At 49.5% G+C, this 57,671-nt stretch carries 53 protein-coding genes and 1 other annotated feature (2 of these 54 only partly in view); of the genes, 46 read left to right on the top strand and 7 right to left on the bottom strand.

The features are described from left to right. From ACFSX3_RS33170 to glmS, 24 genes are all read left to right on the top strand, one after another. Positions 1-129, top strand: the 3' portion of a protein-coding gene (locus tag ACFSX3_RS33170) for a LysM peptidoglycan-binding domain-containing protein (protein WP_209991742.1). The gene continues 618 nt to the left of window position 1, outside the view; 129 of the gene's 747 nt are visible here — the last part of the coding sequence; its start codon lies beyond the left edge, outside the window; it ends in the stop codon at positions 127-129. A 12-nt stretch (positions 130-141) separates the two neighbouring features. Continuing rightward, positions 142-1,104 (top strand): XkdQ/YqbQ family protein, encoded by a 963-nt coding sequence (locus ACFSX3_RS33165; protein ID WP_209991743.1) that lies wholly within the window; start codon positions 142-144, stop codon positions 1,102-1,104. A 5-nt stretch (positions 1,105-1,109) separates the two neighbouring features. After that, positions 1,110-1,403, top strand: a complete 294-nt coding sequence (locus tag ACFSX3_RS33160; RefSeq protein ID WP_036696221.1) for a DUF2577 domain-containing protein — start codon at positions 1,110-1,112, stop codon at positions 1,401-1,403. After that, positions 1,400-1,828, top strand: a complete 429-nt coding sequence (locus tag ACFSX3_RS33155; RefSeq protein ID WP_209991744.1) for a DUF2634 domain-containing protein — start codon at positions 1,400-1,402, stop codon at positions 1,826-1,828. The genes ACFSX3_RS33160 and ACFSX3_RS33155 overlap by 4 nt, the downstream gene beginning before the upstream one ends. Beyond that, entirely contained in the window at positions 1,821-2,879 is a 1,059-nt protein-coding gene (locus ACFSX3_RS33150) for a baseplate J/gp47 family protein (protein WP_209991745.1), read from the top strand. Before ACFSX3_RS33155 ends, ACFSX3_RS33150 begins: the two co-directional genes overlap by 8 nt. A gap of 2 nt (positions 2,880-2,881) precedes the next feature. Further along, positions 2,882-3,295 (top strand): hypothetical protein, encoded by a 414-nt coding sequence (locus tag ACFSX3_RS33145; protein WP_036724526.1) that lies wholly within the window; start codon positions 2,882-2,884, stop codon positions 3,293-3,295. Between the two features lies 1 nt (position 3,296). Beyond that, positions 3,297-4,319: a DUF2793 domain-containing protein gene (locus tag ACFSX3_RS33140; RefSeq protein ID WP_209991746.1), complete on the top strand. Its 1,023-nt coding sequence runs from the start codon at positions 3,297-3,299 to the stop codon at positions 4,317-4,319. 12 nt (positions 4,320-4,331) lie between these two features. After that, complete coding sequence (locus tag ACFSX3_RS33135; RefSeq protein WP_209991747.1) at positions 4,332-4,667, top strand: hyaluronate lyase N-terminal domain-containing protein; 336 nt, start codon at positions 4,332-4,334, stop codon at positions 4,665-4,667. A gap of 2 nt (positions 4,668-4,669) precedes the next feature. Continuing rightward, positions 4,670-5,281, top strand: coding sequence for a putative phage tail protein (locus ACFSX3_RS33130; protein WP_209991748.1), 612 nt, complete (start codon positions 4,670-4,672; stop codon positions 5,279-5,281). A gap of 11 nt (positions 5,282-5,292) precedes the next feature. Then, the gene (locus ACFSX3_RS33125; RefSeq protein ID WP_209991749.1) at positions 5,293-6,762 is read left to right on the top strand and encodes a hypothetical protein; all 1,470 of its coding nucleotides are present in this window, start codon (positions 5,293-5,295) and stop codon (positions 6,760-6,762) included. Between the two features lie 14 nt (positions 6,763-6,776). Further along, positions 6,777-7,250 (top strand): XkdW family protein, encoded by a 474-nt coding sequence (locus ACFSX3_RS33120; RefSeq protein ID WP_209991750.1) that lies wholly within the window; start codon positions 6,777-6,779, stop codon positions 7,248-7,250. Positions 7,251-7,305: 55 nt separating this feature from the next. Continuing rightward, positions 7,306-7,437, top strand: a complete 132-nt coding sequence (locus ACFSX3_RS33115; protein WP_339220485.1) for a hypothetical protein — start codon at positions 7,306-7,308, stop codon at positions 7,435-7,437. Positions 7,438-7,755: 318 nt separating this feature from the next. Then, on the top strand, positions 7,756-8,073 hold the full coding sequence (locus ACFSX3_RS33110) for a hypothetical protein (protein WP_036724518.1): 318 nt from the start codon (positions 7,756-7,758) through the stop codon (positions 8,071-8,073). Between the two features lies 1 nt (position 8,074). Next, positions 8,075-8,272: a hypothetical protein gene (locus tag ACFSX3_RS33105; RefSeq protein ID WP_209991751.1), complete on the top strand. Its 198-nt coding sequence runs from the start codon at positions 8,075-8,077 to the stop codon at positions 8,270-8,272. Then, positions 8,259-8,651, top strand: coding sequence for a hypothetical protein (locus tag ACFSX3_RS33100; protein ID WP_209991752.1), 393 nt, complete (start codon positions 8,259-8,261; stop codon positions 8,649-8,651). Before ACFSX3_RS33105 ends, ACFSX3_RS33100 begins: the two co-directional genes overlap by 14 nt. Further along, positions 8,623-9,333, top strand: coding sequence for a M15 family metallopeptidase (locus ACFSX3_RS33095; RefSeq protein ID WP_209991753.1), 711 nt, complete (start codon positions 8,623-8,625; stop codon positions 9,331-9,333). The genes ACFSX3_RS33100 and ACFSX3_RS33095 overlap by 29 nt, the downstream gene beginning before the upstream one ends. Then, positions 9,333-9,611: a holin gene (locus tag ACFSX3_RS33090; RefSeq protein ID WP_209991898.1), complete on the top strand. Its 279-nt coding sequence runs from the start codon at positions 9,333-9,335 to the stop codon at positions 9,609-9,611. Before ACFSX3_RS33095 ends, ACFSX3_RS33090 begins: the two co-directional genes overlap by 1 nt. A gap of 299 nt (positions 9,612-9,910) precedes the next feature. Then, positions 9,911-12,703: a phosphoenolpyruvate carboxylase gene (gene ppc / locus ACFSX3_RS33085; protein ID WP_209991899.1), complete on the top strand. Its 2,793-nt coding sequence runs from the start codon at positions 9,911-9,913 to the stop codon at positions 12,701-12,703. A gap of 646 nt (positions 12,704-13,349) precedes the next feature. After that, positions 13,350-13,916 (top strand): RNA polymerase sigma factor SigW, encoded by a 567-nt coding sequence (sigW, locus tag ACFSX3_RS33080; protein WP_036696241.1) that lies wholly within the window; start codon positions 13,350-13,352, stop codon positions 13,914-13,916. Between the two features lie 99 nt (positions 13,917-14,015). Next, positions 14,016-14,630, top strand: coding sequence for an anti-sigma factor family protein (locus tag ACFSX3_RS33075; protein ID WP_036724508.1), 615 nt, complete (start codon positions 14,016-14,018; stop codon positions 14,628-14,630). 211 nt (positions 14,631-14,841) lie between these two features. Beyond that, complete coding sequence (gene cdaA, locus ACFSX3_RS33070; protein ID WP_209991754.1) at positions 14,842-15,675, top strand: diadenylate cyclase CdaA; 834 nt, start codon at positions 14,842-14,844, stop codon at positions 15,673-15,675. Then, positions 15,668-17,122, top strand: coding sequence for a CdaR family protein (locus tag ACFSX3_RS33065; RefSeq protein WP_209991755.1), 1,455 nt, complete (start codon positions 15,668-15,670; stop codon positions 17,120-17,122). The genes cdaA and ACFSX3_RS33065 overlap by 8 nt, the downstream gene beginning before the upstream one ends. Before the next feature lie 112 nt (positions 17,123-17,234). Then, a complete protein-coding gene (gene glmM / locus ACFSX3_RS33060; protein WP_209991756.1) occupies positions 17,235-18,575 on the top strand; it encodes a phosphoglucosamine mutase in 1,341 nt (446 codons plus the stop codon). 656 nt (positions 18,576-19,231) lie between these two features. Continuing rightward, positions 19,232-21,064, top strand: a complete 1,833-nt coding sequence (glmS, locus tag ACFSX3_RS33055; protein WP_209991757.1) for a glutamine--fructose-6-phosphate transaminase (isomerizing) — start codon at positions 19,232-19,234, stop codon at positions 21,062-21,064. Between the two features lie 516 nt (positions 21,065-21,580). On the opposite strand, the gene ACFSX3_RS33050 is transcribed toward glmS, so the two are convergent. Beyond that, entirely contained in the window at positions 21,581-22,675 is a 1,095-nt protein-coding gene (locus ACFSX3_RS33050; protein WP_209991758.1) for a hypothetical protein, read from the bottom strand. A 322-nt stretch (positions 22,676-22,997) separates the two neighbouring features. On the opposite strand from ACFSX3_RS33050, the gene ACFSX3_RS33045 reads away from it, so the two are divergent. Together ACFSX3_RS33045 and ACFSX3_RS33040 are read left to right on the top strand one after the other, a co-directional pair. After that, the gene (locus tag ACFSX3_RS33045; RefSeq protein WP_379313804.1) at positions 22,998-26,720 is read left to right on the top strand and encodes a YecA family protein; all 3,723 of its coding nucleotides are present in this window, start codon (positions 22,998-23,000) and stop codon (positions 26,718-26,720) included. Positions 26,721-27,104: 384 nt separating this feature from the next. Beyond that, positions 27,105-27,368 carry an AAA family ATPase gene (locus tag ACFSX3_RS33040; RefSeq protein ID WP_379254890.1) on the top strand — a complete coding sequence of 88 codons (264 nt, stop codon included), beginning with the start codon at positions 27,105-27,107 and terminating at the stop codon, positions 27,366-27,368. 119 nt (positions 27,369-27,487) lie between these two features. On the opposite strand, the gene ACFSX3_RS33035 is transcribed toward ACFSX3_RS33040, so the two are convergent. Then, positions 27,488-28,396, bottom strand: coding sequence for an AraC family transcriptional regulator (locus ACFSX3_RS33035; RefSeq protein WP_209991759.1), 909 nt, complete (start codon positions 28,394-28,396; stop codon positions 27,488-27,490). 180 nt (positions 28,397-28,576) lie between these two features. Between ACFSX3_RS33035 and ACFSX3_RS33030 the strand changes: the two genes are divergently transcribed. The 6 genes from ACFSX3_RS33030 (at position 28,577) to ACFSX3_RS33005 (ending at position 33,131) form a co-directional block, all read left to right on the top strand. Beyond that, on the top strand, positions 28,577-29,314 hold the full coding sequence (locus tag ACFSX3_RS33030; RefSeq protein WP_209991760.1) for an SDR family oxidoreductase: 738 nt from the start codon (positions 28,577-28,579) through the stop codon (positions 29,312-29,314). 78 nt (positions 29,315-29,392) lie between these two features. Continuing rightward, on the top strand, positions 29,393-29,986 hold the full coding sequence (locus ACFSX3_RS33025; RefSeq protein WP_209991761.1) for a chloramphenicol phosphotransferase CPT family protein: 594 nt from the start codon (positions 29,393-29,395) through the stop codon (positions 29,984-29,986). Between the two features lie 70 nt (positions 29,987-30,056). Continuing rightward, positions 30,057-30,425, top strand: a complete 369-nt coding sequence (locus ACFSX3_RS33020) for a VOC family protein (RefSeq protein WP_209991762.1) — start codon at positions 30,057-30,059, stop codon at positions 30,423-30,425. 178 nt (positions 30,426-30,603) lie between these two features. Next, the gene (locus tag ACFSX3_RS33015; RefSeq protein ID WP_209991763.1) at positions 30,604-31,479 is read left to right on the top strand and encodes a copper amine oxidase N-terminal domain-containing protein; all 876 of its coding nucleotides are present in this window, start codon (positions 30,604-30,606) and stop codon (positions 31,477-31,479) included. Between the two features lie 252 nt (positions 31,480-31,731). After that, the gene (locus ACFSX3_RS33010; RefSeq protein ID WP_209991764.1) at positions 31,732-32,841 is read left to right on the top strand and encodes a WG repeat-containing protein; all 1,110 of its coding nucleotides are present in this window, start codon (positions 31,732-31,734) and stop codon (positions 32,839-32,841) included. 41 nt (positions 32,842-32,882) lie between these two features. Continuing rightward, positions 32,883-33,131 carry a hypothetical protein gene (locus tag ACFSX3_RS33005; RefSeq protein ID WP_209991765.1) on the top strand — a complete coding sequence of 83 codons (249 nt, stop codon included), beginning with the start codon at positions 32,883-32,885 and terminating at the stop codon, positions 33,129-33,131. Positions 33,132-33,239: 108 nt separating this feature from the next. On the opposite strand, the gene ACFSX3_RS33000 is transcribed toward ACFSX3_RS33005, so the two are convergent. Beyond that, positions 33,240-34,616, bottom strand: a complete 1,377-nt coding sequence (locus tag ACFSX3_RS33000) for a hypothetical protein (protein ID WP_209991766.1) — start codon at positions 34,614-34,616, stop codon at positions 33,240-33,242. A gap of 182 nt (positions 34,617-34,798) precedes the next feature. On the opposite strand from ACFSX3_RS33000, the gene ACFSX3_RS32995 reads away from it, so the two are divergent. The 6 genes from ACFSX3_RS32995 to ACFSX3_RS32970 all read left to right on the top strand — a co-directional run bounded on the left by ACFSX3_RS32995 (position 34,799) and on the right by ACFSX3_RS32970 (position 41,107). Further along, positions 34,799-35,464 carry a VOC family protein gene (locus ACFSX3_RS32995; protein ID WP_209991767.1) on the top strand — a complete coding sequence of 222 codons (666 nt, stop codon included), beginning with the start codon at positions 34,799-34,801 and terminating at the stop codon, positions 35,462-35,464. 208 nt (positions 35,465-35,672) lie between these two features. Beyond that, positions 35,673-36,419, top strand: a complete 747-nt coding sequence (locus tag ACFSX3_RS32990; RefSeq protein ID WP_209991768.1) for an SAM-dependent methyltransferase — start codon at positions 35,673-35,675, stop codon at positions 36,417-36,419. Positions 36,420-36,627: 208 nt separating this feature from the next. Then, positions 36,628-37,185 (top strand): hypothetical protein, encoded by a 558-nt coding sequence (locus ACFSX3_RS32985; RefSeq protein ID WP_209991769.1) that lies wholly within the window; start codon positions 36,628-36,630, stop codon positions 37,183-37,185. A 174-nt stretch (positions 37,186-37,359) separates the two neighbouring features. Further along, positions 37,360-38,295: a metal-dependent hydrolase gene (locus tag ACFSX3_RS32980; protein ID WP_379258576.1), complete on the top strand. Its 936-nt coding sequence runs from the start codon at positions 37,360-37,362 to the stop codon at positions 38,293-38,295. 25 nt (positions 38,296-38,320) lie between these two features. Next, the gene (locus ACFSX3_RS32975; protein WP_209991771.1) at positions 38,321-39,061 is read left to right on the top strand and encodes a DUF5071 domain-containing protein; all 741 of its coding nucleotides are present in this window, start codon (positions 38,321-38,323) and stop codon (positions 39,059-39,061) included. A gap of 219 nt (positions 39,062-39,280) precedes the next feature. Then, on the top strand, positions 39,281-41,107 hold the full coding sequence (locus tag ACFSX3_RS32970) for an APC family permease (protein ID WP_209991772.1): 1,827 nt from the start codon (positions 39,281-39,283) through the stop codon (positions 41,105-41,107). Between the two features lie 83 nt (positions 41,108-41,190). On the opposite strand, the gene ACFSX3_RS32965 is transcribed toward ACFSX3_RS32970, so the two are convergent. Beyond that, positions 41,191-43,845 carry a cation-translocating P-type ATPase gene (locus ACFSX3_RS32965; RefSeq protein ID WP_209991773.1) on the bottom strand — a complete coding sequence of 885 codons (2,655 nt, stop codon included), beginning with the start codon at positions 43,843-43,845 and terminating at the stop codon, positions 41,191-41,193. 341 nt (positions 43,846-44,186) lie between these two features. Between ACFSX3_RS32965 and ACFSX3_RS32960 the strand changes: the two genes are divergently transcribed. The 4 genes from ACFSX3_RS32960 (at position 44,187) to ACFSX3_RS32945 (ending at position 48,136) form a co-directional block, all read left to right on the top strand. Then, positions 44,187-45,608: a carbohydrate ABC transporter substrate-binding protein gene (locus tag ACFSX3_RS32960; protein WP_209991774.1), complete on the top strand. Its 1,422-nt coding sequence runs from the start codon at positions 44,187-44,189 to the stop codon at positions 45,606-45,608. A 62-nt stretch (positions 45,609-45,670) separates the two neighbouring features. Continuing rightward, on the top strand, positions 45,671-46,654 hold the full coding sequence (locus ACFSX3_RS32955) for a carbohydrate ABC transporter permease (RefSeq protein WP_209991775.1): 984 nt from the start codon (positions 45,671-45,673) through the stop codon (positions 46,652-46,654). Further along, positions 46,644-47,498, top strand: a complete 855-nt coding sequence (locus tag ACFSX3_RS32950; protein WP_209991776.1) for a carbohydrate ABC transporter permease — start codon at positions 46,644-46,646, stop codon at positions 47,496-47,498. The genes ACFSX3_RS32955 and ACFSX3_RS32950 overlap by 11 nt, the downstream gene beginning before the upstream one ends. Before the next feature lie 149 nt (positions 47,499-47,647). Further along, positions 47,648-48,136, top strand: coding sequence for a cysteine hydrolase family protein (locus tag ACFSX3_RS32945; protein WP_209991777.1), 489 nt, complete (start codon positions 47,648-47,650; stop codon positions 48,134-48,136). 89 nt (positions 48,137-48,225) lie between these two features. Here ACFSX3_RS32945 and ACFSX3_RS32940 read toward each other — a convergent pair whose 3' ends face one another. Further along, a complete protein-coding gene (locus ACFSX3_RS32940; protein ID WP_379313799.1) occupies positions 48,226-49,275 on the bottom strand; it encodes an LLM class flavin-dependent oxidoreductase in 1,050 nt (349 codons plus the stop codon). A gap of 871 nt (positions 49,276-50,146) precedes the next feature. On the opposite strand from ACFSX3_RS32940, the gene ACFSX3_RS32935 reads away from it, so the two are divergent. The 4 genes from ACFSX3_RS32935 to ACFSX3_RS32920 all read left to right on the top strand — a co-directional run bounded on the left by ACFSX3_RS32935 (position 50,147) and on the right by ACFSX3_RS32920 (position 56,832). Beyond that, complete coding sequence (locus ACFSX3_RS32935; protein WP_209991779.1) at positions 50,147-51,436, top strand: arsenic transporter; 1,290 nt, start codon at positions 50,147-50,149, stop codon at positions 51,434-51,436. Between the two features lie 86 nt (positions 51,437-51,522). Further along, positions 51,523-53,091 (top strand): tetratricopeptide repeat protein, encoded by a 1,569-nt coding sequence (locus ACFSX3_RS32930; protein WP_209991780.1) that lies wholly within the window; start codon positions 51,523-51,525, stop codon positions 53,089-53,091. 71 nt (positions 53,092-53,162) lie between these two features. Further along, positions 53,163-53,425: a binding site (T-box leader), on the top strand. A gap of 81 nt (positions 53,426-53,506) precedes the next feature. Continuing rightward, positions 53,507-55,213 (top strand): glutamine--tRNA ligase/YqeY domain fusion protein, encoded by a 1,707-nt coding sequence (locus ACFSX3_RS32925; RefSeq protein WP_209991781.1) that lies wholly within the window; start codon positions 53,507-53,509, stop codon positions 55,211-55,213. A gap of 323 nt (positions 55,214-55,536) precedes the next feature. Continuing rightward, a complete protein-coding gene (locus ACFSX3_RS32920; protein ID WP_339225538.1) occupies positions 55,537-56,832 on the top strand; it encodes an Nramp family divalent metal transporter in 1,296 nt (431 codons plus the stop codon). A gap of 76 nt (positions 56,833-56,908) precedes the next feature. Here the strand turns inward: ACFSX3_RS32920 and ACFSX3_RS32915 are convergent, their stop codons facing one another. Together ACFSX3_RS32915 and ACFSX3_RS32910 are read right to left on the bottom strand one after the other, a co-directional pair. Further along, positions 56,909-57,433 (bottom strand): putative immunity protein, encoded by a 525-nt coding sequence (locus tag ACFSX3_RS32915; protein WP_209991783.1) that lies wholly within the window; start codon positions 57,431-57,433, stop codon positions 56,909-56,911. A 174-nt stretch (positions 57,434-57,607) separates the two neighbouring features. After that, positions 57,608-57,671 carry the 3' portion of an ABC transporter substrate-binding protein gene (locus tag ACFSX3_RS32910; RefSeq protein WP_209991784.1) on the bottom strand. It continues 1,253 nt past the right edge of the window, so the window shows 64 of its 1,317 coding nt (coding positions 1,254-1,317); its start codon lies beyond the right edge, outside the window; the stop codon is at positions 57,608-57,610.

Genomic DNA, 57,671 nt, shown 5'->3' with positions numbered 1-57,671 from the left:
ACGCTGTGGTCGGTGGCCCAAAAGCAACTCGGTGACGGCAGTAAATTCAAAACGCTGCAAAAGCTTAATAATATCTCGGACAGCGAACTGAAGAAGCTCAAAATTGGCCGAGTGATCAAGCTGTCTTAGGAGGCCATGGCGATGGAATTAATCGTAATCAATAAGGAAGGCGCCATCTGGAATATTGCTGGAATCGTTACGGATATCACGTGGAAAACCACCCGGACCGGCAAGCCTGCGACGCTTGAGCTTACGCTGGTGGACAGCGGTATGTATCAGCATAAAAAGTTCGCGATCAGCAACGGGGATATTGTGCAGTTCCGCAGAGACGGGGTCGATGTATTCTACGGCTTCGTCTTCAGCATCGACACGGGTGCGAATCAGGAGATCAAGCTGACGGCGTACGATCAGATCCGCTATCTGTTGGGCAATGGCAGTTATGTGCTTCAGGATGTTACTGCGGCTGAGGTGATCAGCACCATTGCCAAAGACCGCGGTTTGCGGCTTGGATTACTGGAACCGGCCGGGTACAAGATTCCCTCGCTGATCGAAGACGGAAAGAAACTGCTCGATATTATTATGGGCGCGGTCGGCAGTGAGCTGCAGTATAAGGGCCAGCTGATGGCCTTCTATGATGATTTCGGCAAGCTGACGCTGCGCAGTCCGCAGTCCATGCTGCTGAAGGTGATCCTGGGGGCAGGCCATTACCTGTATGATTATTCGCTGAAAAGAAGCATCGACGATAATACGTACAATACGATTCTGCTCTACCAGGACAACGAAAAGACCGGCAAACGCGAGTTCTATCCGGTCACAGATAAAGAAAATGTAAAGCGATGGGGTATTCTGCATCTCTACCAGAAGGCAGATGATAAGGCGAATGCTGCGCAGATTCAGGAAAAGGCAGGCAATCTGCTCAAGCAGCATAACCGCGAGAAGGTCAGCCTCTCGGTGCAGGCTATTGGCGATATGCGGGTGAGGGCGGGGAACTTCATCTATGTGCTGCTGGATGAATTCCAGACGCAGCTGTTCCTGGTGGATCAATGCAGCCATAAAATTTCCGGAGGGGAGCATACGATGTCCCTAGACATTAAGGTGGTGTAGACAACATGCTCGATATTATTAAACAGGCAAGCCTCGGGGCCGTATCGAATACGAATCCGGTGGCTTTTTCTTATGGGACGGTGGTTCTGGCACAGCCGCTGCAGATTCAGGTGGAACAGCGGCTGCTGCTGACGGGAGCCGCACTGGTCGTAGTTGAATCCGTGATGGAGAGCAAGGCTGTGATCGAGGGGCGGGAGATCCTGCTGCGGCGTGGACTTGAAGCGGGAGACCGCGTGCTGCTCGTGCGGATGCAAGGCGGACAGAGCTATATTGTCCTCGATCGGCTGGTGGACCTATGATTCCGGCGATAGGCAGATCCGGTCCGGTGACGGGGGCTCTGGAAGGGAATGTGACCGTTCCTGGGAATGCTCCAAGCCTGACGTACCGGATGGACTGGGAGCACGGACGGATCGGCGGACGGGTAGACGGGCTTGAAGCGGTGAAGCAGGCAGCGTTCAAGGTGCTGCAGACCAGCCGTTATGAGCACCTGATCTATAGCACGGACTACGGAACGGAGTGGAAGCTGGTGCTGGGTCAAGACAGGCTTCTGGCCCGGCCGGAGCTGCGCCGCCTGATTAGCGATGCGCTGCTCCAGGATGAGCGGATTCAGGCGCTTGAGGATGTGGAGATTCTTTTTGACGGAGATATGGTTAGCTTCAGCTGTACGGCTGTCACAGTATACGGTGATTTGGAGCTTAGAAAGGAGGGGATGGCCAGTGTATGAGGATCAGACGTACGAGGCTCTGCTGGAACGCATGCTGGATCGGGTTCCAGAGGGGCTGGACAAGCGCGAGGGAAGTATTATCTATGATGCGCTTGCGCCGGCGGCGGCTGAAATGGCCCAGATGTATCTTGAGCTTGAGGTCAGCAATAATCTGTTCTTCCCGGATACGGCGGACGGCGAATATCTGGAACGAACCATTGCCTGGACGGGACTGAAGCGTCAGCCCACAGGCAAAGCGCAGCTTGGTGCGAGGTTCTATACCAGCGGCGAAGAGCCTCTGGATATTCCGCTGGGCAGCCGCTTCTCCCTGGGACTGCTTCATTATTATGCGGCAGAGAAGCTGGCTCCCGGGACGTACCGCCTGGAGAGCGAGACTGCCGGGGCTGAGGGGAATCAGTATTCTGGCGCGCTGCTGCCGATTGATTATATTCCGGGACTGGCCCGGGGAGAGATTACGGGCCTGCTGGTTCCCGGCACAGATGCTGAGACGGATGAAGCGCTGCGGCAGCGGTACTTCGATTCGGCCCGTCGGCCGGCAACGAGCGGCAATAAATATCATTATATGGAGTGGGCACAGCAGATTCAGGGCGTAGGGGGAGCGCGGGTCTTCCCGCTATGGGCCGGACCGAAGACGGTCAAAGTGGTCATTGTGAACGCGGAGCATCAGCCCGCCTCCCCGCTGCTGGTCTCCCAGGTGCAGCAGTTCATTGATCCTGCGCCGGGTCTTGGCGAGGGCCAGGCTCCGGTGGGGGCGGTGGTGACGGTTGAATCGGCCACAGGCAAGGTGGTTGATGTCTCAGCTAAGGTTACGCTCGCTGCTGGCTATGCGCTGCAGCCGGTTATTCAAGCTTTTACGGCGCTCCTGGAGAAGTATCGTAAGGAGAAGGCTTTTGCCGCTACCTATATCAGTCAATCGGTCATTGGTGCATTGCTGCTGAATACGGAGGGCGTGGTGGATTATAGCTTACTTAAGCTGAACGGCGGGACGGCAAATATCCCTCTGCTGGAGACAGAAGTGCCGCTGTTCGGCAATGTCGTACTGGAGGTGTAGGCATGGGATATCCGGAGCAGATCGATGTCTTTCAGGATAAGCTGAACAAAAAGGCAAACGGCGGCAGTCATGTTGTAGAGGAGAAGCTTCGGCTTACAAGTGGTGTATTCAGCGGATTGCTGGCCCACGACAATATTAACAATCAGACGCTGGCGGTGTACACAGGTTCCCGCTTCAGCGGGACAGAGGTACGGAATTACTCCGTTTCTTTCCCGGACGAGGCCCCTTGGCGGCGGCTCATTAACATCTATGCGGATGTGCCCGAAGTCTATGTGACTTACGAGACACCGGGAGACACTGTGGAAGCGGATGATGTGAACCAGTTACAGGGCGGGCTTACGGCTACGCAGCGCGAACTGGAGCGGTATAAACAGGCCGGTCTGATTGACGGCGGATCTTTTAGAAGAGAGGTGTAATATGGCACAGACCATTCAGGTCAAACGTGGTACCCGGGCCGAGCTGTCCACTTACGGGATGCTGAAGGCGGGAGAAATGGGCTTCTGTACAGACACGAAGGAGGTCTATATCGGAGACGGTAGCTCCAACTCCATGGTGGGCCGGGCCTTGTCCGGTCCTGAAGCTTCGCGTCCTGCGGCAGCCTCGGCGGGGCGTCTATACTATGTGAGCAACGGGAGTAACAACGGGTATTTGTATTTCGATGACGGGGCCGCCTGGCGCCGGGTTAACGCGCAGAAATTAACAGATGTGAGCGGAACGGTGGACGATATCGCTGACGGCTCTACGTATGCCAAGGTGCTCAAGGCAGATCTTACAGCCGGACATCCCAATAAAGTGTCGGACGGCACGAATACGAAGACCGCCGCAGAAATTGCAACGCATCTTAACGATGCCGCGAAGCACAGAATCATCAACGATGGTGGTTCGACGATTACAGATCTGTGGTCCGCGCAAAAAATCAAAAATGAAATCGAGCTGGCCAAGCATAATATTGAGCCGCAGGCTTCGGTGAAGGATCAGCACCTGACGGCTCCGCCAGGAAGTCCCGTGGAAGCTGACCGGTATATCATTCCTTCCGGCGCAACCGGCGTCTGGGCGGGTAAAAGCAGTCAGATTGCGGAATATGCCGCAGGTAGCTGGGCTTATTATGTTCCGGCTGTCGGCTGGACGGCTTATGTGGACGATGAGCAGAAAATCTACAGCTGGAACGGGAGTGCCTGGGTGCGTACGGGCGGTGCGCTACAGACGATCACGGCTGGGAATGGTCTTACCGGCGGCGGGCAGGCGGATAGTGTCACGCTGACCGTCGGGGCAGGCAATGGGATCATTGTCGGCTCAACCAGTGTTGCAGCCAAGCCGGGTAAGGGAATTCTCGTAAACTCGACTGGCATCGAGGTCAACATCGACGGCACGAGTATCGTCTACGATTCGGCCAATGGCAACCAGCTCACGGTAAGCACTATCGACGGCGGAACATTCTAGGAGGCGGTGACCATGGCACGGAAGACATTGATTCAAATCCGCCGCGGCCTGGAGAGTGCGCAGGGTACGCTGGCCGCAGGCGAACTGGGCTACTGCACGGATAGCGGCAAGCTGTTCATCGGCAGCGGGAGCAGCAATATGCTGCTGGCGGCAGGCCAAAGCACAGGCGATATGCTGAAAAGCATCTACGACACGAATAACAACGGCAAGGTCGATTATGCCCAGGCTGCGGATACGGTTCCCTGGTCAGGGGTGGACGGCAAGCCTGCTGTCTATCCGGCAGCTGCACATACCCATGATTATATGCCCAAGGGTCCGCTGACCTGGAACCAGCTGAAGGGGGTATAGCTATGGCTTATGGAGATAGTATATATGGCGTTGTGGCATATTCGGCAGATGGTGTGACAGGGGAAGGGCCGGAGATTACCGCTCCCGATCTGATGAAGTACCTGCCCGATTATTATCAGGGCGTGCCTGAGATGGAGGCTGTGCAGGCCAGCGCAGGTAGAGCCTGCGGTGAAGTGGCGTACGCTATGGCCGACAGTGACGATCAGAAGACGCTGGAGTCGGCTACCTGGGGGCTGTCCCGCTGGGAGCGGCTGCTGGGACTGGCCTCAGACACGAATAAGTCCTACGCCACCCGGCGGGAGATGATCAAGGCCAAACTGCGGGGCAGCGGAACAACTACGCCGGAGATGATTAGGCGGACGGCGTCTGCTTTTTCCGGGGGAGATGTGGAGGTAGTCGAGGTGCCCGGAGCGTACAGCTTCGAGGTAAGCTTCGTCGGCACGCTGGGCATCCCGGCCAATATGGCAGGGCTGATTCAGATCATGGAAGAGATTAAGCCGGCCCATCTGGACTATAGCTTCGTGTACAGCTACACCTGGTGGGACTCCTTGAAGTCCCTTACCTGGAACGGTGCGCACGGCAAGACCTGGAACGAACTAAGAGTATATGAATAGGAGTGTGAGCGATGAAAACAACGGGTAATCTGGGGCTGAAAAAGCCCGATGGTACAGACATTGTAGATATCACCGATCTGAACGGCAACATGGATATTCTGGACACCGCCGTCAAGGCTGTGCAGGATCACGCCGCCGATACAGTCAAGCACATCACAGCGATGGAGCGTACGGCATGGAACGCCAAGGCGTCTACGTCGGTTGCGACCACGACTGTTGCGGGGCTAATGGCTGGAGCGGACAAGTCGAAGTTGGATAGTGTGGCGCAGGGGGCTAATAATTATGTGCATCCTTCCACGCATTCGCCATCGGTCATCGTTCAGGACTCGTCCAACCGCTTCGTAACCGATGCGGAGAAGACGGCCTGGAATGGGAAGGCGAATCTGTCGACTACACCGCAGCAGACTACAGCGGATGTTACCTATTACGTCCGGACGGACGGGAATGATGGGAATACGGGGCTGGGGAATACGGCGGGTGGGGCTTTCAGGACGATTCAGAAGGCGATTAGTATGATACCTAAAATGGTCAATCATACCGCAACTATCAGTGTAGCGGCAGGTACGTATACCGAAGCTCTAGTTTTAGAAGGTTTTATAAGCACCGATGTCCTTTATCTTACTGCTACGGGGGTAGTGAATATTAAGTCCATGGAAATTTTAAACTGTCATGGACAATTCATTGTTAATGGATTTACAGCAAACACAACAACAGCAATCGGCGCTTTTAGGGTTTCTGCTTCGAGGCGGGTTGTGTTCATTTCTTGTATTGTTACCACCTCTGCCGCGCAAGCGGGTGTTTATATAAGTGCCTCAGATGTATTTGTTGAAAATTGTATTATATCAAATCGCGCTATTGCAGTAGGGGCTTTAGCGGAAAGTATTGTCTATGCTACGGGGAATACAGGTGTGAATAACGCCGCCTCTTATCTATCTGGTTATGCTTCTTATTTTGGATACACTGGCAGCGGCCCTGCCGGTGCAATGGTGGCACAAGATAGTGGAATGCTCGTTCCGGGTAGCGGCGTACTTAACCCATGGGGAGATAATACTAAAACATCTAGGCCAATTGGGGAAATGCACCACGAAAATGTTTCTACTTCTCAAGTTGTCCCTGCCATGACGTGGACAAAAATTTTATTTACTGCGAACATTAATAATAACAAGTCCATTGCCGATGTGCCAAATTCAAGATTCGTTATTCCAGAACCGGGATTTTATAGTATTGAGGCCCGTGTGGGAGCCGTCGCCGGAGCGAATAGTTTGACCCGTGAGATACTGGCTGTTCACGTTGACGGTGTTCAGAACAGTTGGATTGCAGAGCAATTTCATGGAGGCAAGGGAGATATTCAGATTTCTGGGAGTGGACTATATGATTTGTATGCAGGTCAAATTATAGAGCTATTTATCTATTCGGATGTTTCATGCTCCATTTATACAGCAGATAAAACCACACATTTTGCTATTGTAAGATTAGCCTAAAAGGAGGCCTGAAAATGAACCTATCACTAGCAATCAACTACCTATACCCAAACGCCGACCCCATGCGAGACTTCATCGTCCAGGACAACGGCCCAGAACCCGTCCTGAGGCCTGGAGCAGAAGCCAAAGGCCGGGTACGCTACGAGATCAAGCCGCCAGACAACGACGAACAACCCGTAGAAGGCGTCCACTACCGCCACGGCATCGACTACAATCTACTGGTCGAAGGCGAGGATTATGATCTGGTGGAACGGGGGCCGCATATTGCGGTCTGGAAGCTGGATGTGCCGCAGCCGACAGAGGCTGAGTTGCAGGCAGCCTGGGTAGCGTACCAGGAAGAAGAGGCGAATAAGTCGCCGGTGCTGACGGAGATGGAGCAGCTGCAGCAAGAGAATATGGTGCTGAGAGCGCAGAATAGCGCGTTGTCGGAGCGTGCCGATTTTATCGAGGATATTATCGCCGAAATGGCAACCCAAGTCTATTCTTGAACGTTCGGCTGGCTTGCCTAAGGTTTCACATATTAATAGAAAGGTGGTGAGAGCAATGGCCTTATTTTTCGCACAACGCGTTACGCTGGGGAAGACGAAGTATAGCGAGGTCCCCTCTACGCTGAAGCCTGCGGTCAAGCAGATTCTGGTGGAGAACGGACTTACGTTCCTTGTAACTGAAGAGTAGATTGCCACAGGCGCCGCTCACGGCGTTTTTATTTTGCCCTCGGACCCGTCCGGGGGTTATATGAGAAGCACTGAAGAAATAAACAAAAAGCAAAAGAAGCGGAGGGGAAATTTGGAACTGTAGGAGCGGTAGCGTCCGCCTTTGTCTCCGGATTTCCACCGCAACAAGCGATATAATTCAAGAAATCTGGAGACAACAGCGGCCGGAAGTCCAAATGTTCACCGCAGTGACGATGAAGCTTCAAGTTTAAATCTTAAGTGCGTCTTATAGAACTACTTTAATAACTACTTTAATAACCACACAGAAGGGAGTGAAGCAATGGACAGCAACGATGTTGCGAATCTGGAGAAGCTGCTGCCGCTTGCAGATAAGTATGGACTGGCTTATATCATCGCTCTGATTCTGCTCATGATTATGCTTGTGCTTTTGCGGTCGATTGTGAAGGGGAATCTGGTGCCGCGTGAACTGCTGGAGCGTGCCGAGGAGGACCGGGACCGGTTGCAGAATATACTCGACAAAGAGCGGTCAGACTTCATGGCACCCACGCTTGAAGTCTTGCAGCGATTGAAAATAGACCATTCCGCAGGCAGCCATACGGGTAGCACTAGTACTAATGAAGAAGACAGGGGGGGATAACGTGCTGAGTGCGTGGATCAAGCGTCTATCGCCCCTGCACCGGGACAGAGAGCGTAGGCTGACGCTGGCAGGACATAAAGTATCGCTCTCTATCCGCAGGTACAAGAATGTCTCGAAAGATATTCAGGATGAAATCAGGAACAACGGGTTCGCCGAGTTCCTAATCTATGATCGGGGGGCAGAAGATGAGCAGCATTGATATTGTGTTGTTACTGGCCTATTCTATATCCTTTATCTGTGCGCTGCTGCTGATGGCTGCGCTTTTTTTGTATTTCCGCCGAAGATTCCGGGTGCGCGTGGTCAGTCTGTTTATGCTGGCGGCGTTCTTTTTCCTAGGGGCGTATACGGTTAAAATGGCGGTGGCCTTCTGGATCAGATTCAGCTCCGCTCCCGCCCCGGACGCTATACGAAGCTCGCTGCAATCGGATGCCTGGGCTATTGCCCAGACAGGAACCACCATAGGGCTAGTCATTCTAACCCTCTTGATGTACACCAGACGCCAGGATCTGTTCGTGGTCCTCTCTGAAATCAGGAAAGGGGAGGAATCGCATGCTGACGCTGGCTCAGGTCCTGAATAAATCCGCTGCCCGCCTGTCCGGGCTTCATCCCGCCGTCCTTGCCGCAGCGACTGCACTGATTGAACGCAGTTATGCTGTTGGAGTTCCCATCCTGATCACGCAAGGTCTGCGGACGATTGCCGAACAGGATGCGCTCTATGCCCAGGGGCGAACCCGGCCGGGAGCGATCGTGACGAATGCGCGCGGCGGGTACAGTTATCACAATTATGGATTGGCGGTGGATTTTGCGCTGCTGCTTCCGAATGGTTGGGGCGTCTCTTGGGATATGAACAGGAACGGGAATCAGAATGGGACCCGGGATTGGCTGGAGGTGGTGCAGCACGCTAAGGCCATCGGGTTCGAATGGGGCGGCGGCTGGACTAGCTTCAAGGATTACCCGCATCTGCAGATGAGCTTCGGATTAAGTCTGACGGAGCTGCGGACGGGGAAAAAGCCTGCGGCTGCGGCCGTGGAGGCGGTGATTGAACGGATCAAGCCCAAGGAGGGACAAGCGGTGAAGACTAAGATGAAAGTTGCAATACAGGTTAATGGAAGGAAGATTGCGGACGGGTGGCTGGAGGGTGGGGTTACCTACGTTCCTGCACGTAAAATTGCGGAGGCGCTGGGCGCTCAGATTGCTTACCATCCGGCTGCCAACACCGTCGAAATCACCACCACACCGCAGAAAGGAGCAATCTCATGATGAACCGCGAACTGCTGGATCATGTATTGGCTTTTGCCTCCATCCTGGCCGTATTTATTCTTGCCTTAGTGCAGCTGATCAAAAATAATACCCATTTGCCGCGTAACAGCATCCCTTTTATCGGACTTGCCATCGGGCTGCTGGTTGGAGCGGCGGCGTATCCTTTTACAGAGCTGGAGTTGACCTTGCGTCTATGGGCAGGCGGATTGGCCGGGTTATCGGCTACCGGATTATTTGAATTGGCATTCAACAACCGCTCAGGGCACACAATGAAATAAAAGTTAACCTGCGATGAACGGCCGGCTCTGCGGAGCTGGCTGTTTTTGTCGTTTGCGTCATATAACTTCACATGATCACTGCATACAGCACATATCAAAGAGAGAATATAACAGGAAGAAATACATAATTTTTTGAGACTGCATAAATGGCCGGTTTGGTGTATAATCGAAATCACTGCACTGCTTTACCGCGCAATAAAGTTGAAGATTTCCGGGCGGTTTTATTGTATGATATGAAGAAAGCTTTTCAAATAGACAATGTTAAGAGCATTGATCCGGAAGAGGATGGGGGGAGCAGCATGACCGAACTTACGACTACCGTTAGCAAAAGCAACTCCAACAATCTGCTGCGGCGAGACGTACGGTTCCTGGGGAACATACTGGGTGAAGTCTTGGTACACCAAGGCGGCAACGAACTACTGGAGATTGTGGAGAAGATCCGCGAGACCAGCAAATCGCTGCGCTCATTGTTTTTGCCTGAACTGCACAACGAATTTAAAGAGCTGATCAGCTCACTGGACCCGGAGAATCGCCATCAGGTGATCCGTGCCTTTGCGATTTATTTTCAGCTGGTGAACATCGCCGAGCAGAACCACCGGATTCGCCGTAAACGCGACTACGAACGTTCTGCCGGGGAGACTGTACAGCCGGGGTCGATTGAGAGCGCGGTTCAAGAGCTTCGCGAGCGGGAATTCTCCCACGAAGAGGTTCTTGAGATCATGAGCGGCATGTCGCTCGAGCTGGTTATGACCGCTCACCCTACTGAAGCTATGCGCCGTGCGATCCTCGATATTCACAAACGGATCTCCGACGACGTCATGGGCTTGGATAATCCGACGCTAACCTTCCGCGAACGCGAACAACTCCGGGAGAAGCTGCTGAATGAGGTTATTACCTTGTGGCAGACCGATGAACTGCGTGACCGCAAGCCTACGGTGCTGGATGAAGTGCGTAACGGGATGTATTACTTCCATGAGACGATTTTTGAAGTCCTGCCGGATGTATATCAGGAGCTTGAGCGCTGTCTGAGCAAATATTATCCGGGCCAGAACTGGCATGTGCCGACCTATCTGCGTTTTGGTTCATGGATCGGGGGAGACCGCGACGGTAACCCGTCCGTGAAGGCATCCGTTACCTTGCAGACTCTCCGTCTGCAGCGCAAGCTGGCTATTCGTGAATACCAGCGTATTATGCGCGAGCTGATGCAGTACCTCAGCTTTAGTACAAGCATTGTGAATGTGACGCCGGAGCTGCTGGAATCCATTGAGGCAGACCGGAATATTATCAATCTTAACCGGGTCGATGCCTGGCGTAATGATAACGAGCCTTACCGGATTAAGCTTAGCTATATGATCTCGAAGACCCAGAATGTGCTGGACGATGAGAAAAAAGGAACACCAGAGCGCTACGCATCCCCGGCGCAATTCATCGACGACCTGAACGTGATTGACCGCAGCCTGCGGCATCACTACGCCGATTATGTAGCAGATACCTACATTAAGAAGCTGATTCGTCAGGTGGAGCTGTTCGGCTTCCATACCTCCACTCTGGATGTGCGCCAGCACAGCCAGGAGCATGAGAATGCGATGACAGAGGTTCTGGCCAAGATGAATATTACACCGGATTACTCCAAGCTGTCGGAGCAAGAGAAGATTGTGCTGCTGGAGAAGCTGCTGAATGATCCGCGTCCGCTGACTTCCCCTTACCAGTCGTATAGTGAAGGGACAGAGGAATGCCTGGCGGTATACCGTGCGATCTATGAGGCGCAGGAGGAATACGGCGTGCAGTGCATCACCAGCTATCTGATCAGTATGGCGGAGGCGGCAAGCGATATTCTGGAGGTTATGGTCTTCTCTAAGGAAGTCGGCTTGTTCCGCAAAGATAACGACGGTACGGTAGTCTGTACTTTGCAGGCTGTGCCGCTGTTCGAGACGATTGACGACCTGCATGATGCGCCGCAGATTATGCGTACGCTGCTCAGTATGCCGATCTACCGCGATGCGGTTACTGCGATGAATGATCTGCAGGAGATCATGCTGGGGTATTCTGACAGTAATAAAGACGGCGGCGTGGTTACAGCGAACTGGGAGCTGCGTGTGGCCCTGAAGCAGATCACAGCGGCTGCCGATGAGTTCGGCATTAAGCTGAAGTTCTTCCACGGACGGGGCGGCGCCCTCGGACGCGGCGGTATGCCGCTCAACCGGAGCATTCTGGCCCAGCCGGCTTCCACCATCGGCGGCGGGATTAAGATTACCGAGCAGGGCGAAGTTATCTCCTCCCGGTATTCGATGAAAGGCATTGCTTACCGGAGTCTGGAGCAGGCAACGTCTGCGCTGATTACGGCGGCTATTCATGCCAGATCGCCACAGGCGGATCTGTATGAAGCCAAGTGGGATGAGATTATTGCCCGCATCTCTGAAGTCTCCCTGAATAAATATCAGGATCTGATCTTCCGTGATCCGGATTTCCTTACGTACTTCAAAGAGTCAACCCCGTTGCCGGAGGTAGGCGAGCTGAATATCGGCTCACGCCCTTCGAAGCGGAAGAATAGCGAGCGCTTCGAGGACCTGCGTGCAATTCCTTGGGTATTCGCCTGGACGCAGAGCCGTTATCTGCTTCCAGCATGGTATGCCGCCGGAACCGGTCTGCAGAGCTTCTATGAGGGCAAGGAAGAGAATATGAAGATCATGCAGCATATGTATGCTAACTTCTCATTCTTCACGACCCTGATCGATACGCTGCAGATGGCTCTTGCGAAGGCGGATCTTGTCATCGCCAAGGAATATGCTGGTATGGGCAAGAACGAAGAGGCGCGTGCGCGGATCTTCGGCCAGATTGAAGCCGAGTTCAAGCTGACTTCCGAGCTGATCCTCCAGATCACCGGACAGCAGGACATTCTGGATAATGTTCCAGTCATTCAGGAGTCGATCCGCCTGCGTAATCCGTACGTTGATCCGCTCAGCTACCTGCAGGTTCAGCTCCTCGCCGAGCTTCGCGCCCTGCGTGAGGTTGAGGGAGATGACGCTGAGCTGCTGCGTGAAGTGCTGCTCACGATCAATGGTATTGCCGCCGGTCTTCGGAATACCGGCTGATGGTTTGTGAGCACTCGCTCTGACGATCTTGATCTAAAAAGCCGGCGAAGCCGCTTTAAGGTTTTGGTCTAAAAGCCGGCGAAGCCGCTTTAAGGTTTTGGTCAAAAAGTCGGCGAAGCCGCTTTAAGGTTTTGATTTTCAAAGTCGGCGAAGCCGCTTTAAGATTTTGAAGGCGTTGTTCTTCAACCCCGTTCGCCTCTTACCTAGAGGAGGGACGGGGTTTTTGTCGTTCAAGGGAGGCCGGGGGGCAGGGACCCGGCCGAGCCCATGCCCCACCCCATTGTTGCCTGAGATATACTTGGGCAACAAGAAAAGCAGTGGGGGAACCCAGGCTGATGGAGGGGGCGAAGCGGAAATTTGGAACTGTAGGAGCGATAGCGTTCGCCTTTATTGGCAGATTTCAACCGCGGCCTGCGGTTCCAATCAGGAAATCTGCCAATAACAGCGACCGGAAGTCCAAATGTTCTGCGCAGCCCCCAACTAATCAGCCGCCAGCGTCCCGCAGCAAGCTTTTCCAGCACATTATATAGAAGGTAACAATACAAACCTTGATTTTTGAAGGCACATGATTTACGATTTAAATGCTTGTACCGTGGTCTTCGAAGAGCTGACAGTCCAAGGGCGGCAAGTCTGGGGGAGTTAACAGGTGGAGAATCTGGAAGGCAGACTGACAAAGCTCGCCCTGAAGGGTGACCAAAGGGCATTTGCCGAGCTTGTGGAACTATATAAAGACAAAATTTATCATTTGGCTTACCGTATGCTGAATAACCGCCATGAGGCGGAGGATGTTGTTCAGGAGACTTTTTTGCGCGTCTACAGAAATTTGGACAGGTATGATGATAAGCAGAAGTTCTCGACATGGATCTACCGGATTGGCACGAACCTCTGCATTGACCGGCTGCGTAAGCGTCGCCCGACCTATTCCCTGGATGCCGAGATGAACGACCAGGAGGGGATTGACGGGTATTCGATGATTCCGAGCGATAATGTGACCCCGGAGACGGAACTGCTGCTCTCGGAGACGCAGAGACTCATCTATGAAGCCATCGACAGCCTGCCCGTGAAGTACAGGTCGGTTATGATTCTGCGCTATCTGCAGGATTTGTCGCTTCAGGAGATCGGCGATGTGCTGGATATGCCTGTAACGACGATCAAGACCCGGGTGCATCGTGGCCGTGAGTTTTTACGTAAGAAGTTAGGACCCAAATTGTAAAAATAGATTATTTTTTATGAAACTCCTGCATTGCAGGGACGTATGTAAGTTAAGCAAGTCTTATGCACTAAATTAGCACGTATGAAAGGATTGGCTCCTATGGAATGCAAACTGGCCGTCTCTATGATGCACGACTACCTGGATGACGACTTGCCCGACCTGCAGCAGAGGGAATTGAAGGAGCATCTTTTATCCTGTACGGAGTGCCGTGCGAGGTTCAAAGAACTGGAACAGACCGATATGCTGATGTTTTCCCTGATGCACCAGACACCTGTGGCCTCGGAGGATTTGGTTGGCCGGATTATGGATTCATTACCGAAACCCAAGAAGGAAAGAGCCTTCATCACCTGGATCAAGCGACATCCGGCCCTGACGGCGGCGTCCATGTTCATTCTTGTGATGCTGATGAGCTCCGTAACCTTTTGGAATCAGGATCGGCAGCTTGTGGTTAGAGGGGCAGACCTCGACCAGGTTGTGATCAAGGGGAATACGGTGATTGTACCCTCCGGCAAAATTATCTCCGGTGATCTGACGGTGGAGAACGGTAAGACTCAAGTCTACGGGGAAGTCAACGGGAACGTAACGGTAATCGACGGTTCGCTGTATCAGGCTTCAACCGCCCATATCTCCGGGCAAGTAAAAAGTATAGACCAAGCAGTAAGCTGGATCTGGTATAAAGTGACGAACATGTTCTCTGAAGTTGCCTACCGATAGCTAAATGTTGGTCGCTTGTAGCAGACAACTCATTTGCGCCTCTTTTTCCGGAAAGATGGCGCTTTTTTGTTGCCTGAAAATACAGGTTCTGCAATTTACCAGCCGCTAAACTTGCAACCGGAGGCGGAACGTTATAACCTAGAATAAGATTCAAGCTTAACAGACAATTTACATAAACCCAGCTAATTTGAAATGACGGGGGTTTTCGGCCATGAGCTACTTCACTGACCTTACATGGAAAGAATCCATTAAAGATATAATCGATATTCTAATTGTCAGCTACATTATCTATAAAGTGCTCAATATGGTGCGCGGGACGCGGGCAGTTCAGCTGCTGAAGGGGATTCTGGTGCTGGTCGTGATCTGGGGCGGCAGTACGCTCCTCGACTTATACACGCTGAAATGGCTGATGAACCAGATGTTTACGTTCGGGGTGTTTGCGATCTTTATTATTTTTCAGCCGGAGCTGCGGCGGGGGCTGGAACAGCTGGGCCGGGGCAAGTTCTTCGGGCGGAATGCGGAGAGCGATGAGGAGATCAGCAAGTTAATCGGTGAAGTGATTAAAGCCGTGAATTATTTGGCTGTCCGCAAAATTGGGGCATTGATCGTATTCGAACGGGCCACGGGGCTCAATGAATATACGGAATCCGGGATCGCCATGCGCTCTGAGGTCAGCTCCGAGCTGCTGATTAATATCTTCATCCCTAATACGCCGCTGCATGACGGGGCACTGATTATGCAGGGAAGCCAGATCGCGGCGGCGGCCTGTTACCTGCCGTTGTCCGAGAATCCGTTCATCAGCAAGGAGCTGGGAACCCGGCACCGTGCCGCCATCGGTATCAGTGAGGTGGCAGACTCGGTGTCTGTAGTCGTCTCGGAGGAGACGGGGCAGATCTCACTGGCCATTAATGGACAAATTGTCCGGGATATCAAGGAAGAGTCCCTGATCTCGAAGCTGCACCAAGAGCTGAGTGCAAGCAGCTCGCCCCTGATGGAGAAGAGCTCCGCTTTCTGGAAACGGAGGGGGAATAAAGACAATGGATAAATGGATGAAGAACAACAACTTCAACAAGATCCTTGCCCTGGCTCTAGGGATTATTCTGTGGACCATTGTGCATGTGGATACAGCGCCAGCGTACCAGACTACGGTTAATACCGAATCGAAGACGATTGAGAATGTCAAAGTGGAGATTGAAGGCTTCGACAGTGAGAATTATGTACTGACCAAGGATGTGGATAGCGTCAGGATGGAAGTAAGGGGCAAAAAGTCCGATCTGACCTACAAGTTCTCTGATGCCTATCGTGTATGGCTGGATCTGAAGGATGTGAAGCCCGGCGATAACACGCTTCCGCTGATGTATTCGACACCGAGCGGTGTAACCCTGGATGATATGGTCCCGAATCAGGTGAATGTGCATATCGAGGCGCGGACGACGAAGTCTTTTCCCGTCTCGTTGAATATTACAGGAGAGCCGGCAGCAGGCTATGAAGTAGGCAGTCCTGTGATTGACCCGGTATCCGTAGAGGTTACTCTTCCGGCAAGTGATCTTGGGCGGGTAGCGAAGGTGCAGGGGAAGGTGGAGCTGGAGGGGCAGAATGAGACTTTTAGCGAGAAGAGGCTGAAGCTCTTTGCTCTGGACAGTAAGGGGAATGAGCTGGAGGATGCGGTCATTGAACCCTCTACAGTAGCGGTAGAAGTGCCTGTTACCCTCCCGTCCAAAACCTTGCCGCTGGACATCAGCTTCACGGGCAGTCTGCCGAGTTCACTGGTGTTGTCCAGGGTAACGCCTGAACAGGACATGGTAACGGTGTACGGCAGTGCAGAGACCCTTAAGACCTTATCCTCGTATGAGGCTGTACTGGATCTGAGTGCTATCAAGAATGCGGGCACAGAGCAGATGAAGCTGGAGCTTAATCCTCCGGAGGGTACAGGCAAGATTGAACCTGCGGCAATGACCGTAGCGGTCTCTGCGGCGGAGATTACGCAGCGGACCCTCCCGGCCATCCCCATTAAGCTGGAGGGCGTCAGCAGCGGGCTGACAGCTCGTATCTTAGACCCTGGAAGCGCCGCTATGGATCTGACCCTATCAGGTGCGCCAACACTGCTGGACCAGCTCGACCAGGATAGCATCAGTGTAGTTGCAGATGTCGGGGGGCTTACGGCTGGTGTTTACGATGTTACGCTGCAGGTGTCGCTTCCCCGGTTCATTACCCTGCAGAATGCCGCCTCGCAGCTTGTTGCGAAGGTGGAGCTAGTAGCGCCTGCTGCTCCGGCCGCGACTGCCGTGCCAGACAGTAGCCCTATCCCGACGCCTACGCCGGAGCCCAGTGCTGAGCCTGCATCCGGGGACGAGACACTTGTAGAGCCAACCCCGGAGCATACCGGCGAGATTATAGAGGAGACCCCGACGCCGACACATATTCCGCCGGAGACTGCTGAACCAACGCCGCCCGCAAGCGGCAATAATGCCGACAGTACGGGCGGAACGTAACTTTCCGGGCATGTGCGAGTCTATTTATATGCACCTGACATACACGAATTATCGAATCATTCATACTATAATTTATTAAGCTGAAGCAGCGTATTCAAAAGGAGAAAAAAAGATGGGTAAGTATTTCGGAACAGATGGCGTACGCGGGGTGGCTAACCGTGAATTAACAGCAGAAATGGCCTACAGTATTGGACGCTGCGGGGGATATGTGCTGGCAGGAAATGTGGAAAAGCCTAAAGTGGTCATCGGGATGGATACACGGATCTCCGGTCCGATGCTGGAATCGGCACTGATTGCCGGGTTATTGTCTATTGGTGCGGATGTAATCCGACTGGGTGTAGTATCTACACCGGCTGTTGCTTATATTACAAGATTGCTACAAGCGGATGCCGGAGTCATGATCTCTGCTTCGCATAATCCGGTGGAGGATAACGGGATTAAGTTCTTTGGGGGAGACGGCTTCAAGCTGACTGACGAGACGGAGCTGCGGATTGAAGAGCTGATGGATGCGGAGCAGGATGAACTGCCGCGTCCCGTAGGGTCAGGTCTCGGCACGCTTCGGACAGATGATGAAGCGAAGTATCTGTACCTGGAGTATCTGAAGACCACCATCGACCAGAGCTTCAAGGGCACGAAGGTGGTGCTGGACTGCGCACACGGCTCAGCCTATGAGCTGGCACCACGATTGTTCAAGGAACTGGGCGCGGAAGTGATTGCCATTGGGGCAGAGCCGGACGGGCTTAATATCAATGACGGCTTCGGCTCCACACACCCGGAGACTCTGCGTGCAGAGGTGCTGCGGCATGGTGCGGATCTGGGACTTGCTTTTGACGGAGACGCGGACCGCCTGATCGCTATCGATGAAAACGGCGACGAAGTAGACGGAGACTTCATCCTCTGCATTTGCGGGGATGCGATGAACCGTGCAGGGAAGCTGAAGGATGGCACTATTGTATCTACAGTCATGAGCAACATCGGTTTCTACAAGGCGACAGAGAAGCTGTCGCTGAATACAGCGAAGACTGCGGTCGGCGACCGTTATGTCATGGAAGAGATGCGCCGCGGCGGCTATAATCTGGGCGGGGAGCAATCCGGCCATGTGATTTTCCTGGACTATAATACTACAGGTGACGGAATTCTGACTGCGATTCAACTGGTGAATACCATGAAGTCCTCCGGCAAAAAGCTAAGCACATTGAAGTCCATGATGACTAAATATCCGCAGGTGCTGGTTAATGTGCGTGTGCAGGACAAAACCAATTATCCGAACAATCCGGCCATTGAGGCCGCGATCATAGAAGTGGAAAGCAAGCTGGGCGACAACGGGCGTGTCCTGGTGCGTCCTTCGGGAACCGAGCCGCTGATCCGTGTAATGGCCGAAGGGCCGGATAAGGCAGAGCTGGATCTTTTTGTAGGGCAGATTGTTGAAGTGGTTCAGCGCGAGCTGGTCTAATCACTCACTGAAGTAGCAGGAACGGTAGCCGGTGGATGGATCAATCCGATTCGTTCACCGGCTGAATTATTAATGAGGTCATGGCTGTTTGGAAAAAGCATGAAATGGATGAAAAAGGTTTTCTTCGCCACATCGTTGCAAAAACGGGTTGAGGTGCATATAATAGACTAAGTGTCATTCCAGAAGGAAAGCGGGGATCGTAAGGTTATTGCAACACAAGCGCCAGAGCTTGATCATGCGCGGGAGAGAAGGGAGGACCGGTGGCTGCGTAGTAGTGCAGGACGGTCTGAACGGATCACGGCAGATGTAAGCTGACGAGGTGGAGGTGTTCGAAATGTTCGGCGGGGACCTCCCGGTGATGCACCAGAGCCGTAAATGGAAGCGGAAAATGCGAGGGCGACCTTGCACACAACGCTTTTGTGGGTGCTAACTTAAAGATGTACAAATCATGGGTATGCGCATTTGCAGGAACGCAGACGGTTCTGCCACGGCAGAGGAGAAGACTGTGCATAATCGTGACTAACGATGTAATTGACAGGTTATCATGTTGGGTGTAATGGACAACATCATATTTGCTTTTCTTCAAAACATGCCGCACGGCACGTTTCTTTCCTCATGCGCGCCTAATTACGATAAATTGGACGGAGGAAAATATAATGTGTGGTATTGTAGGATATATTGGTAATCAGAATTCGCAGGGGATCTTGGTAGAGGGACTTAAGAAGCTGGAGTATCGCGGGTATGATTCCGCAGGTATTGCCGTGTTCACCACAGAAGGTCTGCAGATTGTGAAGGCACAGGGACGTATGGCGAATCTTGAATCCCGTCTGGACGCGACTCCGCTGACAGGCAGCGCTGGCATTGGCCACACCCGCTGGGCTACACACGGCAAGCCATCCGATGAGAACTCTCACCCACACACAGATAACACTCACAAATTCTCGGTTGTTCATAACGGGATTGTTGAGAACTATCTGGACCTGAAGGAAGAGCTGATTGCCGGAGGAGCCATCTTTACTTCCGAAACGGATACAGAAGTAATCTCCCACCTGATTGCCCGCGAATATAATGGGGATATCGTTAAGGCTGTGCAAAAAGCGATCACTTACATGCGCGGAGCGTTCGCGCTGGGTGTTCTGACTGAATATGAACCGGATAAACTGGTAGCTGTACGTCAAGCCAGCCCGCTGATTATCGGTCTTGGAGAAGGCGAGAACTTTATCGGGTCCGATATTCCTGCACTGCTGGAATACACCCGCAACGTATATATCCTGAACGACGGCGAAATGGCTGTATTGACACGGGATGCTGTCGAACTGATGACGATTGAAGGCAACTTTATTTCTCGGGAAATGATTACTGTCGATTGGGATGCGGTTACCGCAGAAAAGGGCGGTTATGAGCACTTCATGCTGAAAGAAATCCACGAGCAGCCTAAGGCTTACCGCGATACAATGCGCGGTCGGATGAATGCGGAAGGCAACAAGGTTATTCTGCCTGAGCTTAACCTGACAGAAGAACAAATCAAGAACATCCGCAATATCCAAGTGGTAGCATGCGGTACTGCTTATAATGCCGGTCTGGTTGGACGTAACCTGATTGAATCCTTGGTGCGTATTCCTGTAGAGAATGATATCGCTTCTGAATACCGTTACCGTTCGCCAATCGTAACACCGGAGACACTGGTTATCGTAGTCAGCCAATCGGGCGAAACTGCAGATACACTGGCCGCTCTTCGTGAAGGTCAAGCAAACGGAGCCCATGTGCTGGCAATCACTAACGTAGTAGGCAGCTCTATTGCCCGGGAAGCAGACAGTGTACTGGTTACGCTGGCTGGTCCAGAGATCGCTGTAGCCTCGACCAAGGCTTACACTTCCCAGCTGATCGCATTCACTTTGCTGGGTCTGTATCTGGCTGAAGTACGCGGCACACAGTCTGAGTCTGAAGTTACCAAGATTTTGGCCGCTATGCAATCTCTGCCGGAGCAAGTAGAAGTCATTCTGGGTCAAAGAGACGCGATCAAAGCCTACGCCGAGCAAATCGCTGAGCACAAGCACCTGTTCTTCATCGGCCGCGGCGTAGATTACGCTGTAGCTCAGGAAGGTTCGCTGAAGCTCAAGGAAATCTCCTACATTCACTCCGAAGCCTATGCTGCGGGTGAACTGAAGCATGGTACCTTGGCACTGATCGAAGAAGGCGTTCCGGTCATCGCTCTGGCGACTCAGGAATCCGTGCTGGAGAAGACCGTCAGCAACATTAAAGAAGTTAAGGCTCGTGGCGCCCATGTCATGGCTATCACTCACGAAGAGCACAAAACCGACCTGCTCCGCTCCGTTGACCAGGTATTCGTAATCCCTCAGACCCTGCCGCTGCTGACTGCTGCACTGTCTGTAGTTACCCTGCAGCTGCTGGCGTACTATGCATCTCTGGCCCTGGGTCATGATGTGGATAAGCCAAGAAACCTGGCTAAGAGTGTTACTGTGGAGTAAGGGATAGGATTGGGTAACTCAGTTGTCCGGTGATAAAAAGTTGGGAACCAGTAAAGAAAGTCCGGAACCAATGTTAAAAGTGTGGAACCAGTAAAGAAAGTATGGTACCGTATTACATCATGAGCCGTCCTGCATGTTGAGGACGGCTCATTTTTGCGTATATTCTCAGTAAAAAATAAAGATCTAGACTGAAAAAAGAAAGTAATTAGAAAAGTGGACGCTTCTTCATTAAGCTAACGGGCGGATAGTTTAAGATTAATCGCGATGAACAATATCATAAGTGAGGCAAGTTTCTCAGAGGAAAAACTTGCAGAAGTCTGAATTTTCAGCATGATAATTGTAGGAGTGGGTTAGGCCACAATCCGGTTAGATGGATACGTAAATAGCTTTCTCTTAAGTTTTTACATAGTATAACTATTAGGGAGAGAATATATTCTGAGATATAGCAATCGCCCCTCTTCGAATATACTTCTTATTATCCGACTTAGCTAAGTTATCATATAAGCCTCTAGTTATTTATTTTCCTGATGAGAACTCTTCTTTATTAATTATGAATGTTTTTCCATCTTCAACATCAATTTCATTAACAACTTTGTAGACTCGATTATTACTCAAGGAATCTATTTCAAATTGAATAATCACAAAGTTTTTCCCTAATTTCAAGAAATCAAATGAATTAATTTCATATTTATAATCATAATGGCTCCTATCTGGTAGGTATGCTTCGTTCAAACCTTTATTCATTTCTTTATTCAGGAAGTTAGCCATAGAAGACGATGCTTTCTCTGAAATCTGCTTCTCAGTCACCTCTATAAATGAACGTTTGAAATCTAGTTTGTTTACTTCTACCTCTTGGGTAAGAACAGCATTATTTCCTTTATCATCTGTAGAATAAAAGCTCAGGATCACTTTCTCTGGAATTTTGTTTTCAAAATGAAACTTAATTGGTACTGTTTTATCATTAACAAAGTTAATTATAAAACTGGGTTTTTGTAAATTGCTCATAGCAAGAATCAAGATGCTTAACATAAGATAAGCAGTAAACATCCACGCGCCTATTACTTTCCAGTTTTTCCTCACGTATTTTCGCAGTTTTACTATTCCTTTGCGTAGTTCTTTTCTAAATTTCTTGAAAAATAATGCAATTACGAAGGGAACTACAACTAAAAATGTAATGACAATAACAAAACGATTTTGAAAGATCAGCCCAACAGTTAATATGAATAACAAAGTAACTATCATTGAGATGCCTGCATATAAGGAAGAAAATTTGAACAGGGAAGAATAACTTTCGTCTGCCCTATTGACATTTTTCCTCCTCGTTACTCCCCTTTGCGTATAGTTAAGGGCAGAAAATTCGCAGTAAGAATAGTAAATTGCGCTTACTAGAACTAGGCATCCGGTAGAGAGCATGCAAGTTACAATAATGTGCTCTATTGAAAGAGGAAATTTCATATACATTTTGGTAGAGAGAATGTTAATAGCAAGCATTAAAAGCTTATAATAACCGACTCCTAAAACGCCAATTACAGTAGTTACAAGAACTAATCTTCCTGTTCTTTCTCCAAAAGAAAGATCTTGTTGGTTGTTCGCATTTGAATTTCTCCTCATATTACTTTCCTCCTGAATTTATGTATAAGCGTATTACGTAGGAACTTATGTTTGGTTTCGTTTCAGAATTATTATATAATTATTGTACTTACTCGTTGTCCATACCGCCTAAGTCGTCGAAGAAAGTGGAAGTTTTATTCGATTAATATACAAAAAAAATATCTTGATAGGATTGTTTTATACTCTTTTATTGAGGTGAAGATGATAATTTTTTAAACAGCCATTAGAAATTGCGTTCAATATAATTGATTTAGGAGCCCATCTGAAGATAAGTTAATTCTGGTTGTCCTATACCTAAGTAAAATGGCGGGAGGCTTTGGAAATGGCGATTGGTCGTAATGATTCTTGTATTTGTGGAAGTGGAAAGAAGTACAAAAAGTGCTGTATTAATAAACCATTAAGGAAAGCTTCAAATACAAATACGGTCCTGATTGATGAGTGTATTTCTGATTTCGAATATATTGAGGCTACCTCCAAAGAGCTTGAAAAAATCATATCCCTTTATACCATTGATGATGTCACCAGAGCTATATTTTGCATCAATTCTTGGGCCGATAATCGTTCGGCGTTAGCACAAGCATTAACACTTAACCATTCATTAAGTAATACTACAAAGTTCGGTAATCGAAATATTAAGCAATATTCCGAATTCAAAGAGTTCTTTGATGCAATTTCTATTTATTTGCCTATTACCTATAGAGAAGATTTGACACTAAATGACTTTGGTGAAGTTAAAATAATTGTTGATGGTGAGACTTATCCAGTAGTAATTGGTACTGGTCACGAACAGGTATATGCTGTAATGAATTTTCTTCCTGAGTTAGCCGAAGTTCTTGAAATGAAAGGTGAACTTAAGGCTGTATTGCATTATAACCAAAAAATAATAAATATGCTGACTGATAGTAACATATCTTCTCCTGGTGAAGATTATGATATCGCATTTGAGATGCCCTCAGAACAATTTTGGGTAGCAGCGAATTCTCTGTTTAATTCAAAAGAGTTTGTAGAACTTTCTAAGCATGCATTTCAAATAATGGGATATCAAAAATGTCCAATTGAAATGCGTCATTTCTTCGTTTATAAGAAAGAATATTACCCAATTTATAATGCATCAATTCTGGTCGATTTGTACAAAAAGCTGCTTTCTTTGGCAACAGCAAAAGAATTCCAACACCATATCAGCTTAACATGGGGGAAATCAATAGAAAATACTTTCAACTTTTCAAATAACGATCGTTCACGAGTTCTAATTGCACCTAGAATTTTTAATAAAGATACAGGGAAACCATTTACAAATAACCGTTTAGCATTTATGGCTGTTAGCGAAGGTAGAGTGTTGGTTGCAATAGATAAAGGTGACTTTGATAATCTTGAAAGCGTTGACGCTGAAATCATGGCATTTAATTTATTGCATGAGAGCAATCAGCTGCGACTTTGCGAGACATATTACAGGAAAGAATTAAAAGGGGGGTATGCATTTGATGTTTTGGCCGAGATGCCGGTTCATTTTTTGCTAATAGAGCCATTCACCGATATTACAGCCCATGGGGTATCTTTGGGTGAAGATGGAGAGTTATTTTCATGTTCTGCTCTAGATTTGTTTTATATGTTAGGCTTTATGGAGGATTTTAATGAACTGATAGAATTCATAGAATATGATAGAAAAGAAAAAGCAGAAATAATGATCATAGGTGGTAAAAGCAATCTGTTTTTTACGTGGAAAAATGCGCATTATCATATTGCATCAGGCGCAATTGAGTACAATTCAATTTCTGTTTCATATGGAAGTACAGATGAGTATGTTTATGAGTGCTTTACTAAGGACCTTATGAATTATCCGTTCAATTTACAATCCAAAATGTTTGCTGATCCATATAGTTGGAAAGTTAAGGAGAGTGAATGGGGTTATTCACATATTGAACATAAAGGTTGTTTAGGTTTTGGCGGTGAAGTTAAGAAAATTGGCCCATCCACGTTCCTTTTTCTAGCCCAGAATGTTGAATTTTTTATAGAAGAAGATTTCTCAACGAATAATCATACAGCGCTGAGAACAACTAATGAGTTAAATCAGCGTCTTTTTAATAGATATGGCGAAATACTTGCTGGATTCCCAATTCTATATTCTAAAGTGCTTCAAGTTATGTTTATGCCTATGCATTACGCAAAAAAAGTTGACCATTCTGGTTTTACCATGAATAGAAGCAAGAAATATGTATATAGTGATATTTATATTGATACAGACACAATAATTATTCGATATGCTGTAAATCAAGAAGACCTAATGTTTGCTATGATGAATGCTGGTGATAAAAGTGTAGAATCTGCATACTTTTTGGAGCTATTAGAACCGCTGAGAGAACATAATCAGTCTTCCTTTTCAGAATTAGAGTCGGTTGTTATTAAAGATTTTTCACTAAAAAAAGAAGTGGGCGTTTTTACTATTGAACAAGACTATTTTTACTCTGATATGGCTATTAGTGTTCAATCAGAAGCACATAACTTTGTGAAAGTAAGGAAAGAAATTGCAAGAGTTTGTTTTTCAGCAGGGGCAGAGCCAGGAGAGTATTCTGGAAAATCAGCAACTCGTGTTATTAGAAGAATGCAAACATCCATCGTAAAAGTTTTTGAAGATCAAATCTCTCAATACAGCAAAAAGCATTTACACAATAAAGTTTTAAACTATTACACTACTCAATTACATGGAATAATTGTTAATCGCAAGCGCTATTCAAGCTTTAATAATTTAGATCCTGTTGTTCAAGAAGAATTTGAGCAGAAAACAAGGAATATCCGAGAAGAGTTTAGACGCAATTTAAGAACGGCCCAGTATTTATTAGAAAGTAATCTTGCAATTCAACATCAGGATAATAATTCCGAGTGTAAAAAAGATGAATTTGAAAATCTTTTAGCTTTTGCTGACTGGCTTGTTGTGCTACAAGACAATGCTGATACATGCCACTTTACCGATTTCGATGTATTAATTCAAATTGATGATGAGTACAAGGTCGATAATATTTTTTCTGAAATTGGAGTGCTACAGTATGAGGAAATACTTCGTCGTAAGTATGAGCAACAAGATTACCCAATAAAAAATGATGAAACAGATAAGGAATATCTGATTCAATGTGCAAGTGCCTTTTTCATAGATACCGGAATAGAACTGGGTATGCTGATCTCATTATTCGAATATTTACAGTTAAAGGTTTTGGAAAATCCTTTTGTTGAAGAAATTTATCCAAATGTTTTTCAAGCCCAACCAGATAAATTAATTAGTGACTTCCTTACACTTTTTTTAGAACTTAAAGATGATGATCAGAAAAAAGCTGAGAATGCCCTGAATTTTATAACATTAGATTGCAATAAATTAAAACTCCTAAATGGTACAATTCATGATATTTTACCATTTTGGGATCGGGAAAAACGTGATAACAGATTTGATGTTAAGCCTGTAGTAATGCAAGATGGTAAATGTACATTTTCACCTGTTTCTATTAAACAATTAGCCACGTATTGGAAGAGTGGTTTTTTAGAATGGTATATTCCTTTTGAGATAAACATGGAAAATGTGAAATTAGTACTCACGAAATGGAAAAAAAGATATGAAGATGAAATGGTACAGGATATCGCTAATGCCTTTCTAGATAAGGGCTTCTATCCTGTTTTTCCAGAATTAGAACTGGCATCAAGATTTCCTCAGAATGAATTTCCAGATAACTTAGGTGACTATGATGTTATTGCTGTAGATAAATCCAAAAAAGAAATTTGGCTGATCGAGAGTAAGGTGCTTCAAAAAGTAGGTTCTATCTATGAGGATCAAATGCAACAAAAGAGCTTTTTCTACCAACACAAAGACGATGAGAAATTTCAGAGAAGGATTAACTATATAAAGAATAACCTTAGTAAGATCATAACTGCATTAAAATTGGATGCGTTGGACTATGAAGTTATCCCTTATATGGTAACTAACAAACTATTTACCTCTAGGTACAAGAAGCTTGATTTCTCTATTATTTCTTATCATGAATTAATGACACGTATTAAATAGACCGCAAAATGAGAAGTATTATGGAAACTAATTCTCAAATGCTTGAATGTCTTTTTCTAATAAAGTAATTTGCTGAACCCAAATAAGTAGAGGCGAGCCGCACATTATATTTTCCTATTTATCAAGTGCACTGGCAAACCCTATAAAATCAACAAAATTGGGTCCATAGATTTTTATAACCCGACAAGTATATCTTGAGCCGTCCTGAGAAATTAGGGCGGCTTATTTTTTTGATGGGAAGATACAAATAAATAAACCAACTTCATCGTTAAATCCGGTAGAGTCTGCTATGATGTGTAAACGATTACATCCTGCGGGGCCTAAGGTAGTTAAGGTATCATCATTATCAAAAGACAGTAGGCATAGAACGGTAAATAGATTGTCATGAAGGAGGAAATCCATACGCTGTATATATTCGGCGGGTTGCCGGGCACCGGTAAGTCTACATTAGCATCAGCTTTAGCAAGCGAACTTCGGGCACCGTATCTTCGGGTTGATGTCGTAGAAGCCTGGCGTAATGTAGCGGAGTCTCTAGGAATTCCGTTTGTCGAAATCAAAAGTGGTCTGTTCGGACGAATGTACACACAAGCATCGAATTACGACTCGTACAACGGATATTCCCGGCTTTACCCTGCCCACTTGGAGTGAGGTGAAGAACAGACATTACGAGGCTTGGGACCGTGACCACATCGTGATCGATACAGCGCATCAAACCGTGACAGAAAGCTGGATGTCGTTGCGTGAACAGCTAAGTCTGAAGAAGTTAGCTACTTCGATAACCCAAGAATCCCCTGGACATCCGACACCGGAGGTCTACCATACTGGCGGGCGTATTCGCGGCTGAATTGGGAGGGGCTCTCATAGCCTACTCGGAAGGCGGCATCGGAGGCTTGGAGGGACTCGGTCAGCATGAGGCGGCGGGCTTCCTGCAAGCGGATGACCTTCTGGTATTGCAGCGGGCTCATGGCGGTGACGCGCTTGAAGTGCTTGTGGAAGGCGGAGGTGCTCATATTTACGAACTCTGCAAGCTGTTCAACGACAAGGGATTGATCGTACTGCTTAGTGATCACTTGGATAGCTTGAGCAATCCGGTGCGCATGGCTGCCGATGATGGCGAATTGATTCAGGTGGGAGCCTTGGTCGCTTTGAAGAACGCGATAAAGAATTTCACGGATAATAAGTGGTGCCAGGACAGGAATATCCTGAGGTGTGTCGAGTAATTGGATAAGCCGCACGATGGCTGCGAGTAAGTGCTCAGAGGTTCGGGCTACAGTGAGCCCAAGACGCGTTACATCCGGTACAAGGGTGGAGTCATTCATTTCTTTTACAATTTCCAGGATGGTGCCGGGATCGAAGCTTAGCTTGATGCCCAGAAACGGATGCTCAGGCGAAGCCGCGGTAATTCTCCCGTTAATCGGCAGCTCGACAGAGGTGACTAAGTACGTTGATGGATCGTAATGATAAGTTTCGCTGGACAGGGTGGCTGCTTTGGCTCCTTGGGCAACGACGCAGATCGATGGCTTATAGACAGACTCCAGCGGTTTTGCTACATCTGTTGCGTGCATTAACTGCAAGGAAGGAATGAGCGTCTGGTGGGTGCCTGCAGATGGAGCATGGCGTAGGATGAGCGCAGCTAATTGCTGTAAAAGCGGTCCGGTCCGCAATGTATCGTCCAAGTTAGCTGCCTCCTTTTCATGTGGTCATAAGGTTTGCTGTTATCATAGCGGGTAAAAGAGAAATAGGCAAGAAGTGAACAGGTCTGTTATAACGAAATACTCTTCGATTGCTTTACAATGAATCCATAAGGCCAACAGAGTTTTACCTGGCTTAAGCGAGATTAAGGAGAGTGTTCGTGAATGAGTCTGAACGAAAAAGTAGCCATCGTCACAGGTGCATCAAGGGGTATTGGAAGACAAATCGCCATTCAACTGGCCGGGTTAGGAATAAAGGTGGCTGTCAATTATTCATCTAACCGGGGAAAAGCGGACGAGGTCGTGCAAACTATTAAGAAATCTGGCGGGGAAGCGATAGCCGTTCAGGGTGACGTAAGCAATTTGATTGATGTGGAAGCACTATTTGCAGCGACGTTTGGGCAATTCGGGCGTATCGATATTTTGGTGAATAATGCCGGGATTATGGAATGCGTACCTATTACGGACGTAACGGAGGAGATGTTCGACCGGCACTTTGCTGTAAATGTAAAAGGTACTTATTTCGCTTGCCAGCAAGCGATGAAGCATATGGAGCAGGGCGGAACGATTATCAACTTCTCGACCTCTGTATCGGGTGCAATGCTGCCAAAATATAGTGTCTATGCTGCAACCAAAGGGGCAGTCGAGCAGTTAACCCGCCAATTAGCGAAGGAATTCGGAGCGAAGGATATCGTCGTGAATTGCGTCGCGCCAGGGCAAGTATCGACGGAGCTATTCCTCAATGGGAAATCTGATGAGCTGGTGGATTCTTTCCGGCGGATGAATGCTTTTGGACGGCTTGGAGAGCCCGAGGATATTGCAAATGTGATCGACTTGCTCGTCAGTGATAAGGCCCGATGGATAACAGGACAGACTATTCGTGTTAATGGTGGATTCAACTGATACAACTGATGAGTCACCTCCTCTAACGCCTATGGTTTATAATGGATGAAAAGGAGGGGACGAAATGAATAAAGGCATGTGCTTGTTCTGAATGGAACTTCAAGCTCCGGGAAGACTTCTATCTCGGCTGAGCTTATAAAACAGAAAGAGATTCCGTTTTATCATGTGTCGATTGATGATTTTTTTAATAATTATAATGATTTCATTAATCATAAATTTCCGGATGAGCCTGTACGGGAAATAGACCATCAGGTGGTCTCGGAAATACTGGATGATTCCATATGCTCGGTGTTCTATTCGACGATTAAGCTGTTATCGGAAATGGGCTTCAATGTCATCGTGGATACCGTATTCGACAACGATAAGAGATTTAATGAGTTTTTGGATCATTTTGCTGATCGGATTACGCTATTTGTTGGTGTCCTATGCTCCCGGGAAGAGCTTATCCGAAGAGAGCAGGCCAGAGGGGACCGGCAGATTGGTCTAGTGGATGCCCAGTTCGACATCGTCTATCGTTTTGATGAATATGACCTTGAAGTGAACACGGAAGAGCTGACTCCGGCAGAATGCGCCGAACAGATCTTTAACTATATTAAGTCCAATCAGGAATACTCGGCATTTCAGAAATTGCGCAAAAGAGATGGTAATCTTAATAGAACGCTACTGACATAACGTTGTCAGGAAGGGTGGGTATAATGAAGACTATATTAACCTACAAACGCGAATATTAGGAGGCTATATTATGTCAGTCATTGGACCCGATTTCATCTCTCTTCAGGTAAGCGATCTTGAAGGCTCTGCTGAATTTTATCAACACTATCTTGGACTCGTCCGTTCGCAGGCGGGCCCGCCTCATGCGGTGGTTTTTGACACAAAGCCTATTGCATTTGCACTTCGTGACCTCATGCCGGGAGTCGAACTCAGTAGGGGGACTCAGCCTGGACTTGGTGTTGCGCTATGGCTCTATGCCCCGGATACGCAAGACATTCACGATAAACTCGCAGCAGCAGGCGTGAAAATCACATCCGCACCCATCGACGGCCCTTTTGGACGTACCTTTACCTTTGCTGATCCGGACGGTTATTTGATTACTCTTCACAGTAAAGGCTGATTAGTATAACAGTAATACCATGTTACTCTAAGTAATTTGCTCCCCATATGGTAGACAGGTTGAACCAATAAATCCTGTTGCTAAATGGGGAGTTTTTGTTTCACCGAATTCTATTTTCTTAGAGAAATCAGATGCGTGAGAGTAATTTGTGGTGAATTATTTAAGAGGAGGAAATATTATGATAAAAAAATGGACAATTGCATTGCTTTCATCAGCATTTCTTATTCTACCTTTAACAACTGGGTCTAGTTACGCAGCAGAGGCACAAACATCTACAACGATTAACAATGGTCAAATAAACAACGGACGAGTCTTAATTCCCTTACGTGCTGTCTCCGAAAATCTTGGCGCAAGCTTGGAATGGTTTCAAACAGATAAAGTTGTTAAAATCAAAAACGGCAATTCGACGATATGGCTTGCAGCAAATTTCAAACGTGTGATTGTTGAATCTGCTCCATCAAGTGAAGCTACAGATACACCATCACGAAAATATGTTGATTTGGATACTGCAACACAGGTCATTAAAGAAACAACTTATGTCCCTCTTCGTTTTGTTAGTCAGTCGTTAGGGGCAACGGTAGTGTGGAACCAACTCTCTAAACAAGCAACAGTAACAGTGGGCAACAAAGGATTGGTTGTTAATATGGAGCCCCCATCTGTTCAAATTCCGGAAAAGAACAAAATTTCTGAAGCACGTTTGAAACTTCTATCAGATAAATTAAATCAAGTCTCTAATGTATCTTCAATTAAAAATGTGAATTCAACCCTCAAACCGTACTTCACGGATAGATTAATGAAGTTTATTGTTCAGAACAAAGGATTGAAAACAGCGGGTACTTATGAAACGCCGGTCACTTCACCCATTTATACCAGTAAGAATTCTGCCACACTTTCACAGTCTGTGATAGTGGCGAATGGTCTTACAGGTGAAGATCAATATGCAGAAGATCGGACAATCTCGCTAATATTCGCGAACGGAACTTGGAAGGTGGACAGCGTCATTAAGGGGTCTAGAGTTCTGATTTCAGGATTCTCTGATTATCATCCACAGTGAGCAGGCGGTATCCCGCAGCACACAAGTGATTGTGGTCCTCATGCTCATTGTACCTTCAGCCGTCATGGCCATTTCAATGATACATGCCGTTTGGCTGTGGCGCTATACTGATGTAATGCTCAGCGTAGGTCGTTCCGGCGATGCCGCCTGGGGCAGCCCTCTTTTTTCTTCCAAATAATGCACAACAAAACCGGTACAATCGCCGTCTATACTAAAGAATGGAAAATAGCCTCTAAGGAGAGTGAACCACAGGTGTTTAAAAAGCTGGCTTTAACCCTGCTAATGACGACGATGGTGTTCAGTGCAAGCGTAGCGGGTCCATCACAGGATAAGACTCAAGCCGCCGGTGCGGGCACTGTGCAGGCGAAGACGGCCGATCCATTGTATCCGATTGAAGTGAACGGGAAATACGGCTTCATCAACGGCAAAGGTACGGTAGTCATCGAAGCTGTGTATGACGGATACGGGTATTCAGGAGTGCCTGGAGGAACGCTGTATGTCGAGGACCACGCGGCTAAAAAGCAATATTATCTCAGTTCGGCGGGCACCAAGCTGTTTGAATACAAGCTGAGGGACGCCGGCATTCTGTATAATGACCGCGCGCTGTATACAGCAAAGATTCAACTTGCTAGCGGGGCTACGGCGACCCGGTACGGGTATATAGATAACCAAGGCAAGGTGGCCATACAGCCATTCTACGTCCGGGCGTTTAATTTCTCTGAAGGTCTGGCCTCGGTAAATGTGGGCAAAGCCTCAGGATACATTAACACGAAGGGCAAGCTAATCATTCCGTACCGGTACAGCTCGACGTCTGATTTCTCCGAAGGCATGGCAGTCGTTAAGCTTGCCGTTGGCGGCAAATACGGCTATATCGACACCACCGGCAAGCTTCGCATCACGCCCCGGTATGATCACGCTACACTGTTCTCCGACGGGGCGGCAGTCGTGTATGTGAACGGCAAATATGGCTACATCGACAAAGCAGGCAAATACCTGATGAAGCCGCAGTTCAGCATGGCGCAGCCGTTCTCGGAAGGACTGGCGTTCGTTGAGCGCAATGGAGTCTCTTTCTATATTAATAAGAAGGGCGCCAAGGTCATCCAGGGATTCACTGCCGGAGGTTTGTTCAAGGGTGGCCTGGCTCCAGCCAGTCCGGGGCAGCGGTACGGCTATATTAATACCTCCGGCCGCTACGTGGTCAAGCCGCAACTCTATTGGGCGGATTCGTTTAAGGGCGAATTGGCGGAAATCACCCTGCTGGTTCCAGATACACGTGAGGAAATCAGAGGGTATATGAACCGCAGCGGAGCCATCGTCTGGCCGCCGGCTTCCGAGCTTCCGGGCGGAGTGGTGAAACCGTAACTAAATCAATTCACCAAGAGTAGAGGAGGCAATAATATTCCATGGGCAACAACTTATACCGAAAACTAGGGGCAGCCTTTCTGATTGCTGCCGGGTTAATCTACACTATCGAACGTGTAGGGGCGTTGATCGCCCGCAGTCATGAAATTAATGCGTTATACCAAGCGCAAATGTTCGATGTCCAGCCTAAAATCCATATCGCAGGCTTCTTCGATAATATCTTTGTGCCAATCCTTACGTTAATTGGTGTGATACTATTCGTATACGGTTTTCCGAAGAAAACAAGATAGTCCATCCCAAAAACGGCGGCAGCTATTCCTGTGAATGTCTGCCGCCGTTTTGACTGCGATAACGGTAAAATAGGTAATGAAATCTGGAAAACTTGGGGAGAAGTATAGTCAAAAGGTATACACAAGATCCTTAATATCAGCCCAGGCCAGCGTTCCATCCGGCATCCAGCCCAGCAATGTGCCTGCGGATACGAACGTGAAGGTCCGCTCCTGTGTGTCGTACACCTGAATGGCGCCTGTGCCGGATTTGAAAGCTGCGAATCGGTTGTCGGGTGACCACTTCAGCCCGGATAGCAACAGGTCATTATGCGGCTGCCGCTCATGTTCCTTGAGATCTTGCTTCAATGGGTCCGTGATCCGCTCATCCTGCATAACCGAAGATGCCCCGTTTCCGGTGTTGTAACGGATTTGGCCAAGCGGATTATGCTCATCTCTGTCTGCCGGAAGAATCAGATGTGAGTCATCCTCCCAGGCCAGTGAGTACACGAACAGAAAGCCATCACTGTGGGAGATGAATGCAGCATTCTCCCGCGAATGCAGTATTTTCCCCTGCTGATCCAGCACCGTTAAGTCTGCCCCGGGGCCAATGAACTCGTCATGTGCGGTTAATACGGCTATTCGCTTACTATCAGGCGAGGAGGACATGCCGTAGACTGGCTTGTTGAACACATGAAGCTTCTTACTGGTGAAGCCCTTCAGGTCTACCCGGTACAGCGTCTTATTGCCTGAGATCATATAAGTGAAGTCCTCATAGAAGCGGTCAGAATACATCTCATGGTAACCGTAGTCATTACCGTAGGCATCCTTCTCCTGAGCAAAAACCGGAATCTCCAGCGCCTCGCCTGTCAGGGCGTGCACCAGATGGTGCTTCTCCTGCCCGTAGAACAGGTAGGAGGGAGCCACCGATTCCCGGGTCTGGACCGGCTTGATCCAGCCCGTGTTCCAGGCAGGTACTACGCGCCTGGTACCAGAAGTGACGCCCTGGAACAGCAGGCTGCCTTCACCGTCCCCAGCTCTGATCACTACCGTGTTACGGTAGGGCTGTTCCGTGCTGGCATACTTGCGCCCGTCTACAGTAACGGCTTCATCCAGGTTGAATGTCCCGGACCAGACGCTGTTCTCATCCAGATGCAGGCGGATTTGGACAAAGCGCGGAGACTCCCATTCCAGCGTGTAACGGAATTCGGTCTCGGGATCACTGGTCTGTAGACTATTTTTCAGCGCTTGCTCCAATGATTTCTGGTCGATATCAATGTTGGATTTCACCTGCACCAATTGTCCTCCGCCGATAATTCGCAATTGCTCAATGTAGAGAAGCGGCTCCTCCATGCTTGAAGATGCTGGAGCGGAAGGTGTGGCTGACATAGCCGTGGGTGATACTTCAGGCTGTGAGGAAGGGGAAGAGCCGTTCACACCGGCCTTGTCTGCCCCCTGACACCCTGAGAGCAGAGCCGCCGCCAGCACAATTGCTGCCATATAGCGCATACATAAACCTCCTGTTGTGTTCAATTGTCCTATTGTTTTCAGAGAATAGATAGATTTTCCATATTGTAATGGACGCGGATGCTGCACAGAAGTTGCAGATGCGGGTTTGACTTCAAAACGTTGCTTGGCTACCATGGAAGCAAAGGTCTGGCTGTTATGCCGACAAATAGAGGTGATTCTAAATGATAAAAGCAGTAGAGATGCAGACCCCTGCCCTAGAAGAAATGAAAGACTTTTATCTGAATACTCTTGGGTTGACGCTAGTTCAGGAACAATCAACATCCTTCAGTGTACAAGTGGGAGTGTCCAGCCTAACCATCAAAAAGTCTGATCCAAACGGACAACCGAAGTATCATTTTGCATTCAATATCCCTGAGAACCAGATAGATGAGGCGTTGCGCTGGATCACTCCGAAGGTCCAGATTATTCTGAGCCAAGGACAGGAGATTGTGCACTTCGAGTCTTGGAATGCAGACTCCATCTATTTCTATGATCCGGCAGGTAATATTGTAGAGCTGATTGCCCGGCACAATCTGAACAATTCCGCCAATGAGGTATTTTCCCCAGCCAGTCTGTTATGTGTAAGTGAGATCGGGCTGCCTGTACCCGATGTAGAGGAGGCGCTGCTCAAGCTATCCCGGGTAGGGATTGTTCCTTGGCAGGATTCTAATAGCCAGTTCGCCGCCGTAGGTGACGAGCGTGGGCTGATTATTGCTGTGAAGCAAGGCCGGATCTGGTTCATGTCTGATCAGGAGGAAGCCTATCCGCATCCGCTAACTATTAAGACGGACGTCTGTGAGATTACGCTGGATGATTCAAAGGGGATGCAGGTCAAGGAGCTTCGTTAAGGCTAACTGTATAGAATGAGTAAAACGATTCTTTCTTTTGACTTCCCGGCTCCGAATGTCTACCCTGAAGTTACATAATAAGGAAAGCGAGTGAGCTTATGAATAGAAGCGCTGACAGGCTGAACATTGTCATTCGGGACACGGAAGGGGTTAAGCTGTCACGCCAATTCACTTCCGTGTAGGTACAACAGATACGGAGGGATAGTTTTTGAAGAATACGCAATCAGGCTTTGAGTACAGTGGGGATTATTATGAAGCCATCGGGGATTTCATGCGGGAGCAGTATTTGACATTCGGTTTCGCCCAGGGAACGATGCAGGAAGTAGACTTTTTAATGGAGTTAATGAATCTGCGGCAGGGTACCCGCACCCTGGATATTGGCTGTGGTCCGGGTCGACATAGTCTGGAATTGGCCCGGCGCGGAATTAGAACAGTGGGCGTGGATATTTCTGCGGAATTTATCAGGCACGCGAATCGAGAAGCTGCGAAGGAAGAGTTACAGGCAGCATTTCTGGTGGCGGATGCCCGCGAGTTAACGTTTGATCAGGAATTTGATGGTGCGATTTGTCTCTGTGAAGGGGCTTTTGGACTGGCGGGCAGTGAAGAGAGTCACCGGAAGGTCCTTAGAGGGGTGCAGCGGGCGCTGAAGCCGGGTTCTCTATTTGTTCTTACGGTAATTAATGCACTTAACTTAGCCCGGCGTATACAGGATGAGTCGTTATTTGATCCGTATTCCTGCACCGTAATTGATAAAGAAGAGGTTCGCAGCCCCGAGGGTGAATCCAAAGAGGTTTTGATTTACACTACCGCTTTTACCTTCCGTGAATTGCAGATGCTGCTGGATAGTGAAGGCTTCGCAGTAGAGGCTGCATATGGTTGTAGCCCAGGACAATTCGGGAATCATCCTTTACAGCTCGGTAGTATGGAGATTATGATGGTTGCCCGCCGTAAGTAAATAGTAGTGTGGTAAATAAGCAGCGGTAGCCGGGGCTCTTAAGGGAGCAGGGCTGCCGCTGTATTTTTATCAGCACCCGTTTTATTTAGTTTACTGGACCTGAAAAGAGCTTCAAAAAAGAAACTGAGTTGAGAAGATTATGCAACTTTTGGAAGAGCAGTTCAGTCTATTATGGTGAGGTGACAAAACAACAAGTGGAGGATATTCCATGAACTACACAGGGAAAGTCGTGATTATCGGCCTGCTGTTTGGTGTTTTATTAGCAGGATGCAGTCAGAATGAAGATTCGCCTTCAAATTCTTCACCCACTCCTGCAACTGAACAAAATCAGAATGTAAATTCCGCCAATAATGAAGGTGAAGGAATGGCAGAAGCAGAGCCCCTATCTTATACAGCAGAACAAAAAAATGAAATTAGTGAAGCTGCTAAGAAAGCCGGATTAGATAAAGTCTACATCCCTACAGTAGGTTTAGGTAGCGATGATTACATGGATCGTGTTGAAGTTAAAGACAATCAAGTCCGTATTGTATTTATTCGTGGTGCAATCACTCAATCCACAGAAGAACTTAAACCAACTAACGAGATTGTTTCGACTAAAAAAGTTGAGCTTTCTAAAGATGTATCTGGGGAGTGGATTGCTCAAGAGAATAAAGTACCGTATTTATACTTTGAGAAAGACGAATTGTATTTCAGTATGAGTTCAGCTAAAACCTTTTCTCAGGCTGATTATGAGAGAGCAGTTGCTTCGCTTAAACCATTACTCTGAAAAAAGAAGATGTGGACGGATTGGTTTCTGACAGTGCACATTATCCAAATTTGTACTGAGTTTAAGTGAGCTTTGTATAGCAAATGAACCTTTTCCCCGCTCCATTTGTTTATAAATTGCCAGACTCTGAGCAGTGAAGCTTAACAACCAAAGCGGAGGGGATTACAGGTGTCTATGATATTGGCTATGCATATTGCTACACATCTGCTTACGGGCAGTTTCATTGTATCGATGGTGCTCATGCGCTATGAGATTTCTTTCAGGGAAAAGATTGTTCTGCTCGGACTAACCTCATTCTTGGGAATTGTGCCGGATCTGTTGGGGAACAGGTATGTATCTCCTTGGTCGCATTCCATTATAGTCATGGGGTTGGTTATGGTTCCGATTGTGTTCCTGTTCAGGCTGCTGCTGAAAAAATATTCGTATATCCACCTGTACCTATGTCTTGCGGGGAGTGTGCTGGGTCATATTCTGGTGGATTATTTGGGACATGGGGTCCATTTGGTCTATCCGCTGTCCAGCGAAGCTTATACCCTGCCCCTGATCTATCTCGGTGATCCTACGGTTTGGGTACCTCTGTTACTAGGTGTAATGGGTTTTGTGCTTCCGCTGTCGTTGGGCAGGAGACGGGTGCTTAATACGGGCTGTGCTGTGTTTATTGTCCTGTACCTCAGTCTTAAGCTTGCCATGCTAATGCAACTGGAACAAGGGCTTCCGCGTAAATTCACTCTCACTCCACTGGCAGCCGTTCAGGTGTATCCGCTCGGGGATTATCAGGTTCACAAGCTGAGTGATTTTTGGAAAATGGGATTTGACGTCATCGACTCCCAGCGAAGGGTGCTTGGGGTGTTGCCTGTCTTGGGCGGAGAGGTCCGTTTAGACTTGAATATGATCTTTGCCGTTAAGAGTGACGTTGTCCGCAGCAATTCGGGAAAAGACGGGCTGGAGCAAGTATACCGGAAGCTACCTGCCGGGGATGAGGCTTCATTTGAAGTGATAGAGGAGAGCGGGGAAGGGCCTGCCGGAGAGATTGTTGCACGCGACCAGGAGGAGAATCCCCGTTATTTTATCTATAAGGATGGAGAGTGGCAGGAAAACGCGAAGAAGTAGACTGTTGCAGAGAAGGGGACAGCACGTGGAGGATATCAATGCACTTATTCAAAAGCTAGACTGGGACACAGCTGAAGCCGAACAAGCGGAGGCTATTCAGAAGCTTCAGGACATCCAGGATGAGGAGCTTCATCTATTGTTGCAGCCGCTAGGCAAAGAGTATTGGGGCGGAGCGGCGGAGGTTATTGTTAAGCTGGGCTATCCCCGCGTGAAGCCTATCTTGCCGGGACTGCTTCAGTGGATTCAGGACATGAATTGGCCGGGCTCACGCCGGATTGCTACTTTGTTGAGAGAGACCGGTGATCCGGTGATCCCCTATATTCAAGATGTGTTCAGGAATCAGAGTCAAGATGAGGAATGGATGTACTGGATATTCGAAATGATCATCGATTACTGGAACAAGGACCACATCTCTCAAATTCAGGAGGAGCTAATCCGGCTAACTGAAGGAAAAACAATTGCTCTGAAGGCCTTGCGGACGCTATGGGTCCACCAGATCTATCCGGGAGAAGCCGTTCTACTACTATTAGAGGACAAGAAGCAGAGAAGCCTCACGGAGATCGCCCAGCTGGAGAATACGTATCCCGGCATCGATTGTGAAGCGCTGCAACGAGAATTCAGTGAAGGGATCTTCAAACCAGGATTATCCAAATCTTATGTGGAGCAGCGTCGGGAAGAATTCAGCTTCTGTAACCGGAAATCCAGTCTTCATGACTTCTTAAGTGAAATCGAGGAGCTTGTAAGTAAGGTGTCAGGCTCCGAGTAACACCACGCGCTGAAGGATCAGTCAGGCAATGCTCCGGCCTGAGGATAATCTTAATGCAATCTTAATGTCTTTGCGTAATCCTTAACGCTATATTAATGCCGGACATGATATGTTGAAGGTCACAGAACATTCTTCTGTGGTCTTTTTGTTGTGTCCGAGAACGGGAGCAGATGGGGTACAACCGAGATCCTACAAATAATAAGCGAGTGGTGAAACCGAGTGATTTCATTTTTAAAACGATTTTTAATTGGCAGACCCTTAAAGTCCAGTGAATTGGGCGAGCAAAAGTTAAATAAAAAGAAAGCGCTGGCTATACTGTCTTCAGATGCGCTGTCATCCGTGGCCTACGGGCCGGAGCAAATCCTGATTGTTCTGGTTACGATTGGGGCAGCCGCCTTCTGGTATTCGATCCCGATTGCGCTGGGTGTGTTGATCCTGCTGACCGCGCTCATTCTGTCCTACCGGCAGATTATTTTTGCTTATTCCCACGGCGGGGGCGCCTATGTGGTGTCCAAGGAGAACCTGGGCAAGTATCCGGGGTTAATTGCCGGCGGTTCGCTGCTGGTTGACTATATTTTAACGGTGGCTGTAAGTATATCGGCGGGTACGGATGCCATCACCTCAGCGTTTCCCAGCCTGCATGAGCATAAAGTGGTGATTGCCATTGTGTTTGTGCTTCTGATCACGATTTTGAACTTAAGAGGGGTCACGGAATCTGCCTCCGTCCTCGCTTATCCGGTCTATTTATTCGTCTTGGCCTTATTCATCCTGATTTGTACAGGTCTGTACAACATCTTGTCAGGTAACGTTCCGGCAGAACTGCATACCTCACTGGGGACTCCGGTAGCGGGGATCAGCCTATTTCTATTATTGCGCGCCTTTTCTTCCGGGAGCTCTGCATTAACGGGTGTAGAAGCGATCTCCAATGCCATACCGAATTTCAAAAGCCCGGAAGCGTCCAACGCCTCCAAAACCTTAATCGCCATGGGAGTTTTATTGGCTGTAATGTTCTCAGGAATTGTGGTGTTAGCCTATTATTACGGGATTGCTCCCCGAGCTGACGTTACTGTTGTCTCGCAAATTGCCGAGCAAACCTTTGGCCGGAATGCGATGTACTATTTTATCCAGGGAACGACTGCATTAATCCTGATCCTGGCTGCCAATACCGGTTATTCCGCCTTTCCATTGCTGGCCGTGAACCTTGCCAAGGATAAGTTCATTCCACGAATGTTCACCATGCGGGGGGACCGGCTGGGTTACTCCAACGGTATTATCATATTGGGCGTTCTATCCATGCTTCTGATTTATGTCTTTGAGGGGAAAACGGAGCAGCTGATTCCTTTATATGCTGTAGGTGTGTTCATTCCCTTCACGTTATCGCAGAGCGGAATGATGGTGAAATGGCTCCGGGAAAAGCCTGCGGGCTGGGTGCAAAAGTTCATCATCAATACGGTTGGCGCTCTGATCAGCTTCGTTGTAACGATGATGTTCTTCATGACCAAGTTTACGCAGGTATGGCCGGTATTTGTCTTTCTGCCGATTCTGCTCCTGGTGTTCCACCGGATTCATAAGCATTATGAGGCCATTGCGGACCAGCTTAGAATTACTACTTGTGAGGAGACGATCAAGATTGAAGGCAATGTGATTATCGTGCCGGTGGCCGGAATCACGCATGTCGTGATGAACTCCCTGGAATATGCCAAGTCGCTGTCTCCGCAGCAGATTATTGCCGTCTACGTGCCCTTCGAGCGGGAAGATGAAGCGGTGTTCGAGGAGAAGTGGAGAAAGTGGCAGCCGGACGTAAGGTTAGTAACCCTGTATACTCCTTATAGAAGCATCATACAACCCTTGACCAAATTCATTGATAAGGTGAACTGGAAGGCCGCAGAGCTGAACCATAGGGTAACGGTAATTATTCCACAGTTCATTCCGAAGAAAGGCTGGCATAATATCCTTCATAATCAATCGAGTCTGCTGATACGCGCCCGTCTGTTGTTCCGCAGCGATGTGATTGTCACTACAGTGCCTTATCATTTGAAGAAGTGATGGATTATAAAAAGCCTGCACCCCCATACCGGGCGTGCAGGCTTCTTGCTGTTATTACGGTTCATTCGTCGACTCAGCCCAGCTTAAGCAGCCTGCTTCGCAGGCAACATACGGCGGACCAGCTTTGCCAGCTCCATCACAATGACAGCGCCCAAGGCGAGTCCGGTTGCGGTTAGCCAGTGATTCATCCCGAAGGAAGCGGGGATCGAGAAAATATCTCTGACTCCCGGCAGCACTGCGATGCCATAAAAGGCAAAGCAGATCATGACCGCGCCGATTACATATTTGTTGCTGAAGAAGCCGGCCTCCACAGAGGTCTGACTGTTGGAGCGGGCGGCGAAGGTCTGCAGGGTACGCGCCAGAATCAGCGTGGTGAAGGCCATCGCAATGCCCATTTCATCCGAATGCTGCAGCCCGATATACTGGGAGATAATCACGGCAATCCCGATCAGCAGACCACGGGTAATGACCGCCTGCATCATCCCGCCCGCGAAGATGCCTTCGCTAATATCCCGCGGCTTGCGGCTCATTACATCCGGCTCGGCCTTCTCCATACCCAGGGCAATGGCGGGCAGGGAGTCATTCGCCAGGTTAATGAACAACAGCTGAATCGCGGTGAACGGATTAATCCAGTCGAAGATCAGGGCGAACAGGATGGCGATAATCGCACCCAGATTGCCGGCGAACAGATAGGCGATCGCTTTCTTAATGTTATCGAACACTGTCCGGCCAACGGCCACTGCATTGACAATAGACACGAAATTATCATCGGTGAGGATCATAGCCGCCGAATCCTTGGCCACATCGGTTCCGCTGCCCATAGCTACACCGATATCGGCCTGCTTCAGGGCTGGTGCATCATTGACGCCGTCGCCGGTCATGGCGGTGATTTTGCCTTTACGCTGCCAGGCACGGACGATTCTGATCTTGTTCTCAGGGGAGACACGGGCATAGACGCCAATCTGCTCCAGCCTGCTGTCCAGCTCCTCCTCGGACATGGCATCCAGCTCCTGGCCGGTGACTGCAATCTCATGCTCTGCCATCAGTCCGATATCGCGGCCGATAGCCTGAGCCGTAGTCTTGTGGTCCCCGGTGATCATAATCGTACGGATACCTGCTTTGTTCGATTCGGCGATAGAGCCATATACGGCCTCGCGCGGCGGGTCAATCATCGCCGACAGGCCGACCAGAACCAGGTCGTGCTCATCGTCAAGGCCTACCTCAGTCACCGTGTCCGGCACGTTCTTATAAGCGTACGCAAGCACGCGCAGCGCTCTGCTGGAGAACTGTTCGTTCGCTTCATTAAAGTTTTCCAGGACCTCTGCCGTCAGCGGAACCTCCTGGCCCTCCAGCAGGACATGGGAGCATCTGCTGAACAGGACATCGGGACCGCCTTTGGTCAGCAGGGCCTTCTGTCCTTCGAACGTATGCAGCGTGGTCATTAGCTTGCGTTCCGAATCGAACGGCAGCTCGGCCTCGCGCGGGAAGTTATCGCGGATCTCGCGGTAATCCCTGTCCTTGTTGTTGCTGAAGGCAATCAGTGCTACCTCGGTCGGGTCGCCCAGCTCCTTGCCTTCTTCATTAATATTGGAATCGTTACAGAGTACAGCGATATGCAGAAGCTTGCGGGCTTCTTCCGACCAGTCATCGGCCTTCAGCTTGAACTGCTCCTCCGGCCCTCCGGGCAGGAAATAATCGACAACCGTCATTTTATTCTGGGTCAGCGTTCCGGTCTTGTCTGTACAGATGACGCTCGTTGATCCCAGTGCCTCTACAGCAGGCAGCTTACGGATAATAGCATGCTGCCGGGCCATCTTGTTCGTGCCCACGGAGAGCACTATGGTTACGATAGAAGACAACGCCTCGGGGATAGCGGCAACGGCTACTGCTACAGCGAACATCAGGGCATTCAAGATGGCTTCGGTGGTGTCCACTGTGTCATTCGAGAGCCAGACGCGTAAGGCTTGAATGGAGAAGATCAGCACAGACAGCAACAGGACGGCGATCCCCAGCTTTTTGCCGAAGCTCTCCAGCTTGCGTTGCAGGGGCGTCTGCTTGGCTTCGGCACTCTCGATCAGCCCGGCAATCTTTCCCAGCTCGGTGCCGAGTGCCGTTCCTGTAATCACCAATGTTCCCCGTCCATAGACGACTAGTGAGCCGCTGAAGGCCATGTTGCGCCGATCGCCCAGCGGAGCCTCCTGCGGGATAGGGTCGGTATGCTTATCCACGGCTTCGGATTCGCCGGTCAGCATGCCCTCATCAATCCGCAGACTCCCGGATTCAATAATCCGTCCATCCGCAGGCACATAATCGCCAGCCTCCAGGAAGACGATGTCGCCCCGGACCAGCTCCCTTGCCGGAATCGACAGTAAGGCTCCGTCCCGCATGACCTTGGCTTCGGGTGCGGACATTTTGCGCAGGGCGTCCAGTGAGCTCTCCGCCTTCTTGGTCTGAACCACACTGATTACAGCATTCAGAATCAGCACCACGAAGATGATGACGGATTCCATAATATGTCCCATTACGATCTGAACGGTTGCCGCGATGAGCAGCACAATGACCATAGGGTCTTTGAAATTCTCCAAAAACAGCTTCCATAGCGGGTCCTTTGCTTTACCCTTCAACTCATTGTAGCCTTCCTTGGCCAGCCGGTTATCTACTTCAGCAGACGTAAGCCCGCTTGCGGAACTGTGGACTTCTTCCAGGGTGTCTGAACTATTGCGGCGGTAATACTCCATCAGGTACAAGCTCCTCTCCCGTTTGTTATTCTTTAGTCTGTATGGTCCAAATTTACGTTAGATAGTATGACAAGTTTCAACATTTTCAGTACGGGCGGCTAATTACTTATACCCCAATGAGGGGTTTTTGTATAAGATCAATGGGGAAATTAATTATAGTATTGCGGAACCAGAGATGCTAAGGGCCATGCCCAGGCGTCTTTTTTGTGCTTTTTAGAGCAAAACCCATAAATAGTGGTATTTTTCCCAATGAGGGGTTCCTTATGCGAGAGAGGGACAAGCACTATAATATGAAGGCGGTTACATATAACCGAGGATGAAGATAAAAGGGGAGGCAAAGTATGAAAAGTATGAAGCGTGTTTTAGCGGGGCTCTCAACAGTGCTCGTGATGTCATCTGCTCTGGCAGGATGCGGCGGCGGGAATTCGGATTCCAGCTCGTCCGGCGCAGCTGCAACAACGGCTCCGGCATCGAATGCGGCAGAGGCAACTGAAGCTCCGGAAGCGGGTAGCGGTGAGAAGGTAACGATCAATCTGTGGAGCTTCACTGACGAAATTCCAAACATGACTAAGAAGTATTTGGAAATTCATCCAGAGGCAAATGTGGAGTTCAAAACTACGATTGTTGCGACTACAGACGGCGCATATCAGCCTGCGCTTGACCAGGCTCTAGCTGCCGGCGGCAAAGATGCACCTGATATTTATGCTACTGAAGGCGCATTCGTACTCAAATATACACAAGGTGATGCATCCACTTTTGCAGCCAACTATGCGGACCTGGGCCTTACCGATCAAATGGTTAAGGATGCAGGCATCGCTCAATATTCTGTTGATATCGGCAGCAGCACTGACGGACAGCTTAAAGGTCTCGGCTATCAGGCAACAGGCGGAGCCTTTATCTATCGCCGCTCGCTTGCGAAGGATGTGTTTGGAACAGATGACCCGGCTAAGATTAAGGATGAGGTGGGTCCAGGCTGGGATAAATTCTTCAGTGCAGCAGAGAAGCTGAAAGCTAAAGGATATGCCGCAGTTTCCGGTGACGGCGATATCTGGCACGCGATCGAAAACAGCTCGGATAAAGGCTGGATTGTCGATGGCAAGCTGCATATTGATCCGAAGCGTGAAGAATTCCTTGATCTCTCCAAGAAGCTTAAAGACAATAACTACTATAACGATACGACAGATTGGCAAGAAGCCTGGTTCGCTGATATGAACGGCACTGGCGAAAAACCAGTCTTCGGTTTCTTCGGTCCCGCTTGGCTCATTAACTATACGTTAAGCGAACATGCCAAAGATACAAAGGGTGACTGGGCAGTTACTGAATCACCAACAGGATTCTTCTGGGGAGGCACTTGGTTGCTCGCTAACAAAGACGTAGTCAAGGACGAAGCCAAGAAAAAGGCTGTTGCAGACTTTATCAAATGGGTAACACTCGACACTACTGAAACCGGACTCCAGTACTACTGGGCTAACGGAACGTTGAAAGATGGCGAGCAAGGCGCGAAGGATAGCGTTGCTTCCTCTGTTGTTATGGATAAGTCTAAAGGTGACTTGGAACTCGTTGGCGGACAGAACATTTTCGATATCTTTGTTCCGGCGAATGCCAACGCTTCCGGTAAGAACTTGACTGCATTCGACGAAACGATCAACAAGCTCTGGCGTGATCAAGTACGCGAATATACTGCAGGCAATAAGACCCGTGATAAAGCACTCGAAACCTTCAAACAGCAGGTCAAAGATCAACTTAATATCGATAGCGAATAAAAATCAAACGAAGGGGCGGGGGAGACATCCCGCCCCTTCGTATCAACTAAAGGGGTGAGAGCATGCGCCGCAAAGGTGTGAACTACTCGAAATTTGGCTATATTTTTACGTTTCCGTTTGTTTTAGCATTTCTGATCTTCTCGCTCTATCCTATTTTATACACCGCATTCATCGGGTTCACCGATTTGCAGGGATTAATACCAAAACCCATACATATTTTGGATAATCCTTTTCAGAATTTCAAAGATTTGATCCTTAGCAACGCCTCTTTCCGAAAATCTCTGATTAACACCGGGTTGCTCTGGTTCCTTAACTTCGTTCCCCAGATCCTTCTGGCGCTCTTACTCACTGCATGGTTCACTAACCAGCGTCTTAAAATTAAGGGGCAAGGCTTTTTCAAGGTTCTGCTCTATATGCCGAATGTGATTACTGCGGGTACAATCGCCTTGCTATTCAGCACTCTGTTTGGCTATCCGATGGGTCCGGTAAACAGCTTTTTTCAAATGATGGGCTGGTCCGACGCTCCGATCTACTTCCTTCAGGATAAGACGGTAGCGCGGGGCATTGTGGCATTCATCCAGTTCTGGATGTGGTACGGAAACACCATGATTATTCTTATCGCAGGTGTTATGGGTATCAATCCTGCGCTCTTCGAGTCTGCGGCGATTGACGGTGCAAACGGAGTTCAAACGTTCTTCCGGATCACGCTGCCAAGTTTACGTACCATTCTGTTATTCACGCTGATTACATCGATGGTCGGTGGCTTGACTATGTTTGACATTCCGCAGCTCTTCCTTGCAGGCGGACCGGATGACTCTACGCTTACTACGTCCATGTTCATTTATGGGCAAGCTTTTAAAGGAAGCTATTTGTACAACCGTGCTGCTGCTGCGAGTATGATTATGTTCTTGATTTCAGGAATATTATCTGCATTTGTATTCTATCTAATGCGTGACCGTGACGCGGCAAGACTTAAAAAAATCGAAAAAATGCATCGGAAATCTAACAAGAGCAGCCAAAAGGGGGGCGTAGCACATGGACAATAATCAAAAAGACGGAAATGTCACCCGGACGATCAATAAAACGATTATCTATATCGTCTGCATCTCTCTGGCGGTGCTCAGCATCCTACCGTTTTGGATCATGTTTGTAAACGCCACCCGCTCTTCGTCAGAAATCCAAGGCGGTCTCTCGCTATTGCCTTCATCCCATATGATGGAGAACCTGCGGGTTCTGCTCGAAAAGAGCTTCGATCCGATTCAGGGGTTCATGAATTCATTTATTATTTCTGCTTCAGCCACTCTCCTGACTGTCTATTTCTCATCCCTTGCGGCGTACGGTCTAGTGACTTATAGCTGGAGGCTGCGCGGGGCATTCTTTACCTTTATTTTATGTGTAATGATGATTCCTTCCCAAGCCAGTGCGATCGGCTTCTATCAGTTCATGTATAAAATACATTGGACCAACAGCTTCCTTCCGCTGATTCTTCCTGCAATTGCCGCACCGGCAGTAGTGTTCTTTATGCGCCAGTATCTGCTGGCCACACTGTCCATAGAGATCGTGGAAGCAGCACGTGTGGACGGTTCGGGTGAGTTCAAAACCTTTAACCGCATTATCTTACCGCTAATGGTTCCGGCAGTGGCGACGCAGGCAATCTTCGCCTTCGTGGGCAACTGGAACAACTTGTTCATGCCGTTAATCCTCCTTACTCAGAAGGAGAAGTATACGATGCCGATCATGGTCAGCCTGCTCCGAGGGGATATATACAAGACCTCCTTCGGCTCGATTTATATGGGGCTGGCGCTGACCGCATTGCCGCTGTTCGTAGTCTACTTCCTGCTGTCCCGTTATATTATCGCAGGTGTAGCACTGGGCGGAGTCAAAGAATAACCGGATCAGGATAGCTGTGAAGACAAACCATACTGCAGAGAAGGTCCATTCCGATGGATCATTCTACTGCAGTTTTTTGTGTGTGGTCGGTTGAATGAACATCCGGTATCGGGTAATGTTGAAGGATCAGCGGATAGGGGGAAGCAGGAGTGAAAATCGGATTATTAATTATTGATCTGCAAGAGGTCCATGTAAGCGAGGTAGAGCAGAAGGAAATTGACCGCGCGTGCGAGTATATCAATTTTGTCTCGGGACTGCTGCGCGCCAAGGGACATGCCGTCATTCATATTCAGGACATTGAGGGCATGGAGCCGTCTGAGGAAGCGAAGTTTGCGATCATCCCCGGAATTGAGATTCAGGAGACGGATTTCAACGTGAAGAAGGAATACTCGAATGCCTTTTGGAAGACGGATCTGGAAAAGCTTGTGCGGGAGCAGGGTATCGATTTGCTGATCCTCTCCGGCTATGCCGCTGAGCATTGCGTTCTGTTCACCTATAACGGGGCAGCCGAAAGAGGAATCAAGGCGGTGCTGTTGCAGAATGGGATTCTAAGTTCGCATAAGGATGTACTCACGGCGGCGTACAGAGACCGGAATCTGATTTCGTATCCTGTGATTCAGGCCCTGGTGCAGTCTTAGTTTTCATCAAACAAGCCTCAAGCACCGTTTGGCGCTTGAGGTTTGTTGTGGATAGAGTAAAGTATTCCTGCTCAGAGTGAAGCCGGTCTTTATTTCCCCTCAGTACGGGCTAACTCCGCATGCACAATAGGGGCAACCTTGGTGCCCAGCAGTTCGATGGCACGCAGGACCTCGCGGTGCGGCATGTAGCCGACATTCACATGCAGGAAGAACCGGGTCACGCCGAGATTCTTGCGCAGCAGAATGATCTTCTCGGCGACATACTCTGCGTCACCGACATAGAGTGCTCCGCGTAAGCTGCGGGCATCGTCGAAGGCTGCGCGGTTGTAGGTTCCGCCCCAGCCCCGTTCGCGTCCGATGACATTCATCTGGGCCTGGGTGGACGGGTAGAACAAGGCGGAAGCTTGTTCGTTAGTTTCACCTACGAAGCCGTGGGAGTGTGTGGCAATCTGCAGCTTGTCCGGATTATGCCCGGCGCGTGCTGCGGCTTCCTTGTACAAGTTCACCAGCGGAGCGAACCGCTCAGGCATGCCGCCGATGATGGCGAAGGCAATTGGCAGACCCAGTGTTCCGGCCCGCACGGCAGATTCGGGATTGCCGCCGCTGGCGACCCAGACCGGAAGCGGGTCCTGAACAGCACGGGGATAGACCGGCAGATTATTTATAGCCGGACGATGCCCGCCGCGCCAGGTGACCTTCTCGGAGGCGCGGATCGCCAGAAGCAGCTCCAGATTCTCCTCGAACAATTCATCGTAATCCTCCAGACTGTAACCGAACAGCGGGAAGGACTCAGTGAAGGAACCGCGTCCGGCCATAATCTCAGCCCGGCCGTTCGAGAGGCCGTCCAGCGTAGCGAATGCCTGATAGACCCGCACCGGATCATCCGAAGACAAGACACTGACCGCACTGGTCAGTCTGATCCGCTTGGTTGTCGCTGCCGCTGCGGCGAGGATTACAGCCGGGGCACTCCCTGCATAATCCTTACGGTGATGCTCGCCTATTCCATATACGTCCAGGCCCACCTGATCAGCGAGCACAATCTCCTCGACAGCTTCCCGCAGCCGTTCTGCATGGCTGATCGTCTGCCCCGTCACCGGGTCAGGTGTAGTCTCCAAAAACGTGCTTATCCCAATTTCCATGATTCTCTTCTCCTCGGCCATAATGCTCCGCCCCTTTCTTCATGTTATTATTCTACTATACTTTTTAATGTTTCTCAACTTTAGTAAGTGAAAAAGGTGATTTTTATTATTATATACGGAAGACTCCGTGATTAGCAGGACGCACCGATGTAATTGAAAAACCGAACACAATTGGACTGGGAGCGCCGCGTAGACCAAATGTAATCGAAAAACCGACTACAATTGGACCGGGTGTGGCGCGTAGGCGAAATGTAATCGAAAAACCGATTACAATTGGGCCGGGTGTGGCGCGTAGGCGAAATGTAATCGAAAAACCGAACAGATTGGGCGGTACGAGGGTACGGGGGCAAATGTAGTCGAAAAACCGAATACATTGTGCACGTACGAGGGTGCTTCCCACACTTGTCCTAACGCCAAAGAGACCGGGTTGCCCCGGCCTCTTTGGCGGCCTGCTGTTTTCAGGATTCAGGATTTATCCTTCTTGACGGCAAGCTGTACAATCATAATAACAAGAACGAGCAGTGCGATGAGCTGGTCTGTACTCATGGTAGTCCGAACCTCCAATCCTGTAACAAGGATGGCTCTTCCGGACCTGCATCTCCTCTCCAAGAAGCTGCTTCGTTCCCCATAATCCAGCCTATGTATTCATACATACACTTAGTACTTAAGCATATAAATATTATTACAGCTGACGGCTGCCGGGTAGGGCAGCGATGGCTCTGAACAGGCTTGCGTAAAGCAATGAACCTTCCAGCAATTTTTATCTTGTACTTCGGATGAGGCTGCTTTAGTATATATAAATTGGCTTATATTTATATATAGTGTAAGGAGTGCATCAGGGAATGCTGCAGATCAAATGGGGGGCTGAATTATGGTTGTGATAGCCTGCCTGATTTTTGTTGTGACTTTGGTTTTTGTGATCTGGCAGCCGCGTAATCTATCGATTGGCTGGTCTGCTTGCGGCGGGGCGATCCTCGCGCTTGCGGCAGGAGTGGTCAGCTTCGGCGATGTCCGTGATGTGACGCTGATTGTCTGGAATGCCACGCTTGCCTTCGTAGCTATTATTCTAATTTCCTTAATTCTTGATCGTGTCGGCTTCTTCGAGTGGGCGGCACTGCATATGGCGGCGGCGGCACGCGGCAACGGCACTCTAATGTTCATTTATGTGATTGTGCTGGGTGCGGTCGTGGCGATGCTGTTCGCCAATGACGGGGCGGCGCTGATACTGACACCGATTGTGCTGGCGATGGTCCGGGCGCTGAATCTGGATGAGCGCAAAGTCTTTCCTTTTATTATTGCCAGCGGCTTCATTGCCGACACCACCTCGCTGCCGCTGACCGTCAGCAATCTGGTCAATATTGTCTCCGCCGATTTCTTCGGCATCACCTTCATGCAGTATGCAGGACATATGTGGCTGCCTACCCTTTTCTCGCTTGGAGCAAGCATTCTGGTCTTATATCTGTACTTCCGCCGCAGTATCCCGAAGGAGTATGACACGGCTGGCATGAAGATTCCGGGGGATGCCATCAAGGACCAACGGATGTTTCAGCTATCCTGGTTCGTACTCGCGCTTCTGGTAGCCGGATATTTCGTCAGTGAATTCCTGAACATTCCGGTATCCGTGGTAGCGGGAGTGATCGCAATCTGTTTCCTGCTGATGGCCCGCAGAAGTCCTTACGTGAAGACGATGGAAGTGGTCAAGGGCGCGCCTTGGGCGATTGTTTTTTTCTCCATTGGCATGTACGTAGTGGTGTATGGCTTGCGTAATGCGGGACTGACGGATGTGCTCGCTGATATGATTGGCGGAATTGCGAAGCACGGGCTGTTCGCAGCCACGATGGGAATGGGCTTCCTGGCTGCGCTCCTCTCCTCGGTGATGAATAATCTGCCGACGGTGCTGATCGGGGCGCTGGCCATTGATACCGCACATGCCGCTGGGATCGTGAAGGAAGCCCTGATCTACGCCAATGTTATCGGTTCGGATCTGGGGCCGAAGATTACACCGATTGGTTCACTGGCCACACTGCTGTGGCTGCATGTGCTGTCGGGCAAGGGTGTGAAGATCTCCTGGGGCACCTATTTCAAAATAGGGATGATCCTGACGATTCCCACACTGTTCATCACATTACTCGGCTTATATCTGGAGCTGAAGCTGTTCTAAGTTCAAGAAAATATATGCGCAAATGTGATAATATTTGACTACCGGACAAAGATCCGTACGATAATCAGAGAGCAGGGTTAGAACCAATGACATTAAGTGGACAAGAACGCTACCGCTTCAGCGAAGCGCCTATATGGGAATTGCAGCGCACCTATTATGAACAGCTGGGTCTCCAGGCTTGGGCCAATGACCAGGTTCCGCAGTATATTACAAGCAATCCGATGATTGGAACGGCGTATGCGGAGATCATCTTTGGCTTTCTTCAGGACCGTGCGCAGAAAGGATTCACCACAGAGCCGGTAGTGGTACTGGAGCTGGGTGCAGGAGTGGGGCGTCTGGCGTTCCATGTGCTGCAGCAGCTGTGTGAGCTGATTCAATATGCAGGCGTGCTGCTGCCGCCGTTCCGTTACGTGATGAGCGATCTGCCGTGGAAGAACATTGAGGGCTGGCAGCAGCATGAGGGGCTGAAGCCTTTTGTAGAGCAGGGAATGCTTGACTTTGCCCGCTTCGATGCGGTCCGGGATACGGAGCTGAGCTTAACGCAGAGCGGATTGGTGATTAAGCCCGGGGATCTGGGGCAGCCGCTGATGGTAATCGCCAACTACTTCTTCGACAGTATTCCGCAGGAGCTGCTCTATGTAGATGAAGGCAAAATCTATGAATGTGAGGTCTCACTGCAATATCCTGAGCAGTCCGCTACCATGGGCCCGTCCGAGGTGCTCCGTGATCTGGTGCCGGAATACCATTACAAGCGCGCGGCGGGCTATGAGGACAGCTCGTATCCTTATCATGAAGTGATCGCGTTCTATCTGGACAAGCTGGAGGATTCACATGTGTTGTTCCCGGAAGCGGCCCTGTCCTGCATGGAGCGTCTTGGGGCACTCTCCCGGGGAAGCTTCCTGCTGCTCACCGCCGATAAGGGAGACCACCGGCTGGAGAACTGGGAATTCGCCGCGCCGCCGAAGCTGATTCACCACGGAAGCATCTCGCTTACGGCGAATTATCATGCACTGGTGCATTATTTTGAACGGAAGGGCGCACAATCCCAGTTCACGCAGCATCATTATAAGAATCTCAATGTGGGCTGTATCCTGATGCTGGAGGAGCCGATGCTGCATCCGCATACCCGGCTGGCCTACCGGCGGTTTGTTGAGCGCTTCGGGCCGGATGATTTCTTCAGCCTGAAGGTGTGGATCGACAAGAATTACGACACCATCGGCATGCAGCAGATCCTGGCCTTCTGGCGGCTAGGGGGCTATGATGCGGAACTATTCATTCAGAGTGCCGAGCGGATCTCTGCGCTGCTGCCGGATGCCAGCGACGAGGAGCTGCTGGACCTTCAGCGGGGGATCGACCGGATGTGGAGGGGCTTCTACCCGATGCCGCAAAAGTATGATCTGGCGCTGGACTGCGGGCTGCTGCTGTTCGAGATGGAGCAGTACGGGGAATCCCGCCGCTTCCTGGAGCATTCGCTCCAGTCCAGTGAGGAGGAGCCGGTAATTACCGTGCTGTACTGCCTGGCAATCTGCAGCTACGAGCAGGAGGATGATGAGGCGGCGCTGGATTATACGCGCAGATCCTTGCTGATCGAGCCGGAGCATGAGGAAGCGCTGGAGCTGCTGGCGGCGCTCAGTCAGGACCCGGCAGAAGCCTAGGCTGCCGCTCCGGGCAATCCGGCGCAGCCCTTTACACCCTTTGTGAGTTTTGTTATTCTGTATCCAATAACGCAAACGCGATGACGAGAAGAGTACATTCAATTCTTTCCTCACAGAGAGCTCCGGCTGGTGTGAAGGAGCAGGGAAGACTGGATGGAAACAAGCCTCTGAGCGGCTTACCGGAACCAGGCAGCAGCCGGTGATGGTAAGACAGGAGCTCCTGTTACAGAGCTAGAGTATAAGCCCTGCCGGACGGCAGCGCCGTACTTGATGAGATTAATATGGTGACATATTAATAAACCTGGGGTGGTACCGCGAGAATTTCGTCCCCAAGACTTACGGTCTTGGAGGTGAGGTTCTTTTTTGTTGTATCCAGATAAGGCGGCTTACCACCCATGAACAGGAGGAGATTGGAATGACAGAGAATAATGGACCGGCTCTGCCGGAGAATTATATGGATAGGCTGATTAGAGAAGATGTGGAGGCGGGAGTCTTCAGCCGGGAGATCTGCACCCGGTTTCCGCCGGAGCCCAATGGCTATCTGCATATCGGGAGTGCTTTTGCCATCCACACGAATGTGGGAATCGCCCGTAAATATGGCGGACGCTTCCACCTGCGCTTCGATGATACCAACCCGCTCAAAGAGGATAAAGAATACGTGGAAGCGATCATCCGTGATCTTGAATGGCTGGGCTGCAGTCCCGGGGAGCACATCTACTACGGCTCCGATTATTCGGAGGAGATCTACCGCAGGGCAGAGACGCTTATTCTGAAGGGCAAGGCCTATGTCTGTGATCTGACAGCAGCGGAAATGACCGCCTACCGAGGGACATTAACGGAGCCGGGAACAAACAGTCCTTACCGGAACCGCACGCCGGAGGAGAACCTGCGGCTGTTCCGGGCGATGCGCAAGGGAAAATACCCAAGCGGCGCCAAAGTGCTGCGGGCGCGGATCAACATGGCCTCGCCGAACATGAATCTGCGAGATCCGGTGCTGTACCGGATTATTCATGCGGAGCATTACCGTACAGGCAATGCCTGGTGCATCTATCCCATGTATGACTTCGCCCATCCGATTCAGGATGCGCTGGAAGGGGTGACGCATTCGCTGTGCTCGATCGAGTTCAAGGATCACCGGCCGCTGTATGAGTGGGTGCTGCGGGGGCTGGATATCCCGGAGGCCCCGAGGCAAAGGGAATTCGGCCGGGTGAACCTGACGGGAGTGGTCACCAGCAAGCGGTATCTCCGGGAACTGGTTGCCGGGAACTATGTGGACGGCTGGGATGATCCGCGGCTGCCTACACTCAGCGGGCTGCGCAGACGGGGATTCACGCCGGAGAGCATTGAGGCCTTCGTGCGGGAGATCGGCATGGTCCGCAATACAGCGATGGTGGATTTCTCGCTGCTGGAGCATTGCCTGAGACAGGATCTTAAGGCCAAGGTGCCGGCTGTTATGGCTGTGCTGGACCCGCTGAAGGTCGTGCTTACCAATTACGCAGCCGGGGCCTCTGAGCGGCTTCCCGTCAATAATAACCCTGAGAATACCGAGCTGGGTTCAAGAGAGGTACCGTTCTCCGGCACACTCTATATCGAGCGGGCCGATTTCATGGAGGTGCCTGTGAAGGGCTTCCGCAGACTGGTTCCAGGCGGCGAGGTGCGGCTTAAAGGCGGTTATATCATCCGTTGCCATGAGGTCATTAAGGATGCGGAGACGGGGGCCGTCCTCGAACTGCGGTGCACCTACGACCCGGAGACCAAGAGCGGCGGTGCATTAAGCGGCCGGAAGGTGAAGGGAACCGTACAATGGGTCTCGGCTGCTCATGCGCTGAAGAGTGACATATACCTGTATGAGCAGCTGCTGACGGATAACAACGGGCCGAAGGAGGAAGGGGAGAGCTGGGAGAAGTACATTAATCCGGGTTCCGTAACTCTGCTTACGGATTGCCTGCTGGAGCCGCTTGCCGGTAACCCTCAGCCCGGGGATACCTACCAGTTCCTGCGTCACGGCTATTTCTGCATCGACAGCAGGCATAGCACAGCTCAGAAGCTGGTGTTCAACAGAATCGTTCCGCTCAAGGACACCTGGAAGGGCAACGCAGGAAACGTAAGCAGCAGCGAATAAGTAGTGGATGAATCTAGAATTTGGCGGGCTATGCCAGGCTAACTTCTTAAAAAGTTTAGAATGTTACACAAGCAGCGGTGCTCCTGTTACTGGAGGATCGCTGATTTGCGTATGCGTCTGCCTCACTTTATAGGGCTGGATTACATAATATGGGTGGAGGATTAGGCGTGCAGGCATGAGCTCAGGCAGCGTATGAAAACCCAATGAAAATACATTTACAATTCTCATCTTGAGGATTATAATGATACCAGATCAAATGTTGCACCAGGGAAACTTTCGTGTGTATAGACAACTTTTTCCGGGCAAGAGGAGGACAGAACATGATGGAGCAAAATACCGCAGTAGAATCATCCCCTATATTAAAAGGTCATACCAACAAACATTCGGCGCAATCGGTGCTTAACGGAGATGTCAAGGGACTGAAGAGACTTCTTCCTTTTCTGGGCCCGGCTTTTATAGCTTCCGTTGCTTACCTGGACCCCGGCAATTTCGCCACCAATATTACCGCAGGCTCGAAATACGGGTATCTGCTGCTCTGGGTCATTTTCGCCTCGAATCTGATGGCCGTACTTATTCAATCCTTATCCGCCAAGCTTGGCATTGCTACCGGCAAGAATCTGCCCGAGGTCGCGCGGGAGCAATTCCCGAAGGGCGTGTCCATCTTCCTGTGGATTCAGAGTGAAATCGTCATTATCGCTACCGATCTTGCTGAATTCATTGGCGCGGCCCTCGGACTCTATCTGCTGTTCGGCATACCGATGCTTCCGGCGGCATTGATTACCGCTGTAGGATCGTTTGCCATTCTGGAGCTACAGCGGCGCGGTTACCGTACGCTTGAGGCCGGAATTGCAGGCATGGTGATGATCGTAGTTCTGGCTTTTGCATTCCAGGTCATTATGGCGAAGCCGGATGCGGGCAGTGTGCTTACAGGGATGTTCACCCCCAGATTCGAAGGCGTGGACAGCATCCTGCTGGCTGCCGGGATTCTTGGCGCAACGGTTATGCCCCACGCAATCTATCTGCATTCTTCGCTGACCCAGAGCCGTATCGTAGGTGCTAATGAACAGGAGAAGAAGCAGATTTTCCGGCTCGAATTCATCGATATTCTGATTGCGATGCTGATTGCCGGTGCAGTGAATATGGCTATGGTCATCGTCGCGGCAGCACTGTTCTTCAAGAATGGTCTGGTCGTCGAGGATCTGGATATCGCCTTCGAGCAGTTCCGCAATCTGGCGGGCCCAGTTACGGCGATCTCCTTCGGCCTCAGCCTGCTGATCGCAGGGCTGTCCAGCTCGTCGGTGGGCACGATGGCCGGTGATGTGGTGATGCAGGGCTTCATTAATAAAAAAATCAATCTCTACCTCCGCCGGGCGATCACTATTATTCCGCCGCTCTTCATCATCGCCTCGGGTGTTAATGCGACCAGCGCACTGGTGATGAGCCAGGTTGTCCTGTCCTTCGGGATTGCCTTCGCCCTGATTCCGCTCGTGATCTTCACCAGCGACCGCCGGATCATGCAGGGGCTGGTGAACCACCGGATCACCACCATCCTCGGCTGGATCATCTCCGCCCTGGTGGTCGCGCTGAACCTGTTCCTGGTAGTGGAGATGTTTGTGTAACACGCTATAACAGATTATCCAAGAGGTCGTCCTTTAGCCATAAAATGGCTTGAGAGGAGGGCCTTTTGTTTTGGTTTCAGCCTAAAAGCTCCGTTAACTTTAATTGTCTTTCCCTTTCCTTTGTAGAAGCATCTATAGAGTTACCCGTTAAAGAATTCGTTGTCTTTATTGCGTAGTCACTGCTAACTAAAGCATGTCCCCTCATATGTCCTGTTGCAATGGCTTGGGCGAAGGAACGCGCAGCATGTTTGCTAATATCTGTTTTGGATTCTTTCGCCAATTCATTCACTGTAAATCCAACCTTTCGTAAATCGAAGGCTCGAATCCTTCCGTCTATTCGTTTTTGTAATGTCTCAATCCCCAGATGTATTCGCGGGTCATCCTTTAAAGAATCATCAAGATAATCTAAGTACGGAGTAGCGACTCTCAAAGCCCATTCGGCAAGTAACTTTTGCGGCATTTTTTCAAGAGCTTCTTCAATTCGATTCCGCAAATTGCTGTTATCTATGATTTTTATTTTAGGGCTACTATGTTTAAATTCGATTTGTGCTTCTTTTAATATCTGCTCATGCGTATTCCATGCATAGTCTTCTAATTTCACTGAAAACACTCCTATCCTTTTGAACAGAGGGGTATGGGGATATAACAAATTTTACATCCAAAATTTATCCGAATGCAAACGGCCCATGGATGTCAACCGCATACCCCAAAAAGGAGTGCCTCAGTACCGTTTGACGGCTGCTGAGGACACCCCCTAGTCTAAAAGCATTCCGTCCTATTGCTTCACAATATCCTGCACCGCCTTATCCAGCTTCTCCAACAGCTGATCATGGTTCAGC

Origin of the sequence: Paenibacillus rhizoplanae, from assembly GCF_042684125.1 — a bacterium.
Lineage (GTDB): Bacteria > Bacillota > Bacilli > Paenibacillales > Paenibacillaceae > Paenibacillus_AQ > Paenibacillus_AQ rhizoplanae.
The sequence above is the reverse complement of the archived record's forward strand: the minus strand, read 5'-3'. Positions and strand labels throughout refer to the sequence as shown.

Excerpts from the sequence above, each read along its gene's own strand:
- ACFSX3_RS32940 (WP_379313799.1), bottom strand. The coding sequence starts at position 49,275 with ATGGAAATTGGGATAAGCACGTTTTTGGAGACTACACCTGACCCGGTG.
- ACFSX3_RS33120 (WP_209991750.1), top strand. The coding sequence starts at position 6,777 with ATGAACCTATCACTAGCAATCAACTACCTATACCCAAACGCCGACCCC.
- ACFSX3_RS33115 (WP_339220485.1), top strand. The coding sequence starts at position 7,306 with ATGGCCTTATTTTTCGCACAACGCGTTACGCTGGGGAAGACGAAGTAT.
- ppc (WP_209991899.1), top strand. The coding sequence starts at position 9,911 with ATGACCGAACTTACGACTACCGTTAGCAAAAGCAACTCCAACAATCTG.
- ACFSX3_RS33140 (WP_209991746.1), top strand. The coding sequence starts at position 3,297 with ATGGCACAGACCATTCAGGTCAAACGTGGTACCCGGGCCGAGCTGTCC.
- ACFSX3_RS33130 (WP_209991748.1), top strand. The coding sequence starts at position 4,670 with ATGGCTTATGGAGATAGTATATATGGCGTTGTGGCATATTCGGCAGAT.
- ACFSX3_RS33000 (WP_209991766.1), bottom strand. The coding sequence starts at position 34,616 with ATGCGCTATATGGCAGCAATTGTGCTGGCGGCGGCTCTGCTCTCAGGG.
- ACFSX3_RS33015 (WP_209991763.1), top strand. The coding sequence starts at position 30,604 with ATGATAAAAAAATGGACAATTGCATTGCTTTCATCAGCATTTCTTATT.
- ACFSX3_RS32960 (WP_209991774.1), top strand. The coding sequence starts at position 44,187 with ATGAAAAGTATGAAGCGTGTTTTAGCGGGGCTCTCAACAGTGCTCGTG.
- ACFSX3_RS33100 (WP_209991752.1), top strand. The coding sequence starts at position 8,259 with ATGAGCAGCATTGATATTGTGTTGTTACTGGCCTATTCTATATCCTTT.
- cdaA (WP_209991754.1), top strand. The coding sequence starts at position 14,842 with ATGAGCTACTTCACTGACCTTACATGGAAAGAATCCATTAAAGATATA.
- ACFSX3_RS33045 (WP_379313804.1), top strand. The coding sequence starts at position 22,998 with ATGGCGATTGGTCGTAATGATTCTTGTATTTGTGGAAGTGGAAAGAAG.
- ACFSX3_RS33040 (WP_379254890.1), top strand. The coding sequence starts at position 27,105 with ATGAAGGAGGAAATCCATACGCTGTATATATTCGGCGGGTTGCCGGGC.
- ACFSX3_RS33095 (WP_209991753.1), top strand. The coding sequence starts at position 8,623 with ATGCTGACGCTGGCTCAGGTCCTGAATAAATCCGCTGCCCGCCTGTCC.
- ACFSX3_RS33090 (WP_209991898.1), top strand. The coding sequence starts at position 9,333 with ATGAACCGCGAACTGCTGGATCATGTATTGGCTTTTGCCTCCATCCTG.
- ACFSX3_RS32950 (WP_209991776.1), top strand. The coding sequence starts at position 46,644 with ATGGACAATAATCAAAAAGACGGAAATGTCACCCGGACGATCAATAAA.
- ACFSX3_RS33125 (WP_209991749.1), top strand. The coding sequence starts at position 5,293 with ATGAAAACAACGGGTAATCTGGGGCTGAAAAAGCCCGATGGTACAGAC.
- ACFSX3_RS33050 (WP_209991758.1), bottom strand. The coding sequence starts at position 22,675 with ATGAGGAGAAATTCAAATGCGAACAACCAACAAGATCTTTCTTTTGGA.
- ACFSX3_RS32985 (WP_209991769.1), top strand. The coding sequence starts at position 36,628 with ATGAACTACACAGGGAAAGTCGTGATTATCGGCCTGCTGTTTGGTGTT.
- ACFSX3_RS33165 (WP_209991743.1), top strand. The coding sequence starts at position 142 with ATGGAATTAATCGTAATCAATAAGGAAGGCGCCATCTGGAATATTGCT.
- ACFSX3_RS32935 (WP_209991779.1), top strand. The coding sequence starts at position 50,147 with ATGGTTGTGATAGCCTGCCTGATTTTTGTTGTGACTTTGGTTTTTGTG.
- ACFSX3_RS32925 (WP_209991781.1), top strand. The coding sequence starts at position 53,507 with ATGACAGAGAATAATGGACCGGCTCTGCCGGAGAATTATATGGATAGG.
- ACFSX3_RS33005 (WP_209991765.1), top strand. The coding sequence starts at position 32,883 with ATGGGCAACAACTTATACCGAAAACTAGGGGCAGCCTTTCTGATTGCT.
- ACFSX3_RS33160 (WP_036696221.1), top strand. The coding sequence starts at position 1,110 with ATGCTCGATATTATTAAACAGGCAAGCCTCGGGGCCGTATCGAATACG.
- glmM (WP_209991756.1), top strand. The coding sequence starts at position 17,235 with ATGGGTAAGTATTTCGGAACAGATGGCGTACGCGGGGTGGCTAACCGT.
- ACFSX3_RS33110 (WP_036724518.1), top strand. The coding sequence starts at position 7,756 with ATGGACAGCAACGATGTTGCGAATCTGGAGAAGCTGCTGCCGCTTGCA.
- ACFSX3_RS33030 (WP_209991760.1), top strand. The coding sequence starts at position 28,577 with ATGAGTCTGAACGAAAAAGTAGCCATCGTCACAGGTGCATCAAGGGGT.
- ACFSX3_RS33135 (WP_209991747.1), top strand. The coding sequence starts at position 4,332 with ATGGCACGGAAGACATTGATTCAAATCCGCCGCGGCCTGGAGAGTGCG.
- ACFSX3_RS32955 (WP_209991775.1), top strand. The coding sequence starts at position 45,671 with ATGCGCCGCAAAGGTGTGAACTACTCGAAATTTGGCTATATTTTTACG.
- ACFSX3_RS32980 (WP_379258576.1), top strand. The coding sequence starts at position 37,360 with ATGATATTGGCTATGCATATTGCTACACATCTGCTTACGGGCAGTTTC.
- ACFSX3_RS32920 (WP_339225538.1), top strand. The coding sequence starts at position 55,537 with ATGGAGCAAAATACCGCAGTAGAATCATCCCCTATATTAAAAGGTCAT.
- ACFSX3_RS33075 (WP_036724508.1), top strand. The coding sequence starts at position 14,016 with ATGGAATGCAAACTGGCCGTCTCTATGATGCACGACTACCTGGATGAC.
- ACFSX3_RS33065 (WP_209991755.1), top strand. The coding sequence starts at position 15,668 with ATGGATAAATGGATGAAGAACAACAACTTCAACAAGATCCTTGCCCTG.
- glmS (WP_209991757.1), top strand. The coding sequence starts at position 19,232 with ATGTGTGGTATTGTAGGATATATTGGTAATCAGAATTCGCAGGGGATC.
- ACFSX3_RS32930 (WP_209991780.1), top strand. The coding sequence starts at position 51,523 with ATGACATTAAGTGGACAAGAACGCTACCGCTTCAGCGAAGCGCCTATA.
- ACFSX3_RS32995 (WP_209991767.1), top strand. The coding sequence starts at position 34,799 with ATGATAAAAGCAGTAGAGATGCAGACCCCTGCCCTAGAAGAAATGAAA.
- ACFSX3_RS33155 (WP_209991744.1), top strand. The coding sequence starts at position 1,400 with ATGATTCCGGCGATAGGCAGATCCGGTCCGGTGACGGGGGCTCTGGAA.
- ACFSX3_RS33020 (WP_209991762.1), top strand. The coding sequence starts at position 30,057 with ATGTCAGTCATTGGACCCGATTTCATCTCTCTTCAGGTAAGCGATCTT.
- ACFSX3_RS33145 (WP_036724526.1), top strand. The coding sequence starts at position 2,882 with ATGGGATATCCGGAGCAGATCGATGTCTTTCAGGATAAGCTGAACAAA.
- ACFSX3_RS32965 (WP_209991773.1), bottom strand. The coding sequence starts at position 43,845 with ATGGAGTATTACCGCCGCAATAGTTCAGACACCCTGGAAGAAGTCCAC.